General features: G+C 47.2%; 59 protein-coding genes and 1 pseudogene (2 of these 60 running past the window's edge). 33 read left to right on the top strand and 27 right to left on the bottom strand.

The window, feature by feature from the left end; genetic code table 11:
- A protein-coding gene (fabZ, locus tag G9F75_RS02360) for a 3-hydroxyacyl-ACP dehydratase FabZ (RefSeq protein ID WP_014419074.1) crosses the window boundary here: on the top strand, window positions 1-144 show its end. Its footprint begins 282 nt before the window's first position; the window shows 144 of its 426 coding nt (coding positions 283-426); its start codon lies off the left edge, out of view; it ends in the stop codon at window positions 142-144.
- 56 nt (window positions 145-200) lie between these two features.
- Complete coding sequence (gene mscL / locus G9F75_RS02365) at window positions 201-596, top strand: large conductance mechanosensitive channel protein MscL (RefSeq protein ID WP_014419073.1); 396 nt, start codon at window positions 201-203, stop codon at window positions 594-596.
- A 45-nt stretch (window positions 597-641) separates the two neighbouring features.
- On the opposite strand, the gene G9F75_RS02370 is transcribed toward mscL, so the two are convergent.
- Complete coding sequence (locus G9F75_RS02370) at window positions 642-1,052, bottom strand: YwpF-like family protein (RefSeq protein ID WP_007407558.1); 411 nt, start codon at window positions 1,050-1,052, stop codon at window positions 642-644.
- A gap of 172 nt (window positions 1,053-1,224) precedes the next feature.
- On the opposite strand from G9F75_RS02370, the gene G9F75_RS02375 reads away from it, so the two are divergent.
- The 4 genes from G9F75_RS02375 to G9F75_RS02390 all read left to right on the top strand — a co-directional run bounded on the left by G9F75_RS02375 (window position 1,225) and on the right by G9F75_RS02390 (window position 3,864).
- Window positions 1,225-1,578, top strand: coding sequence for a hypothetical protein (locus G9F75_RS02375; protein WP_003151247.1), 354 nt, complete (start codon window positions 1,225-1,227; stop codon window positions 1,576-1,578).
- A 97-nt stretch (window positions 1,579-1,675) separates the two neighbouring features.
- Window positions 1,676-2,017: a single-stranded DNA-binding protein gene (locus tag G9F75_RS02380; RefSeq protein WP_003151249.1), complete on the top strand. Its 342-nt coding sequence runs from the start codon at window positions 1,676-1,678 to the stop codon at window positions 2,015-2,017.
- 210 nt (window positions 2,018-2,227) lie between these two features.
- The gene (locus G9F75_RS02385) at window positions 2,228-3,010 is read left to right on the top strand and encodes a transcriptional regulator GlcR (protein ID WP_003151250.1); all 783 of its coding nucleotides are present in this window, start codon (window positions 2,228-2,230) and stop codon (window positions 3,008-3,010) included.
- Window positions 3,007-3,864 carry a Cof-type HAD-IIB family hydrolase gene (locus G9F75_RS02390; RefSeq protein ID WP_167408905.1) on the top strand — a complete coding sequence of 286 codons (858 nt, stop codon included), beginning with the start codon at window positions 3,007-3,009 and terminating at the stop codon, window positions 3,862-3,864. Before G9F75_RS02385 ends, G9F75_RS02390 begins: the two co-directional genes overlap by 4 nt.
- A 112-nt stretch (window positions 3,865-3,976) precedes the next feature.
- Here the strand turns inward: G9F75_RS02390 and G9F75_RS02395 are convergent, their stop codons facing one another.
- Window positions 3,977-6,751 carry a DEAD/DEAH box helicase gene (locus G9F75_RS02395; protein WP_167408906.1) on the bottom strand — a complete coding sequence of 925 codons (2,775 nt, stop codon included), beginning with the start codon at window positions 6,749-6,751 and terminating at the stop codon, window positions 3,977-3,979.
- Window positions 6,738-8,348 (bottom strand): SWIM zinc finger family protein, encoded by a 1,611-nt coding sequence (locus tag G9F75_RS02400; RefSeq protein ID WP_014419070.1) that lies wholly within the window; start codon window positions 8,346-8,348, stop codon window positions 6,738-6,740. Before G9F75_RS02400 ends, G9F75_RS02395 begins: the two co-directional genes overlap by 14 nt.
- A 203-nt stretch (window positions 8,349-8,551) precedes the next feature.
- Here G9F75_RS02400 and G9F75_RS02405 point away from each other — a divergent pair, with 203 nt between their 5' ends.
- From G9F75_RS02405 to G9F75_RS02455, 11 genes and pseudogenes are all read left to right on the top strand, one after another.
- On the top strand, window positions 8,552-8,695 hold the full coding sequence (locus G9F75_RS02405; protein WP_003151259.1) for a YwzD family small protein: 144 nt from the start codon (window positions 8,552-8,554) through the stop codon (window positions 8,693-8,695).
- Window positions 8,696-8,910: 215 nt separating this feature from the next.
- Window positions 8,911-9,657: a protein-tyrosine kinase activator TkmA gene (gene tkmA / locus G9F75_RS02410; protein ID WP_007407552.1), complete on the top strand. Its 747-nt coding sequence runs from the start codon at window positions 8,911-8,913 to the stop codon at window positions 9,655-9,657.
- Window positions 9,644-10,333 (top strand): CpsD/CapB family tyrosine-protein kinase, encoded by a 690-nt coding sequence (locus G9F75_RS02415; protein WP_167408907.1) that lies wholly within the window; start codon window positions 9,644-9,646, stop codon window positions 10,331-10,333. The genes tkmA and G9F75_RS02415 overlap by 14 nt, the downstream gene beginning before the upstream one ends.
- Before the next feature lie 45 nt (window positions 10,334-10,378).
- The gene (locus tag G9F75_RS02420) at window positions 10,379-11,143 is read left to right on the top strand and encodes a tyrosine-protein phosphatase (RefSeq protein ID WP_167408908.1); all 765 of its coding nucleotides are present in this window, start codon (window positions 10,379-10,381) and stop codon (window positions 11,141-11,143) included.
- Between the two features lie 199 nt (window positions 11,144-11,342).
- Window positions 11,343-12,668, top strand: coding sequence for a UDP-glucose dehydrogenase family protein (locus G9F75_RS02425; RefSeq protein WP_061860939.1), 1,326 nt, complete (start codon window positions 11,343-11,345; stop codon window positions 12,666-12,668).
- Window positions 12,669-12,731: 63 nt separating this feature from the next.
- Window positions 12,732-13,520 carry a YwqG family protein gene (locus tag G9F75_RS02430; protein ID WP_022553901.1) on the top strand — a complete coding sequence of 263 codons (789 nt, stop codon included), beginning with the start codon at window positions 12,732-12,734 and terminating at the stop codon, window positions 13,518-13,520.
- A 280-nt stretch (window positions 13,521-13,800) separates the two neighbouring features.
- A complete protein-coding gene (locus G9F75_RS02435) occupies window positions 13,801-14,235 on the top strand; it encodes a coiled-coil domain-containing protein (RefSeq protein WP_014419065.1) in 435 nt (144 codons plus the stop codon).
- Complete coding sequence (locus G9F75_RS02440) at window positions 14,235-14,495, top strand: YwqI/YxiC family protein (RefSeq protein ID WP_007614257.1); 261 nt, start codon at window positions 14,235-14,237, stop codon at window positions 14,493-14,495. The genes G9F75_RS02435 and G9F75_RS02440 overlap by 1 nt, the downstream gene beginning before the upstream one ends.
- 19 nt (window positions 14,496-14,514) lie before the next feature.
- Window positions 14,515-16,380 carry a ribonuclease YeeF family protein gene (locus tag G9F75_RS02445; protein ID WP_029972854.1) on the top strand — a complete coding sequence of 622 codons (1,866 nt, stop codon included), beginning with the start codon at window positions 14,515-14,517 and terminating at the stop codon, window positions 16,378-16,380.
- 12 nt (window positions 16,381-16,392) lie between these two features.
- Window positions 16,393-16,746, top strand: coding sequence for a hypothetical protein (locus tag G9F75_RS02450; RefSeq protein WP_017418767.1), 354 nt, complete (start codon window positions 16,393-16,395; stop codon window positions 16,744-16,746).
- Window positions 16,747-16,875: 129 nt separating this feature from the next.
- A pseudogene (locus G9F75_RS02455) lies at window positions 16,876-17,585 on the top strand (endonuclease V).
- An 87-nt stretch (window positions 17,586-17,672) separates the two neighbouring features.
- Here the strand turns inward: G9F75_RS02455 and G9F75_RS02460 are convergent.
- Complete coding sequence (locus G9F75_RS02460) at window positions 17,673-18,554, bottom strand: LysR family transcriptional regulator (protein WP_115941124.1); 882 nt, start codon at window positions 18,552-18,554, stop codon at window positions 17,673-17,675.
- Window positions 18,555-18,676: 122 nt separating this feature from the next.
- Between G9F75_RS02460 and G9F75_RS02465 the strand changes: the two genes are divergently transcribed.
- A complete protein-coding gene (locus G9F75_RS02465) occupies window positions 18,677-19,222 on the top strand; it encodes a flavodoxin family protein (protein WP_109567258.1) in 546 nt (181 codons plus the stop codon).
- The gene (locus tag G9F75_RS02470; protein WP_014419056.1) at window positions 19,219-19,437 is read left to right on the top strand and encodes a hypothetical protein; all 219 of its coding nucleotides are present in this window, start codon (window positions 19,219-19,221) and stop codon (window positions 19,435-19,437) included. Before G9F75_RS02465 ends, G9F75_RS02470 begins: the two co-directional genes overlap by 4 nt.
- A gap of 26 nt (window positions 19,438-19,463) precedes the next feature.
- Here the strand turns inward: G9F75_RS02470 and chrA are convergent, their stop codons facing one another.
- From chrA to chrS, 3 genes are read right to left on the bottom strand one after another with little or no spacing between them, the layout of a single operon-like run.
- Window positions 19,464-20,000, bottom strand: a complete 537-nt coding sequence (gene chrA / locus G9F75_RS02475; protein ID WP_021494837.1) for a chromate resistance efflux protein ChrA — start codon at window positions 19,998-20,000, stop codon at window positions 19,464-19,466.
- Window positions 19,997-20,587, bottom strand: a complete 591-nt coding sequence (gene chrB, locus G9F75_RS02480) for a chromate efflux transporter subunit ChrB (protein WP_017418772.1) — start codon at window positions 20,585-20,587, stop codon at window positions 19,997-19,999. The genes chrA and chrB overlap by 4 nt, the downstream gene beginning before the upstream one ends.
- A gap of 13 nt (window positions 20,588-20,600) precedes the next feature.
- Window positions 20,601-21,077, bottom strand: a complete 477-nt coding sequence (gene chrS, locus G9F75_RS02485; RefSeq protein WP_007407537.1) for a chromate efflux transcriptional regulator ChrS — start codon at window positions 21,075-21,077, stop codon at window positions 20,601-20,603.
- Window positions 21,078-21,284: 207 nt separating this feature from the next.
- Between chrS and ggt the strand changes: the two genes are divergently transcribed.
- On the top strand, window positions 21,285-22,862 hold the full coding sequence (gene ggt, locus G9F75_RS02490) for a gamma-glutamyltransferase (protein WP_115941123.1): 1,578 nt from the start codon (window positions 21,285-21,287) through the stop codon (window positions 22,860-22,862).
- Window positions 22,863-22,869: 7 nt separating this feature from the next.
- On the opposite strand, the gene G9F75_RS02495 is transcribed toward ggt, so the two are convergent.
- From G9F75_RS02495 to G9F75_RS02505, 3 genes are all read right to left on the bottom strand, one after another.
- Entirely contained in the window at window positions 22,870-23,214 is a 345-nt protein-coding gene (locus G9F75_RS02495; protein WP_167408909.1) for a DUF4181 domain-containing protein, read from the bottom strand.
- 165 nt (window positions 23,215-23,379) lie between these two features.
- Entirely contained in the window at window positions 23,380-24,000 is a 621-nt protein-coding gene (locus tag G9F75_RS02500; RefSeq protein ID WP_163068928.1) for a flavin reductase family protein, read from the bottom strand.
- 156 nt (window positions 24,001-24,156) lie between these two features.
- Window positions 24,157-24,723, bottom strand: coding sequence for a CotG/ExsB N-terminal domain-containing protein (locus tag G9F75_RS02505; RefSeq protein WP_021494842.1), 567 nt, complete (start codon window positions 24,721-24,723; stop codon window positions 24,157-24,159).
- Window positions 24,724-24,863: 140 nt separating this feature from the next.
- On the opposite strand from G9F75_RS02505, the gene G9F75_RS02510 reads away from it, so the two are divergent.
- From G9F75_RS02510 to G9F75_RS02520, 3 genes are all read left to right on the top strand, one after another.
- On the top strand, window positions 24,864-25,958 hold the full coding sequence (locus tag G9F75_RS02510) for a CotH kinase family protein (protein ID WP_014419050.1): 1,095 nt from the start codon (window positions 24,864-24,866) through the stop codon (window positions 25,956-25,958).
- 122 nt (window positions 25,959-26,080) lie between these two features.
- Window positions 26,081-26,974, top strand: coding sequence for a hypothetical protein (locus G9F75_RS02515; RefSeq protein WP_007614229.1), 894 nt, complete (start codon window positions 26,081-26,083; stop codon window positions 26,972-26,974).
- Window positions 26,975-27,007: 33 nt separating this feature from the next.
- The gene (locus G9F75_RS02520) at window positions 27,008-27,682 is read left to right on the top strand and encodes a hypothetical protein (protein WP_007407530.1); all 675 of its coding nucleotides are present in this window, start codon (window positions 27,008-27,010) and stop codon (window positions 27,680-27,682) included.
- Between the two features lie 48 nt (window positions 27,683-27,730).
- Here the strand turns inward: G9F75_RS02520 and G9F75_RS02525 are convergent, their stop codons facing one another.
- Window positions 27,731-29,062, bottom strand: a complete 1,332-nt coding sequence (locus tag G9F75_RS02525) for an arsenic transporter (protein WP_022553890.1) — start codon at window positions 29,060-29,062, stop codon at window positions 27,731-27,733.
- Between the two features lie 194 nt (window positions 29,063-29,256).
- Entirely contained in the window at window positions 29,257-30,165 is a 909-nt protein-coding gene (gene alsR / locus G9F75_RS02530; protein WP_021494844.1) for an acetoin biosynthesis transcriptional regulator AlsR, read from the bottom strand.
- Between the two features lie 156 nt (window positions 30,166-30,321).
- On the opposite strand from alsR, the gene alsS reads away from it, so the two are divergent.
- The 3 genes from alsS (at window position 30,322) to G9F75_RS02545 (ending at window position 33,489) form a co-directional block, all read left to right on the top strand.
- Window positions 30,322-32,034 (top strand): acetolactate synthase AlsS, encoded by a 1,713-nt coding sequence (gene alsS, locus G9F75_RS02535; RefSeq protein ID WP_167408910.1) that lies wholly within the window; start codon window positions 30,322-30,324, stop codon window positions 32,032-32,034.
- Window positions 32,035-32,094: 60 nt separating this feature from the next.
- A complete protein-coding gene (budA, locus tag G9F75_RS02540) occupies window positions 32,095-32,862 on the top strand; it encodes an acetolactate decarboxylase (RefSeq protein WP_003151318.1) in 768 nt (255 codons plus the stop codon).
- A 102-nt stretch (window positions 32,863-32,964) separates the two neighbouring features.
- Complete coding sequence (locus G9F75_RS02545; protein WP_020956445.1) at window positions 32,965-33,489, top strand: NAD(P)H-dependent oxidoreductase; 525 nt, start codon at window positions 32,965-32,967, stop codon at window positions 33,487-33,489.
- A 124-nt stretch (window positions 33,490-33,613) separates the two neighbouring features.
- Here G9F75_RS02545 and G9F75_RS02550 read toward each other — a convergent pair whose 3' ends face one another.
- From G9F75_RS02550 to G9F75_RS02595, 10 genes are all read right to left on the bottom strand, one after another.
- Window positions 33,614-34,147: an SH3 domain-containing protein gene (locus G9F75_RS02550; protein ID WP_007407525.1), complete on the bottom strand. Its 534-nt coding sequence runs from the start codon at window positions 34,145-34,147 to the stop codon at window positions 33,614-33,616.
- Window positions 34,148-34,207: 60 nt separating this feature from the next.
- Complete coding sequence (gene rbsB, locus G9F75_RS02555) at window positions 34,208-35,125, bottom strand: ribose ABC transporter substrate-binding protein RbsB (RefSeq protein ID WP_095060226.1); 918 nt, start codon at window positions 35,123-35,125, stop codon at window positions 34,208-34,210.
- A 13-nt stretch (window positions 35,126-35,138) separates the two neighbouring features.
- Complete coding sequence (rbsC, locus tag G9F75_RS02560; RefSeq protein WP_110124391.1) at window positions 35,139-36,110, bottom strand: ribose ABC transporter permease RbsC; 972 nt, start codon at window positions 36,108-36,110, stop codon at window positions 35,139-35,141.
- Complete coding sequence (locus G9F75_RS02565) at window positions 36,100-37,593, bottom strand: sugar ABC transporter ATP-binding protein (RefSeq protein ID WP_014419046.1); 1,494 nt, start codon at window positions 37,591-37,593, stop codon at window positions 36,100-36,102. The genes rbsC and G9F75_RS02565 overlap by 11 nt, the downstream gene beginning before the upstream one ends.
- A gap of 16 nt (window positions 37,594-37,609) precedes the next feature.
- Window positions 37,610-38,005 carry a D-ribose pyranase gene (gene rbsD / locus G9F75_RS02570; protein WP_014419045.1) on the bottom strand — a complete coding sequence of 132 codons (396 nt, stop codon included), beginning with the start codon at window positions 38,003-38,005 and terminating at the stop codon, window positions 37,610-37,612.
- Window positions 38,002-38,883 (bottom strand): ribokinase, encoded by an 882-nt coding sequence (gene rbsK, locus G9F75_RS02575; protein WP_014419044.1) that lies wholly within the window; start codon window positions 38,881-38,883, stop codon window positions 38,002-38,004. Before rbsK ends, rbsD begins: the two co-directional genes overlap by 4 nt.
- Window positions 38,876-39,865 (bottom strand): LacI family DNA-binding transcriptional regulator, encoded by a 990-nt coding sequence (locus G9F75_RS02580; protein ID WP_029972843.1) that lies wholly within the window; start codon window positions 39,863-39,865, stop codon window positions 38,876-38,878. The genes rbsK and G9F75_RS02580 overlap by 8 nt, the downstream gene beginning before the upstream one ends.
- Window positions 39,866-39,958: 93 nt before the next feature.
- Window positions 39,959-41,092 (bottom strand): Ger(x)C family spore germination protein, encoded by a 1,134-nt coding sequence (locus G9F75_RS02585; RefSeq protein ID WP_014419042.1) that lies wholly within the window; start codon window positions 41,090-41,092, stop codon window positions 39,959-39,961.
- Window positions 41,082-42,173: a GerAB/ArcD/ProY family transporter gene (locus tag G9F75_RS02590; protein WP_012118599.1), complete on the bottom strand. Its 1,092-nt coding sequence runs from the start codon at window positions 42,171-42,173 to the stop codon at window positions 41,082-41,084. Before G9F75_RS02590 ends, G9F75_RS02585 begins: the two co-directional genes overlap by 11 nt.
- Window positions 42,163-43,632, bottom strand: a complete 1,470-nt coding sequence (locus G9F75_RS02595; RefSeq protein ID WP_022553884.1) for a spore germination protein — start codon at window positions 43,630-43,632, stop codon at window positions 42,163-42,165. Before G9F75_RS02595 ends, G9F75_RS02590 begins: the two co-directional genes overlap by 11 nt.
- Before the next feature lie 732 nt (window positions 43,633-44,364).
- On the opposite strand from G9F75_RS02595, the gene pgsB reads away from it, so the two are divergent.
- The 5 genes from pgsB (at window position 44,365) to G9F75_RS02620 (ending at window position 48,732) form a co-directional block, all read left to right on the top strand.
- Complete coding sequence (pgsB, locus tag G9F75_RS02600; protein WP_003151337.1) at window positions 44,365-45,546, top strand: poly-gamma-glutamate synthase PgsB; 1,182 nt, start codon at window positions 44,365-44,367, stop codon at window positions 45,544-45,546.
- A gap of 14 nt (window positions 45,547-45,560) precedes the next feature.
- Window positions 45,561-46,010, top strand: a complete 450-nt coding sequence (gene pgsC / locus G9F75_RS02605; RefSeq protein WP_003151340.1) for a poly-gamma-glutamate biosynthesis protein PgsC — start codon at window positions 45,561-45,563, stop codon at window positions 46,008-46,010.
- An 18-nt stretch (window positions 46,011-46,028) separates the two neighbouring features.
- Window positions 46,029-47,177, top strand: coding sequence for a CapA family protein (locus tag G9F75_RS02610; RefSeq protein ID WP_017418784.1), 1,149 nt, complete (start codon window positions 46,029-46,031; stop codon window positions 47,175-47,177).
- A gap of 7 nt (window positions 47,178-47,184) precedes the next feature.
- The gene (edmS, locus tag G9F75_RS02615; protein WP_003151344.1) at window positions 47,185-47,346 is read left to right on the top strand and encodes an extrachromosomal elements maintenance protein EdmS; all 162 of its coding nucleotides are present in this window, start codon (window positions 47,185-47,187) and stop codon (window positions 47,344-47,346) included.
- A 150-nt stretch (window positions 47,347-47,496) separates the two neighbouring features.
- A complete protein-coding gene (locus G9F75_RS02620) occupies window positions 47,497-48,732 on the top strand; it encodes a C40 family peptidase (RefSeq protein WP_167408911.1) in 1,236 nt (411 codons plus the stop codon).
- Window positions 48,733-48,773: 41 nt separating this feature from the next.
- On the opposite strand, the gene G9F75_RS02625 is transcribed toward G9F75_RS02620, so the two are convergent.
- The 3 genes from G9F75_RS02625 to G9F75_RS02635 form a co-directional block, all read right to left on the bottom strand.
- The gene (locus G9F75_RS02625; protein WP_038461639.1) at window positions 48,774-49,499 is read right to left on the bottom strand and encodes a sunset domain-containing protein; all 726 of its coding nucleotides are present in this window, start codon (window positions 49,497-49,499) and stop codon (window positions 48,774-48,776) included.
- 105 nt (window positions 49,500-49,604) lie between these two features.
- The gene (locus G9F75_RS02630; RefSeq protein WP_053285360.1) at window positions 49,605-50,462 is read right to left on the bottom strand and encodes a Cof-type HAD-IIB family hydrolase; all 858 of its coding nucleotides are present in this window, start codon (window positions 50,460-50,462) and stop codon (window positions 49,605-49,607) included.
- 154 nt (window positions 50,463-50,616) lie between these two features.
- Window positions 50,617-51,603: an LCP family protein gene (locus G9F75_RS02635; RefSeq protein ID WP_014419036.1), complete on the bottom strand. Its 987-nt coding sequence runs from the start codon at window positions 51,601-51,603 to the stop codon at window positions 50,617-50,619.
- Between the two features lie 304 nt (window positions 51,604-51,907).
- Here G9F75_RS02635 and G9F75_RS02640 point away from each other — a divergent pair, with 304 nt between their 5' ends.
- Window positions 51,908-53,284: a sugar porter family MFS transporter gene (locus G9F75_RS02640; protein WP_038460090.1), complete on the top strand. Its 1,377-nt coding sequence runs from the start codon at window positions 51,908-51,910 to the stop codon at window positions 53,282-53,284.
- Between the two features lie 92 nt (window positions 53,285-53,376).
- Entirely contained in the window at window positions 53,377-54,789 is a 1,413-nt protein-coding gene (locus tag G9F75_RS02645) for a bifunctional glycosyltransferase family 2 protein/class I SAM-dependent methyltransferase (protein WP_100262046.1), read from the top strand.
- Window positions 54,790-54,792: 3 nt separating this feature from the next.
- Here G9F75_RS02645 and G9F75_RS02650 read toward each other — a convergent pair whose 3' ends face one another.
- Complete coding sequence (locus tag G9F75_RS02650; protein ID WP_021494859.1) at window positions 54,793-55,923, bottom strand: Ger(x)C family spore germination protein; 1,131 nt, start codon at window positions 55,921-55,923, stop codon at window positions 54,793-54,795.
- A protein-coding gene (locus G9F75_RS02655) for a GerAB/ArcD/ProY family transporter (RefSeq protein ID WP_014419033.1) crosses the window boundary here: on the bottom strand, window positions 55,920-56,887 show its 3' portion. It continues 139 nt past the right edge of the window; only the last 968 of its 1,107 coding nucleotides appear in the window; its start codon lies beyond the right edge, outside the window; the stop codon is at window positions 55,920-55,922. The genes G9F75_RS02650 and G9F75_RS02655 overlap by 4 nt, the downstream gene beginning before the upstream one ends.

Genomic DNA, 56,887 nt, shown 5'->3' on the forward strand with positions numbered 1-56,887 from the left:
AAGCAGGTAAAACCGGGTGACAAGCTGGAGCTTGAGGTTGATATTACCCGCGCGCGCGGTACGATCGGACGCGGAAAAGGCGTTGCCAAAGTTGACGGCGAGCTCGTGTGTGAAGCTGAATTAACTTTTGCGCTCGGAGAATAAAAACAAACAAATGGGCTTATAAAAAAGCCCATTTTGTATAGAAAGGGGTGAATCTAATGTGGTCAGAATTTAAAAGCTTTGCGATGCGGGGCAATATCATGGATCTGGCAATCGGTGTCGTCATCGGCGGCGCTTTCGGCAAAATCGTGACGTCGCTCGTTGAAGATATCATCATGCCGCTTGTCGGCCTGCTTCTTGGCGGTCTTGACTTTTCAGGGCTGGCCGTGACATTCGGCGAGGCTCATATCAAGTACGGAAGCTTCATTCAAACGATTGTGAACTTCTTCATTATTTCATTTTCTATTTTTATCGTCATCCGCACAATTGGCAAGCTGAGACGTAAAAAAGAAGCAGAAGAAGAGGCTGAAGAAGCCGAGGAAACAGATCAGCAGACAGAACTGCTGACTGAAATCAGAGATCTGCTGAAACAGCGGGCTCCTCACAATGACTAAGGCACAAAAAAAGGCTGGATGATTAACGTCCGGCCTTTTTCATGATTATAATTTTTGTTTAAACGCTTCAATCAGCCGGCTGCCCGAGTAGCCTTCTTTCACGAGCGACTCCAGAATGCTTTCTGATCCGGGGTGGTTTCTTGACACCATTTGACCGTAAATTAAAACTTGTATACTTCTTTCCAGCTCGACGATATTTTTGATGCTTCCCGTCAGCTGGGCGGGGCGGTTGCTTTTTTTCGTAATCGTTACAAACACCTTCGCTTCTTTCTGGCTTTTCATCAGCATGTCAAAAAAAGAAAAGTGTTCGGCCGGGACCAGTGCTTCAATTAACCAGTGATTTTCTCCGTCCTCTTTGTTAATAATCAATCCGTCTAAAAGGGGAAACTGCTCAATCGGCTGATCGTCTTTATCTAAACGTTCCACATTCAGATCAACCAGTTTAAAGGTTTTCATCTCTTATTTTCACCCCTGTTGTCCATGTTTTTCGTTCATTTATTATAACACATATCATTTTTCCCGGGAAAATGCTGTAAGACATGCTTCATCATTTTTGTAGGCGGTCAACATTTAATCATTTCTATTTTTTCATTATAATGTAAAAGAATATGGTCATGGAGAGATGCTTATGAATCAATTGCGCCTGAAGGAAATCTATATAGAAGACGGTTCAAGGCGAAAAGACGATCATTCCTACTTGGTATGCAAAAAGGAAGATTGTGAGGTGCATCTTAACAGAAGGGGAAATGTCGTCTTTTTATATGAAACAAAAGACCGCATGGAACAGTATAAAATTCAGCTTTCACTGACTGATAAAAAGCTGAGTTTTTACTGGTTCGCATGGGACGGCGGAAAGTTTGTCCGCATGTTTGAGAAAGACTGGCTCAAAACGAAACTTTTCTCGCGGCTGCTCAAAAATACATATTACATAAGCGGTCAAAAACAAAAGTTTTTTTTATCAGAAAGAAAAACGAAAACATAAGAGCAGCCTAAACGGATAACGGCTTTTTCCGCTTTTTGCTTTCACGAGCCCTTGTACTACAATGAAGCCAGCCTCGAAAAAGAGAGGAGGATACGGCTTGTTTAACCACGTTATGCTTGTCGGCCGGCTGACGAAAGATCCGGAGCTCCGTTTTACATCAGCGGGCATTCCCGTCGCGCATATTACGCTGGCGGTAAACCGCAATTTTAAAAGCGCGTCGGGTGAAACCGGAACCGACTTCGTCAACTGCACCATCTGGAGAAAAAACGCTGAAAACACGGCATTGTACTGCCAAAAAGGGTCAATGGTCGGTGTAAGCGGCAGAATCCAGACGAGAAGCTATGAAAAGACAGACGGCGTAAAAGTTTATGTGACCGAGGTCATGGCTGATACCGTTCGGTTTATGGATCAAAAACGGAAAGAGCCGCTGGCTGAATAGCATGCTTTTTTCCTCGATTTCCCGCCTTTTTCAGCGGGCCCCGCAATACCTCCTTCCCATTTGCCAGTCGAAAGACTGGTTTTTTTGTGCGGGAGCTAAAAAATGGTTAAAAAGAAGTGATTTCGCTTATGAATACTTAAAAACATTGAATATATCGGGATAAAAACTTATAATTACTTACAGATAAGTGACGAAAAAGGGAATGAGGACGTGTATCAAGAAGAAAGACTGATTGCGATAATGGAATATTTGAAACAGCATCGGCGGATCACCGCTGAACAGATATGTTCGCTGCTTCATATTTCAAGAGATACCGCAAGAAGGGACCTTGTAAAGCTGAAAGAGCGCGGGGCCATTATCAGAACACGGGGCGGCGCGATTCTGCCGTCGGTGAATCAGGAAGTTCCGGGCTATTCGGGCCGGCTGAAAACCGTTTCTGAAGAGAAAAACAAAATCGGCAAGCTGGCAGCATCCCTGATCCATAAAGGAGACCGGATCATTCTGGACACCTCGACAACCGTGCAGGCCTGCGCGGAGCATTTAAATGTCACCGGCTGCACTGTTATTACAAATTCGATCAATCAGGCCGATATCCTTTCCGCAAAAGAGGGAATTGATATTCACCTGCTCGGCGGAAAGCTCCAGAAGGAACACCGGTTTTTATACGGGGCTTCCGTCGTAGAAAAACTGGGGGATTATCACGCCGATAAGGTGCTGATCGGCGTTGTCGGCATCTCGGAAAACGGCCTGACGATACCTCATGAAGAAGACGGCATGGTAAAGCGTAAAATGATCCGACAGGCGGAACAGGTGATTGCGCTGAGCGATCACTCCAAGCTTGGCCGTACGAGTTTTTATCAGTATGCAGACCTGCACGAGGTTGACCTGCTGATTACCGATCGGCTGCCTGATCAGGATTTTTGCGATCTGCTCGACCGGCACGGCGTAGAATTGCTTGTAACTGAATCTGAAGAAGAGGATGAGGACATGTGAAACTGATTGCCATAGATCTGGACGGCACACTGCTGAACAGCAGTCATCAAGTAAGCGATGAAAATGAGCGGGCTTTAAGGGAAGCCCGGCAAGCGGGAATTGAAATCGTGATTTCCACGGGACGCGCGCATTTTGACGTGCACTCCATATTCGAACCGCTCGGCATAAAAACGTGGGTCATCAGCGCAAACGGAGCCGCCATTCATGCTCCTGACGGCAGCCTGTACCACTGTGATGCGATTGCAGAAACAAGAGCCCGCGGCATTTTGTCCTGGCTTGAAGAGAATCAATATTACTATGAGGTGTTTACAAACAAAGCCATCTATACGCCTGAAACCGGCAGGCAGCTGCTCGATATCGAAATGGACCGGATGAAAAGCGCCAATCCGGAAACCGATCTTTCCGTTTTGGAACAGGCGGCTTCAGTGCAATACAGCCAATCCGGCTTTGCTTACATTCATTCATACCGTGAGCTCTTTGAGAAAGAAGAGCATCTGGATTTTTATAATATTCTCGGATTTTCGTTTGATGAGCGGAAGCTGAAAGCGGGCTGGGACCGATTCAGCGGTCAGAAAGATCTCACCCTTGTCAGCTCTGCCGACCACAACTTCGAACTGGCGTCTCGAAACGCCTCTAAAGGGCAGGCGCTCAAACGGCTGGCGCAAAAGCTAGGCATTCCGATGGCTGAAACCGCCGCGGTCGGTGACAGCTTAAATGACTATTCAATGCTTCAGGCGGCCGGAAAAGGCATAGCGATGGGGAATGCGAGAGAAGATATTAAGGAGATCGCTGATGCCGTTACATTGACAAATGATCAAAACGGCGTTGCGCATATGATCAGGAATTTACTGTGAAAGGTATGGCGATACTGTTCATGACTGGCGTGACGCATTCATGGCAAATGCGGCGTAACAGTAAGGACGACATAAAAGACCGGCTCTTCTGAGAGAGCCGGCCTTTTTGCGTTTAATGTGATTGCGCCGATGCGCTGAGGGTGAATAATTCTTCAAGCTCAGCGGATGACAGCTCGGTAATCCAATTTTCACTTTGGATAATCTGATCGTTCAGCGTTTGTTTCGTTTCTAGCATCGCATCAATTTTTTCTTCAATCGTTCCCGTCGTAATGAGTTTGTGAACATGGACGAACCGTTCCTGGCCGATTCGGTAGGCGCGGTCGGTCGCCTGGTTTTCCACCGCCGGATTCCACCATCTGTCATAGTGAATGACATGGTTGGCAGCCGTCAGGTTCAGGCCGGTTCCGCCCGCTTTCAGTGACAAAATCAGCGTCGGGTATTCTTTCTTCTGGAACCGTTCGACGAGAGAATCGCGTTCCAGCTTGGACAGGCTTCCGTTTAAAAACTGAACCGGTTCTCCGAATGCTTTTTCCAGGAGGCGCTTCATCATGTTGCCCATCTGAATGTATTGGGTGAAAATGAGGCAGCTTTCCCCTTGTCCGCGGATCGCCGCCATTAAATCAAGCAGCTTTTCCAGTTTGACGGATCTCCCGTTTAACAGCTCTGTCTGTTCTTCCTTCAAATAGAGCGCAGGATGGTCGCATACTTGTTTCAAGCGGCCGAGCATGCTCAAAATCAGCGCTTTCCGCTGCATCCCGGTCAGAGAAGCCATATGTTCAAATGTATCTTTGACAAGCTGTTCATAAAGGGATGCCTGTTCGGCTGAGAGCGGGATAAACTCTTTTTGTTCCAGCTTGTCAGGAAGATTAAGCGCCACTTCTTCATCCCGTTTTGTCCGGCGCAGTAAAAACGGCCGGATTAACTGCTGAAGCTGGTTGATTCTTTTTTCGTCACGGTCTTTCTCAATCGGCAGCACATAGCGTTTATGAAAGCCGGTCAGACTGCCGAGATAGCCTTTGTTCATAAAATCAAAGATCGACCAAAGCTCTGTCAGGCGGTTTTCCATCGGTGTTCCGCTCAGCGCGATATGATGGACGCCTTTCAGCTTTCTGATCGCGCGGGACTGCTTCGTATGCGCGTTTTTAATATTTTGCGCTTCATCAAGGCAGATGGTGCTCCATGTCACGGAAGAAAGCTCTTCCTGATCGGCGTGCGACAGGCCGTAAGAAGTAAGAACGACGTCCGCGTCCTGATAGGCCGGGACAAATGCTTCCCCCTTCGGCCGGCGGGGGCCGTAATGAAGCACGGCCTTCAGCTGCGGCGCGAAGGTCTGGAGCTCACGCTGCCAGTTGCCGAGCACCGATGTCGGCGCAATGATTAAGGCAGGCGCTTTTTGCCGGCCGCTTTCCTTCACATGGAGAAAATAAGCGATCATCTGAATCGTCTTTCCAAGTCCCATGTCATCTGCGAGACAGGCGCCGAAGCCGTTTTCCCGTAAAAACAGAAGCCAGTTCATGCCGTACATCTGATAAGGGCGGAGCTGGCCCTGAAACGCGGCGCTGACTTCATGTTCCGGCAGATCCCGGGCTTCCGTCAGTTTGCGGATCAGGCTTCTGAGATGCTTTGATAATTCGATCTTGATCCCGGCAAATGCCGATGAGTCAATGATGTCCGTGTCCTCGGCTCCGTTTTCCCCGTGATCCATCAGTTCGCGCGCCAGCACGTCGGACATGTGGAGGCCCTCAGATTCCGCTTTTTCCATCAGTTTTTTCATCTGTTTAATAAATTGCGGATCAATTTTCACCCATTGGCCGCGGATGTTGACGAGACGTCTGTTGTTTGCGACAAGCTCATTGAATTCATCCTCTGTCAGCTCAATTCCGTTAGTGGCGAATCTCCAGTTGAAATCAAGCAGAGCGTTCATACCGACGAAGGACTCGCCCCGCGGGGAGGATGACACTTTCGCCTTAAGCATCATATTGCTGTCCCGGACAATCTGCCACCATGATGGGAGAAGAATCTCCACACCCATATTGACAAGCGTCTCACTCGCTTCCGATAAGAAGATCCAAGCCTCTTCTTCAGAAATCAGCGTCGTTCCTGAATCAAACGAAAGCCAGGGAACCGTTCTGCGGAAGCGGTCCTGTTCGCGCACGATTTTTCCGCTGTATGCCTGCCACGCTTTTTTCAGTCCCTTCAGTCCGTCAAAAAAGGTGATGGAGCCGGTTTTTTTCTCACGTAAAAACATTTCGATTTTCCAGTCGTCACCGTCGAAATCAGGCTCGTTTAATCGGAGCCCGACGGTAAACGGCGTCAGATCGTCATGCCAGCCGATTCCCTCGAGAAAATCATCTTCATCCAAAAAGGAGCCTTTAAACGTATGAACGGCCGGCGAGCGGGTTTCGATCCGCCGCCATTTTTCCAGCAGGTCATCATTGTACTGAATGTAGTCCTGGACCGCGGCTGAGAACCAGTCTGCCGTAAAGCCTTCCAGCAAAAGCTCGCGGTCTTTGAAGCGCAGGACGCCATTTTGCCAAGCCTCATAGTCCGGAAGAAAATCGCCGTCGGCAATAAATTCGTATATCGTCGAAGCCGCTTCGATTAATGGTTCCGTTTCCTTTGTCAGCTGCACGGTGCTGAATGAATTGAACGAGTTTTTTCCGAGCAGCTCGACGGTCATCCACGGGCTGAGCAGAACAGCCGGAGTGCCTATGAAGCTGACGTCTTCAAGAAACGTTCCGTAAAAGGTGGACTCATGCCATTGGAACAAATGAGTCTTCATCTGACTGAGAGTAAGCGGCTGCTCCTTCTCATCATGGCTTGACAGCGTAAATGTCCAATCTTCCATTTGTTCTACATGAATGAAAATTTCCTTAAGACTCGCCATCAATCAACTTTCCTTTCTGCAATTCTTCTTGAAGGGCGCGCAGCCTCTTGTAACTTGCGCTCAGCCGGCTGATATACCGCTCCCATACCTGCTGTTTTTTTGCCTTTTTATAAAGCGTCCGCAGTTTTTTCAGATGGCGTGCAGCCTCTTTATAGGCGCTGCGGTTTTTTTGATCGATAAAAAAGGCCGCCGCCCGGTGATAGGAGGGGATGAGCGCTTCCGGATCACTGGCGGCAATTTCCTTCAGGATGTCCTTTTCGATTTCCCAGACGGAAAAACCGACGAGGCTGTGAATCTCCACCCACTCCGCGTACCGCCGTTTTTCGTACAGGTACTGGCTGTATTCGGTAAAGGTATAGGGAAGGCAGCCGGAAGCAAACCGTTCAAACAGCTGATCATCCCGTGAGTGCCGCGCGTAATCCGCCAATAGCGCGAACAGCTCTCCGATGATGTCGCGCATTTCTTTAAACGGCTTATCAAGCTTCGTATAGTTCACGGCAAGCGGTTCGATCCGGCCATACCATGTTTTCAGCCGTTTCCAGTCTTTTTTCGCGGTGAGTTCACCGAGCCATTGAAAAGTATACGGCAGCGCTTCAGGAGGGAAGCGGGACATATCTTGGAAGACCGCTTCATCATCTTTTTGCAAAAAGGCCAGATGAAGCCGTCCGAACCGCACTTCCGGTGAAAAACGGCGCCCGCTTTCCTGTGCGAGAATCTCCTGTTCACGCGCGACCCATTTCGGCCGGTTCAAAAGCGCGCTCCACATCTCACCGAATACCCGGAGGCGTTCGTATTGAAAAAGCTCTTCTTTCACAAGCAGTCTGCGGAGCACCGGGGGCGTCCGGTCTAAAAAAGGATCGAGTGAAAAAGACAAGGCGTACGTTTTCAGTCTGTCAATGGAGGAATAAATCGTATCCATCAGCTGTTCCACGTATGGATTGATGCTGTAATAATCTTTTTCGGCATCCAATCTGCCTGACTCAATCAAAGTGAACATGTGAAGCCAGACGGCAAGCGCCGAATGAATCTGATATAAGCTTTTAAGCTCGGGTTTTTTCGGGGCGTGTTTTTTGAGCGCTGACAGATAGCCGTAATAAAGGCCCTGCATCGTCTGGCTTCCGGCCGGCGTCCGCGCCTCCCACAGCGAGAATTCCGAATCAAAAAAAGCGAGCCAGCTTGACAGCGACTCTTCATTCGGCAGCACTTTTTCCTGAAACTGCCGGCGGACAAGCTCCCTGCTTTCCTCAAGCTTTTCTCTTTCCAGCCAATGTTCGGTAAAGGTACCGACCCGCTCGAATTGGGCATATACGTAAAGAAAAACGGCCAGCACGTGGCGGCAGATCGCCTCAGACGGGCATGCGCAGCCGCTTTTCACCATGAAAAATAAGTTCAGCGTGACCCTTACAGGCACAACATCCTGCACATATGCGGAAATCTCTGTCGGGGTTTGAACCTGTATACGATAGACGGAATCCTGCCGATATAAAATGAGTGCTTTCTTCATCAGCTGAACATTGTCTTCATTGTAAGGAAGAAGTTCTTTAAGCTGTTCAGCCGCTGCGAGCACATCTTCTTTAGCAATCATATCCTGAAGCATGATTATCGCTCCTAACGAGTCACAAAATAAAAAGATTCCAATTCCTCTATTATATCGCAACACATGGCCCGGAAAAAGTTTTTCCTAAAAAAGGACATAAAAACCCGAATGTGTCGAATGATGTATTAGAGATTGCAAAACAGCACCCGACAGCATATAATAATCTTGTTTTCAATTTAATGGAAGCCGAAAGGAAACGAATGATGAAGAAAACGAAGTTAGATCAAGAGGAGTTTCTGAAGATTTTAATGCATGCGCACGACATCGGTGAGCAGTCCTCTGAGATGACCACAAAAGAAATGCTTGAGAATTTGATTTCTTATATTAAAAATGGATATGCAACATAAAATCCCGCAGGCTCTTGGCCGCGGGATTTTTTAATCTTCCTGTGACACCAGTATTTAAAGCGCTTACAAAAATAAAACAGATTGAAGTGATTGTCTATTTTTGTCGAATTTTGTCATTTGAAAAGGTTAGAAATGACAGTTTAAAGCTGTATAATCGTAATTGGAAAAGATCATTGGAGGGAATGGGAATACGCGGAAAGTGATATGGAGGTTATATGGGAGAATCTACAAGCATAAAGGAAATATTCGCAATACTGAGAAAGCGTCTGCTGTTTATACTTATTATTACCGCGGCGGCATCTGCCGCAGGCGGACTCATCAGTTTCTTCGCTCTTACGCCGGTCTATGAAAACTCAACTCAAATTTTGGTCAGCCAATCCAAAAACAATCAAAAAGAAGTCCAATTCAATGACGTTCAAACCAACCTCCAATTAATCAACACGTATAATGTCATCATCAAAAGCCCGGTCATCCTCGACGAAGTGATTAAACAGCTGCATCTGTCCATGACTTCGAAAGAGCTGGAATCGAAAATCACGGTGTCCAGCGAGCAGGATTCACAAGTCGTGACGATTGCCGTGAGGGATACGGATGCTAAGCGGGCGGCCGTTATGGCAAATGCGGTTGCAGCCGTTTTTCAGGACAAGATCACCGCCATCATGAACGTGGATAATGTCAGCATCCTTTCAAAGGCCGAAGCGGCGGACAGCCAGTCACCGGCAGAGCCTAACCGTAAGCTGAACATCGCGATTGCGTTTGCCGCCGGACTTTTGGGCGGAATCGGTCTCGCCTTTTTGCTGGAACATCTGGATAATACGATCAAATCGGAAGAACAGCTGGAATCGCTGCTCGGCATCCCGATCCTGGGAACGGTTACTTCAATCAGTACTAAAGACAGCGTTGCCAAAAACTTGAGGATGGCGGAAACCAAACAAGCGGGGGGCGGACATGTTGACGCGTAAAAAAGACAAACCCGGAAAACGAAGCGTGATTGCGATGACTGAGCCGAAATCCATCAACTCAGAACAATATCGCACGATCCGCACAAACATTGAATTTTCTTCCGTTGATACGGAGGTGAAGTCCCTTTTGATTACATCCGCCGGCCCGGAAGAAGGAAAATCGACAACCGCGGCCAACCTTGCCGTCGTATTTGCACAGCAGGGGAAAAAAGTGCTTTTAATTGATGCGGATCTGCGCAAACCGACGGTTCATTTCACCTTCAAATTGGACAACGGAACCGGATTAACGTCACTGCTGTTAAAACAGATGCCGTTTCAGAAAGCCGTCCTGCCGGCTGATGAAGCAAACCTGGATATTTTAACGAGCGGGCCGATCCCGCCCAATCCGGCGGAGCTTTTATCGACGGGTGCCATGAAAGATCTTCTGTCAGAAGCCGGCGCAGTTTATGATAAGGTGATTTTGGATACGCCTCCCGTTTTGGCCGTAGCCGATACGAAAATATTAGGCAGCTACACTGACGGGGCCATTATGGTGATCTCAAGCGGGAAAACGGACAAGGAAAAAGCGGCCAAGGCGAAAGAAGCGCTCGATTACTGCCCGTGCAAGCTCCTTGGGGCCGTGATGAACGGGAAGAAACAAACGAAACACTCGGACTACGCCTATTACGGACAATAATGTCATAATGGGCGCGGTCCATTCTTTTTAAGGAGGGATTGAAATATGATAGATATCCATTGTCACATCCTTCCTTCCATAGACGACGGCGCGGCGGATGATACAGAAAGCCTGAAGATGGCGAGAGAAGCGGTCAGACAGGGGATTGATACGATCATCGCGACGCCGCATCATGTGAAATACCGCTATGACACGGACCGGCATACGGTCAACGAAGCGGTCAGCCTGTTAAACAAACGTTTGAACAAGGAAGGCATTCCGCTGACTGTTCTGCCCGGCCAGGAAATCAGAACAGACGGAGATCTGCTGACAGGTCTTCAAAGCGGCTCGCTTGTCCCGCTCCATAATACAAAGTATGTGCTGGCGGAATTTCCGGCGGATCATGTCCCGTCCTACGCTGAAAGGCTGTTTTATGAACTGCAGCTGAACGGATATGTCCCCGTCATCGCCCATCCGGAGCGGAACAGGGAAATTCGCGAAAACCCTTCCGTCCTTTACAATCTTGTGAAGAAAGGGGCGGCCGCCCAAGTGACGGCCGGCTGCATTGCCGGAGCATTCGGGCGGAAAGCGAAATCCTTTTCGCTGCAGCTGATTGAAGCGAATTTGATCCACTTTCTCGCATCTGACGCCCATAATCTCGGACCGAGAAATTTTTATTATCAGGAGGCGCTCGGCGTTCTGAAAAAAGAAGCAGGGGCTGAGCTGATTTACATGCTCACGGAAAATGCGGCGCTTCTCGCTGAAAACAAAGCCGTTTATAAGGAACCTCCGCTGCCTGTGGCCCGCCGTAAGCGCTGGGGTCTTTTTTAATCGTCGTCTCCATCCCGTTTAAATGAAGCGTAAGCGGCTGTTTTGCAAGATGATTCTTTTATGCTTATGCTATTATCAGCGGCCGGCGCCGTTTTTTCCTATCATGACCTCAGGCTTCCGGCATTCCGCCGGCGCCGGGATCATATGATAATAACGGTAAGCTGCCCAGCAGCAATTTCTAAACGGTTGGGGGAACACGATGAAAATAACAGTGATCGGAACAGGCTACGTCGGTCTTGTGACAGGAGTGTCTCTTTCAGAAATCGGCCATGACGTAACATGCATAGATATTGACGAACGTAAGGTTGAGCAGATGAGAAAGGGGTTGTCCCCTATCTTTGAACCGGGCCTTGAAGATATGATGAAACGAAATATCGGCCGGCATCGGCTGGCATTTGAAACGAGCTACGAAAAAGGGCTTGCGGAAGCGGACGTTATTTTTATAGCGGTCGGAACGCCGCAAAAAGAAGACGGGCACGCAAACCTTACTTATATTGAAAATGTCGCCGAACGGATTGCCGAACATATTTCTAAAGATGCGATCGTTGTGACAAAAAGCACGGTTCCCGTGGGAACGAATGACAGGATCAGCGAAGTTATTCATTCACGGCTGAAAGCGGACGTGAACATTTCAATCGCCTCGAATCCGGAATTTCTCCGTGAAGGTTCGGCGATTCACGATACCTTTCACGGCGACCGCATCGTGATCGGGGCTGAAGACCGGCAGACGCGGGAAACGCTTGACCGGGTTTTCGCGCCGCTTGCGATTCCGGTATATCATACGGACATCAGAAGCGCTGAGATGATCAAATATGCGTCAAACGCATTTTTAGCGGCAAAAATCAGTTTTATTAATGAAATTTCTCATATATGTGAAAAAGTCGGTGCGGACGTGGAATCAGTCGCACACGGAATGGGATTGGATAAACGGATTGGCAATCAATTCTTAAGAGCCGGCATCGGTTACGGCGGTTCCTGTTTTCCGAAGGATACAAACGCCCTCGTGCAGATTGCGGGACATGTGGAGCATGATTTTGAATTGCTGAAGTCCGTCATTAAAGTCAACAATAACCAGCAGTCCATGCTGGTTGATAAAGTGCTGAACAGGCTCGGCGGAGTGACGGGGAAGACCATCGCGTTATTAGGGCTGTCTTTTAAGCCGAATACAGATGATATGCGGGATGCGCCGTCCATTGTCATTGCGGATCGTCTGGCGGCTCTTGACGCCCGGATGACAGCGTACGATCCGATCGCTTCATTCCGGGCTTCCGGACTGCTTCCGGCTGCGGTTTCCTATCGGGAGTCCATAGAAGAAGCCGTCAGGGGAGCGGATGCCGTCCTGATTCTGACAGATTGGGAACAAATTAAACATTTTCCGCTTGAAGCGTACAAAGAGCTGATGGAAACCCCGGTTATTTTCGACGGGAGAAACTGCCACTCGCTTGAGGAAGCGGAACAGGCGGGCGTGGAATATATTTCAATCGGAAGAAGAGCCGTCGTGCCTCAGACTGATTCTGTCACTTGAAAGGCCGGCGGACCGCGCCGGCCTTTTATCATACAATCATTAGAGACGAAGGGGATATTTATCGTGGAAAAAACATGGAAATTGCCGAAGCAAATGGAATCATCCCGCGGTCTGCTGGAAACGTCAGCACGGCCTTTTATCAAACTGCACGTCAAAAAAGCTGAAACGGGCCGGTATGACAGTAAAATGGCCGGAGACCCCTATTTTCCGAAACATGAACCATATCCTAAAGATGAAAGCGGCAGGCCGATGAAGCTTCTCGCTCAAATCAATTTTGCGGATATGCCCGGACTCCCTGATTTTCCGGACACCGGCATTCTTCAGTTTTACATATCGGTCAGTGATGACGTATACGGTTTGAATTTTGACGACGGGTGCGCGCAAACGGGTTTCTGCGTCAAATATTTTGAACATGTGACAGCAGAAGAAGCGGAGCTCATAAATGATTTTTCTTTCGTTCAGGTTGAAGAGGAGTACGATTTTCCGATTCAATCCGAAGCGCTGATCACCCCTGAGCTGTCTGCTGAATGGGTGCTCCCGTCTGATTTTCAATTCAGGCAGTATGCCGGGATGGATGCCTTTGACTATTTCGAGCAGTTTGACGATGAGGTGTATGACGAATATACGGCGAACGCATTCGGCCATAAAATCGGCGGCTATGCGTCCTTCACCCAGGAAGATCCGCGGTCTTACTCCCATCAAAACCATACGATTCTGCTTTTGCAAATTGATTCAGATGATGACATTGATTCGATGTGGGGAGATGTGGGAATCGCAAATTTCTTTATCAGACCGGAAGATTTGAAGAAAAAAGATTTCTCAAACGTTTTGTACAACTGGGACTGCAGTTAACGACAGTATGATAATCATGATACAAGGCAAAGGAGACGGTTCATCACTGTCTCCTTTTTTTTAGGGAATTTATCATGGATACATAGAGGAGATCAATGAATGGATATGCCGTTTATGTGAGTCTTTTGGCGTTAATGATGAGCATCTCGGCTGCTGAAAATAAGTCATTTAACCTATTTAAGCTGCTTTCTGTCTATTTTAAAATATAATATATGGAAATATAGTATGGAAAAGTCTGTGCTTTTTGTACGACTTTTTGCGTAAGACGAGGTGAAAACAGATGAGCCATTCAAGCACATTAAGCCATATTAACAGCACGATCAGCCATAAACTGGGCGAGGTTGAACACCAAATTGATAAATTAAAAGAAGCGAAAAGAGAGATAGAATCTCTGCAGGAAGAGGGCGTATCTGAAATCAGAGACATCCTCAAGCCGCACCTGGACCATCATTGGACCGGCACTTTTGCTGAAGAATTTGATGACCGGCGCGATCAGGCCCATACAGAAGCATACAGAATCGTCACAGACAAATACGACGGTTATATTTACCGAATCGGCTTAAAGATGACACAGCTTGAAATTGAAAAAGGAGGGCTCCTTGCCGCCAGAAGCATCGCGAGAGAGGCAGAGCACCTGCTGACGCTGGGAGAAGAAGCCCTTGACACGGTCGGAGAAAAAATACAATCAATCAAAAGAAGCTGGAGTTGGTTTTAATGGCAGAAATAAAACTCAAATACGGAGCCGTCATGAAGCAGCTTGAATCCGTCAGCAGCGCTTTGGAGGCCGTTTCGATCGGGAACGCCGGTTCAAACGGAAAAAACAAGCTCGACTATACCTCCAAGTACCAATCCCGCGAGGCAAAGCTTGTATCGATGATCAGCGAATACAAGCAGGCCGTTCATAAGAATATCGCGGACGTTAAAGACAACGTAGATTCTTTGAAAGAACAGGACGAGGCGATCGCCGTAAAATAACGAAAGAAAGGACTTGCCGATGAGCAAAGTGTTTGAATCACAATCGTTAACGGACGAAGCAGATAAGAGAAAGAAACAATACGAAGCCCTTGAAGAGCAGCTGCGGGCGCTCAAACAAGCCTTTCAAGGCGTGGCCGATCTGGGTGATGCTTTGAAAGGGAAAGGCGCAGACAATATAAAAGATTTTTTTCAGGGACAAGCGGAAATCGCCGACAGCTGGCTGACGCTTGTCTCTGCTCAAATTGCGTTTTTAAATGGCATTTCAGGTGACATTAAAGATCAAGAACTCAGCGATACATATGTGGAGACTTCATTTTTGGAGCATGAGCTGCCCAATGCGGATTTGAAAGCTTCAGAGATTGTCTCCGCTCATAAAGCAGAAATCGATTCAATTTTGTCAGGCATCAGCGATATTATTCATCTCGACACATATACGCTGGATGATTACGCTGATAAAATGGGCGATGCCCAGAAAACCAGACGCGACACGATCACGGCAGTCGATACGCTTGATGAATCCCTGACCGCTGAATATCAAAACTTAGAATCTCTGGACAACGCAGTGCTCAGCAAATATTCCGTTCTCATGCAGGCCACCAGCAACGGGAAAAGCGCATCCCCTATGTACTATGACAAAAAAGCCTTCCACAGCAATGAAATCTACAAAAGCGTCATGGCGGCAGAAAAACAGGGAACGGGCTATATTGACGCAAAAGCCCAGCAGGCCGAAGCAAGACGGCTTCAGGAAAAGGCTGAAGAAGAAGCCAATAAACCATGGTACGAAAAAACATGGGACGGCATCTGCAACTTTACCGGCGAAGTCACCGGCTATTATGATTATAAAAGAGCAGCCGAAGGCGTTGATCCGGTGACCGGAGAAAAACTCTCCACCGCAGAACGCGTCACAGCAGGAGCGATGGCCGCCGCCGGATTCATACCGGTCGTCGGCTGGGCGGGCCGCGCTTTCAAAGGCGGAAAAGCCATTTACAAAACCGGGAAAACCGTCATTGCCGCAGAACATGCTTTAGATGCCTATAAAACCGGAAAATCCTTAGACATTCTCAAAATGACAGAAATGGGCGCATACGGCCTTGTTGCCTCAAACGGATTCACAGAAGCCGTCACAGGCAGAGATATGTTCGGAAACAAAGTGTCTGAGGAGAAGCGGAAGCAAGGGGCGCTGGAAGCTGCGCTGAGTTTGGTTGGAGCGGGTGCATTGGCGAAGCATGTAAACAAAGGCATACCGCTTGCAACCCATTCAAAAGTTCAAAAAGCTAACAAGACACTAGAAAAAGTTAAACAATTCAAAGTCCCAACCAACGTCCGCGTGTATGCAGAACGCCCTGTAACAGCGAACGGCTTTACGTACGGATTCCCAACAGTTCGTGTAGATGTGGAAAAGACGGCTGTTAAAGAACTTGGGATTGTGAAGATGGTTAGTGATGGCGTCCGTAAGGGAAAATCTCATAGTCCTAACATTTCTAAAAATCACGATAAAGTAGCGCATGATGGATATTATGGTCGTAAAGAATTTAGAACGATGCTTAATAATGCTTCGTTTACTCCGCATGGACATAAACATGTTAAGGCTAAAACACTTGAAGAAGCAAAACGTTTTAGTGTGACAGGTAAAAAAGCTGCTCAGTACTTACCAAATGTGAATAACAAAGCTTTAGAGAAAGAGGCACTTCTAAAAGGTCATATTATTGATAATGGAAATAACAACTATTATTTTATTTATGATGCAGGAAAAACAGTCGGTTATGATCTAGGTACACCAACAAGCTGGATTAGAGCGGAGTTTTCTGGTGGTGAATATCATGGTCATCCGATTGCTGGCAGTCGATTGGATAAGTATTTAAAACAACTTGGTATTGATAAGTAATAGGAGGCTTTTATGAGAAAGATAAAAAAAATGCCAGAAGTAAGTTTACAATCCTTAAGGATTCCAAAAGGGTGGACCATAAATCAAAACAGTTTTAGAGAAATTGATCCGAAAAATCTAGATCCAGACGATGAAAAGTGGTTATTTTTTTCACAAGATTTATTGCAATTAACATACTCTCGTAAAAATTATTTACTTGATTTAGGGTGGTATCCAGATGCGGATGCTAATGGATTTTATCAACTAGTTTTGATACAAAATGAGGATTGGGATCAACCTGTGTATGAATTTCAGTCAAATAGCCATATTGAAATAGTTGAAAATATAGAATCTTTATTAAACAAAGTTACGAATAATGAAATGTAGTTAAACATTCATTTAAACTATTAAAAAAAGCTTGCAGGGCCTGAAGTTGCAAGTTTTCAAACTAGAATTTTTAAAGTGGAAATAAATACAAAAAAGGCACTAGTTAACAAGAGGTAGGATTGATTTTAGATGCATGTTAAACAAATACATCTTTTCAAACTAAGCAAAGAAGATTTTGTTCAAACACAACAATCCCTTAAACATAAAATTAACCTATCTCATTCCATCACCCCAGACTCCGTCAACACCTGCGCAGGCGTCGACCTCGCTTATTGGGAGCAGGACGGGGAACCGTACGGCGTATGCAGTATCATCGTGATTGAAGCTGATACAAAAGAAGTGATTGAAAAAGTGCACAGCATGGGGAAAATCGGCGTGCCGTATGTTTCCGGTTTTCTTGCGTTTCGCGAGCTGCCTTTGATCATCGAGGCGGCGAAAAAGCTGGAGACGGAGCCGGATGTGTTTTTGTTTGATGGCAACGGGTATCTGCATTACAATCATATGGGCGTTGCCACCCATGCGGCTTTTTTTCTGGGTAAGCCTACAATTGGGATAGCGAAAACCTATCTCAAAATCAAAGGCTGTGATTTCGTGACGCCTGAAAATGAAGTCGGCGCATACACCGATATTATCATTGACGGCGAGGTATATGGACGGGCGCTGCGAACGCGGCGGGATGTGAAGCCTATTTTCTTGTCTTGCGGACATAACATTGATTTAGAAAGCAGCTATCAGATCACAATGAAAATGATCAATCGAGAAAGCAGGCTGCCGATCCCTGTCCGTCTGACCTTGAAACGCATGTTTTGCGAACGTTTTATCGGAAAAATCACGTGTAACACTTGGGGCTCTAAGCCACCAAGTGTTTTTTTTGTATGTCTGGTGTCTGCTTTATTAAAAACTTTGTCGTCCTTGCAGATAGGTTTTTATTTGAATGTTTTTCGCGTCAAATCGATAAAAGCCTTTAATGGCGCAGACATCCACTTGTCCTTATGCCATGCTAATTGAGTAAAAACAGGGCATTCATTCTGCCAGCTGAGTTCTTTCATCCGTCCTTCGGCAATATCGTCTTTTACTGTCATTTCAGGCAATAGTCCAATTCCAAGTCCGGCCATCACGCATTGTTTGATGGCTTCTATGCTGACGAATTCTAATTTGTTAGGGTAGACTCCGGCGTCATGTAAAGTGTTCTCAAAGAGCGTGCGGTATGAACAGCCGTCCTCTGTCAGCAGAAGGGTTTCGTTTTGAAGATCTTTCAATGTTGCTGGTGAGTCTGCTGGAAAAGGATGATCATTGGCGGCTACCATTTTGATTTCATCCTGAATCAAAGATTCAACGTGCAGTGCGTCTTCCGTTCGGTTCACATCCAAAATGAAGGTGATATCAAGCTGGCCCTGTAAGAGCTGTTCTTTCGCTTGTTCGTTGGACACATACGGTTTGAATATGAGCTTTACTTGAGGAAAAGCCTGTTTGAATTCTTTTATGATAGGCGGAAGGCGGTATGTGCACTGGCTTTCCGTCGCGCCGATTTTCAAGGTTCCGGTTGTTTCTCTTACTTGATTTGCGGCCATTTTTGCTTCTTCTGTTAACGCAATGATCTTCTCCGCATAGGATTTGAACGTTTTACCGGCTTCTGTCAGGAAAAGCCGCTTGCCGAGCCGTTCAAATAAAGGAGTCCCGATTTCTTCTTCAAGTGATTTGATCTGAGAGGTAACGCTTGATTGTGCATAGTTAAGCATCTTGGCGGTTAGGGTGAAGTTTACATGTTCTGCTGCGGTAATAAAGGTGATCAGCTGCTTCAATTCCATATGTTCTCGCCCTTTCTAAATCGGTTTTACCGATTGGAATAATCGAAATAATCATCTGTATTGATTGATGAATCCATTATATGATGAAGAAAATCATTCGTAAACAAAGGAGCAGATGCATCATGAAAATTGCGGTTATTCATGGCGGAACGAGGTCTGGCGGAAATACGGATATTCTTGCGGAGAAGGCAGTTCAAGGATTCGATGCGGAGCACATTCATTTGCGGAAATATCGGCTCCAGCCAATTGAAGATCTGCGTCACGCCCAAGGCGGCTTTCGTCCTGTTCAAGAGGACTGCGATTCTATCATTGAGCGGATATTGCCGTGCGATATTCTTGTATTCGCCACCCCAATTTATTGGTTTGGCATGTCAGGGACATTAAAGCTGTTTATTGATCGCTGGTCACAGACGCTGAGAGATCCGAGATTTCCTGATTTTAAACAGCAAATGTCAGCGAAGCAGGCATACGTAACAGCAGTGGGAGGAGACAATCCTAAACTAAAAGGGCTGCCGCTGATTCAGCAATTTGAACATATTTTTCATTTTATGGGGATGTCCTTTAAAGGCTATGTGCTGGGAGAAGGCAATCGTCCCGGTGATATTCTTCATGATCATCAGGCGCTGTCCGCTGCGAGCAGCTTATTGAAAAGAAGTGATGCTCTATGAAGCTGCTGCTGGTTATCTCTGGTATGTTGATTCTCGCACTCTTTTTAGCTTGGAAAGCGCCGACTTCTGTTTGGGTACAGGCTGAAACCAATTCGCCTCAGGTTCAGCAATTTGTGAGAATGGCAGGCGCAACGCTGCAAGTCAAGCAAATCATCAAGAGTGATGCAGGCGAAGAAACAGTTGTCATATCAAATGGTATTTCTGGGCCAAAATAAAAAAGCACCTGTCCAGGTGCTTTTCTTTATAAATGAGGAACCACAAGACCTCCATACAAAAACGCCGCGATAATCAGGAAGGCCGGATGCATCTTGAATTTTGTCAAGGCAAGGAGGGAAATCCCCGCAATCACTATCGCTTGAACCCAGCCGATCGCTTTGATGCCGTCTGCGCCGATTTGCCAGGTAAGAATGAGCATCATGACGGCGATGACAGGCTGGACGGACAGCGTCATACCTTTGATGACGGGGGATTGGCGGAAGCGCTGAATGATGCGCAAGAGGACGATCAATGCGAGCGCCGACGGTACGACGGTGGCGATCAGCGCAATCAGGAACCCGGGCCACCCGCCTGCGCTGTAGCCGACATACGCCGCGATTTTGGTTGCGATCGGGCCCGGCAATGCGTTCGCAAGTGCGAGCATATTTGAGAATTGATCGTTTGAGAGCCAGCTGTATCTGTTGACGACTTCTTCAAACATCAGCGGGATCGACGCCGGTCCGCCTCCATATCCGAGTACGTTTGCGACAAAAAACGCCATAAATATATAAATCATGATCATGAGGCCGACATTCCTTTATCTTTTGAACGTTTATTTGTGATTTTGTCCTTTAATTTAAAATGAAACGCGCCGTACGCCAAGAAAATGATAATGACAAAGCCGGGATTGATCTGCAGCGTTTGCAGGCCGATAAAAGCGATGATAAAAAACAGGATGCCCGTGACCCAGCCGAATCCTTTAAGCGCTTTTTGGCCAAACTCGTACGCCATGATGCCGAGCATTACCGCAATCACCGGTGTTACGGCGCCAATCATGCCGGCAACAATTGCTGAGTGGCTTAACACATTGACAGCCGCAAACAAGCCCGCCATCGCAAGACATGTAGGCAGAATATGTGCGAGGGTTGCCGCGATTGCGCCTAACGTGCCTTTCAGCTTAAAGCCCAGATACGCAGCCATTTTTGTGGCAATCGGTCCGGGAAGCGCATTAGCGATCGCTAATATTTCTCCGAATTCATCATCATCTATCCATTTGTATTTATTGACGGCTTCATGGCGGATGAGCGGGATCACCGACGGGCCGCCTCCGAATCCGAGAATGCCCGTTCGGACCATCGCCGCCGTAATGTCCCAATAGGGATGTTTCATGGCTATGTCCTCCTTACAGCTTCATGCCCGTTCTGCTTTTATACCGTTTAATCAGCATTTGGCAGTCGACGCTGACGACGCCTTTTTGCGTATAGAGCCGTTTTGTCAAAAACTCTTCCATCTCCTGATCATTTGCGAAAATGCCGTGCATATGCAGCTTGCTCGGTCCGGTCATGTGATAAAGGCTTGTCACGGCCGGCTCCTTTTCAAGCTTTAATGCGGTTTCCTCCAAATACTGCGGCTCCACCTCCACATTAAAAAACACGGACACGTGACGGCCGATTTTCGCCGGGTTGATGACAGCGGTGAATTTTTCAATCACACCGGCATCCAGTAAATGCTGAATGCGGTGCTGAACCGCCACTCGCGACAGGTTAACCCGCTTTCCTACGTCTGTATAGGAAATCCTCCCTTCCTCGTGCAAAATCGAAAGAATCTGTTTATCCGTTTCATCAAGGACAAGATTCGGAATGCTGTATTCATGTTCCAACCTGCTTCACCTTCCTTCATTTGGTAGACATTATTGTATCATGAAACATTACGTTATGAAGAGAGAATTTTTTTATTGTTTTCGATGCGTAATAACTTAGAATTATTTCTTATCGAAAAGTAAATAGTGTGTGAGATTTTCTTTCAGGAATGTGGATGGCCGCGAAGCCGCTTTTTATACTTGAGAAAATTTGTAAAGGGGCTTGCCATGAATACTTCAACCATCGGAACGAAACAAATGGTCGTCAGTCCGCATTATCTCGCGTCTCAAGCGGGGGCCGGCATTCTGGAAAAGGGCGGAAACGCGTTTGACGCGGCAGTGGCGGTCAGCGCCTGTCTGGCAGTCGTGTATCCGCATATGACGGGTCTTGGCGGGGATTCATTTTGGCTCACTTACCATAAAGAAACGGGACGAATCAAAGCTTATAATGGGAGCGGCCGTTCAGGGAAGCATGTGACGAGAGACTTGTATCGGGGCAGAGAAGCGATCCCTCTGCGCGGGACAGAAAGCGCCATTACCGTTCCGGGAATGGCGGACAGCTGGGATGCCGTGCTTTCGGCGTACGGGCGTCTTTCGCTCGCTGAGGTGCTGAAGCCAGCTCTTGATTATGCGGCAAACGGATTTCCGGTGTCCGCCGACCAATGCGCCCACACAGAACGCAATCTCGCTCTTTTAGCCTCGACGCCTTACACCTCGGCCATTTTTACGAGAAACAAAAAAGCGCCCATGCCCGGTGAACGGTTTGTCCAAAAGGATCTGGCGGCCAGCTTGGAGCAGCTTGCCGAGAAAGGAAGAAGCGCTTTTTATGAAGGAGACCTCGCTCAACGCATCACATCCTTTCTGCAAAACAACGGCGGCCGTCTGACACTTGATGACTTTAAAGCCCACCGCGGCGAGTGGACGAACCCGGTATCCTCCGATTACCGCGGGTGCAAAATCTATCAGGCTCCGCCGAATTCACAGGGCTTTACAGGCTTAATGACGCTCAATATATTGGAAAACTATGATTTTTCTCAGATCGAACACGGTTCCTTTGACTATTATCATCTGCTGATCGAGGCGCTGAAGAAGAGTTTTCAGCACCGGAATGAAGTGCTGACTGATCCGGCATTTTCTCATATTCCGCTGGATCGGCTGCTTGATAAACGGTATGCAAAGCAGCTTGCGGAAGAAATCGGTAACGTGGCTGCGCCGGCGGTAAGCCGGCCGGTCGGAAGCGACACTGCTTATGCCGCCGTCGCCGATGCGGAAGGAAATGCCGTTTCCTTTATTCAGAGCCTCTATTTCGAGTTCGGATCTGCCGTTACAGCGGGGGAGACGGGCATTCTGCTGCAAAACCGCGGGTCATTTTTTTCGCTGGACGAATCCCATGTCAATACACTTGAACCCGGCAAGCGGACGTTCCACACCCTCATGCCGGCGATGGCCTGTAAAGAAGGAAGACCGCACATCCTGTACGGAACCCAGGGAGGAGAAGGCCAGCCGCAAACTCAGACAGCGATGATTACGCGCATCATTGATTACAAAATGAACCCCCAGCAGGCGATCAATGAGCCGCGCTGGGTCTGGGGACGGACATGGGGAGAGGAGTATGAAGGGCTGAGGGTTGAAAGCAGAATCAGCCCTGAAACGAGAGAAGCCCTAAGGCAGAGCGGCCACCGCGTCGAGACCGTTGGTGATTTTGACGGGCTTATGGGCCATGCGGCAGCGATCGTCATTGATGAAGAAGGCTTTCTCCAAGGCGGGGCCGACCCGCGCGGCGACGGAGCGGCCGCAGGAGTATAGAGCTGCGCTAACTGATGAAAAAAATAAGCACGCCAAGCGCGGCAGAAAGACCTGCGTAAAACGAATCGTACACATATTGCTTTTCCTCCCGCCGGTGCCGCCATTCCATTAAGCCGCTGCAGCAAAATAGCATGAAAACAACTCCCGCAAATACGTACATTTCATTGAAAAAATTCACCGCTGCGATGCCCGTAATAAGCAGTGTGATTTCGATTAATCGATGTGTGCCGTTTATCGGCTTCTGCTTTTTAACAGGCTTTGGCAAATTGAGAACTTTGACGGCAAATACTTGAAACATAAGGCTGAGCAAAATAAATACGGCTGAAAAAATCAGTAACTGAATGAAATCCATCGTCTGCCTCCTAAAAATGTGTCACTCGTTTCATACGAGTGAGGGCCTTGTAAGTTTCGGCATTCTATAAGACATTAGGCTGAGTTGCATGGTAAAAGACTCAAAAAAGACCCCTTACGAAAGGGGTCTTTTTGGCTAGTTTCTTCTATTATAATGGTTCCTGCTTCAGGTCGGGCGGACAAGTGTATATGTCTTCCCGAGTCTGGCGTATTCATTCCCCGCGAGCCTTGCCGCAGGCTTCAGCTCATCTGTTCGTATGTAGCCTCTATCGGCGTCATATACTTGGTCATTCAAATGAAAACAAACGACTCTGCCGATGATGAGGTCTGTCGTCGTTTCTCCGCTGTCATTTTGGAACGGAAGATGGCGTTCGAGTATACATTCAAACCTGACTTTTGCTTCTTTTATACCGGGAACGCTGATGCAAGCGCTGTCTGTCACAGAAAGGTCTGTCATGCCAAGTTCACTGACATCAGGATCAAGCCTTGCCGCCGTTTTGTTAATGTCTTCAATAATGGACTCATCACTGACGTGCACCACGAATTCCCGATGAGCGAGTGCGTTTCTCGCGGTGTCTTTCTGCCGACCGTCCGCGCGGCTGACTGAGATGGCCAGAAGCGGCGGTTCTGCGGAGACAACGTTATAGAAACTGAAGGGCGCCGCGTTTACGGCGCCGTTGATGGATGACCGCGTCGTGACAAATGCGATCGGCCGGGGAACGACTGTGCCCGAAAGCAATTTGTAAGTGTCTTTTGCGTTCAGTTCGTCTGCTCGTAAGATATGCATGATTTCGGCCGCCTTTCTTTATCGTATGACCTGATTATACAGAAAGAAAATTCGGAAACACAACAAAAGAAAACCGGCTGCATATCTTATCACGTGGCATATATCTGATTGAGGAAAAAGGCTTCCGTTTAGCCGGCAGCCTATTAACGAATGGTGTTACTTGTAGTTTTTCTTTACAACCCAGATGTTCCCGTCTTTCCAGTACTCTGTTTTGCTGCAGTAATCGTCTTTTTTGCAAGGGTCTTTTTTATGAGGACGATAAGGTTTTTTCTGCGTGCGTTTTTTCTTGCGGCGGCATGATTTTTTGTGGCTGCGAGATTTTTTGTGAGACCGGCAAGATTTTTTACGGCTGCGGGATTTTTTGTGAGACCGGCATGATTTTTTACGGCTGCGAGATTTTTTGTGAGAACGGGACTTTTTATGGCTGCGAGATTTTTTGTGAGAACGGGATTTTTTATGGCTGCGAGATCTTTTGTGAGAGCGGGATTTTTTATGGCTGCGAGATCTTTTGTGAGAGCGGCACGATTTTTTATGACTGCGAGATTTTTTGTGAGAACGGGACTTTTTATGACTGCGAGATTTTTTGTGAGAACGAGATTTTTTATGGCTGCGAGATTTTCTCTTCTTACTGCTTTTTGGTTCTTGGTACAAATAATCTTCCAATCCCTCGGTGCTTGCGGACTTTACTGCTTCTTCGATATCAGAATGGGAATAGTGGCCCATTTTGAAACCTCCTCATGATATATGTTTTAAGGATGCGATCCTTACTACCACATAGTACGCATGGATGAAAAAAGTGTATGTGTGATTCGCTGAGTTTTATATAAAAAGCACAGCCTAAATTAATACAGGGAGGGTTACTGATGAAAGACCAATCAACATTGCCTCTATACCAGCTGTTTATTCACCCGAAAGACTTAATGGAGCTGAAAAAAGACATTTGGGATGATGATCCGGTGCCCGCGGTGCTGAGAGTGAATCAAAAACGGCTTGACATTGATCTGGCGTACCGCGGCTCTCATATAAGAGATTTCAAGAAAAAGTCGTATCATATCGCTTTTTATTCGCCGAAAACATTTCGCAGGGCGAAAGAGATACATTTAAACGCTGAATACAAAGATCCGTCGATGATGCGGAATAAGCTGTCTCTCGATTTCTTTGCGGAGCTTGGGACGCTGTCACCAAAGGCGAATTTCGTAACCTTGCAAATCAATGGCAGACATGAGGGGGTGTATCTTGAGCTGGAGTCAGTGGATGAATATTTTCTGGCGAAACGGAATTTGGCGGACGGCGCTGTTTTTTACGCGGTGGATGACGACGCCAATTTCTCCCTCGTCAGTGATCTGGAGCGGGATACGAAAACATCGCTCGAACTTGGTTATGAAAAGAAAACGGGAACGAAAGAAGACGATTTATACTTGCAGGATATGATCTATAAAATTAATACCGTGCCGAAGTCAGAGTTCAAGGGGGAGATCGTCAAACACTTGGACGCCGATAAGTATTTGCGGTGGCTTGCGGGCATCGTGTTTACCTCAAACTACGATGGATTTGTTCATAATTACGCTTTGTACCGGAATCATGAAACGGGACTTTTTGAAGTCATTCCGTGGGATTACGATGCGACGTGGGGAAGAGACATTCACGGTGATCGGATGGAGGCCGATTATGTCAGAATACAAGGGTTTAATACCTTGACTGCAAGGCTTCTGGATGAACCGTATTTCCGCAAAGCGTACAAACGGCTTTTGGAAGAGACGCTTCAGACCCGGTTTACCATTGAATATATGAAGCCGAAGGTCATGTCACTGTATGAGCAGATCAGGCCGCATGTCGCGAAGGATCCATATAAGAAAGAGGAGATTGATTGCTTTGACCGGGAGCCTGAAGTGATTTGCGAGTACATTAAGGAGCGGTCCGCCTTCATCAGCAGTGAGTTAGAGCGGTGGAATATCTGATTTGGAAATGAAGAAAGATTTTTTACAAATAGGCTGGTGAATCAGTTCCCGAAAATAATCGTGATACGTATATATGCATTATGCTTTTTACATTATGAGAAAAATGACTAGGAGGACAATAGATGAAACGCAATACGAAGCGGCAGCGGTCTGATGACAACTTTTTGCATGCGATGGAAGGAAAAGTAATTACTGTCTACCGGGGAGGCCCGGAGTCCAAGACAGGGAGATTAGCAGACATTCAATCGGATTATATCGCTCTTCAGGTTGATAATAAAATCGTTTATTATCAATGGAAACACGTGAAAAGTGTGACGGAAAATACGAGTGAAACCGTATCGCCGGCCGAAGCGGCAGAATGTGAAAAAGCTGATGATTTTCAAGACCTGATCAGCCGGATGACCAATCGCACGGTGCAATTGAATCAGGGAGGTCCGGAATCGAAAAGAGGAAAGCTTCACGAAACAGGGGATGATTTTCTCGTGCTGGAAACGGAAGATGACGGAATCGTATACTTTAACGCCGACCATGTCAAAAGCATCAGCGCGGAACAAGAAGAGGACGGCCAAGAGGAGGAGCGCCCGGAATTTGAAATGGCTGATGATTTTCACGGCATATTTAAACGCCTGATCCACAAATGGGTATCCATCAACCGCGGAGGTCCTGAAGCCGTTGAAGGTATACTTGTGGATAATTCCGACGGCCACTACACTCTTGTGAAAGATAAAGAAGTGCTGCGGATCTATCCTTTTCATATCAAGAGCATCAGCGAAGGGGCAAAAGGAGCAGCTAAAAAAGAGGAGAATAAAGACGACGAGAATAAAGGTGAGAAAGAGAGCGCCGAAGAAGAAAAGCCGCATGAGGAAGAATCACGCGAAGAGCAGCGTACTTCCTCTAAAAAGTCGAAAAGATCGTCAAGATCCGTTCGATCTTCAAAAAGGGAGGAAGAGAACTCTTATAGCTATGCCACTGTATTAAGGACAATAGATTATCGGTGGAAACACGGCCGTAAATGATTGGTCCGTAAACGCGGGAGAGGGGGGAATGAAATGGCTGGATTAAGCAGATTTCTGGATAAACAAGTCGATATTGAGATATCGGGGAATACGACATTTTCAGGAACTCTTTTGGATATCGGTCAGGATATCATTGTGATTCATGACGGCCGGACGTTTCTTTATATTCCGCTGCTGCACCTTCAGAGGATGACATTGACGCTCCCGGACGAAGAGAATAAAGAACCGTACGCAAGAAAAAAAAGTCCGCATCCCGAAAAACAGGAACATTCCTTTTCTTACCGGAATACCCTCCAGCATATAAAAGGCAGATTCACAGAAATATTTGTTACGGGAGACCGTTCCATTCATGGGTATGTGACAAGTGTTTTAAATGATTATTTTGTTTTCTTCTCTCCGGTTTATAAGACTCTTTTCATCTCGATGCATCATTTGAAATGGCTGACACCCTATTCCGATGAGCAGACGCCGTATACATTAAACAGTTCAGAGCTGCCGGTTGTTCCCGCTAATGTGCCCCTCGTCCGGAATTTTGAGGAGCAATTAAAAAGATATATCGGGAAGCTGATTATTCTGGATTTAGGAGATATACCGAATAAAGTGGGGCTGTTGCAGGATGTCTCAGATAATATTCTTGAATTGACCAATGCAGACGGAGATACTGTTTTTTGGAAATTGAATCATTTAAAAACCATGCACCTGCCATAAATGATAAAACTGCCTCTCTTATACAGCAGGCAGTTTTTTTCATCAGGGCTAAAGGTAAATCCAACTGATCCAAACATATAAAACGGTAATGGTAAACACGACGGTGAGAGGGACAACGATAATGGTCGTTTTGATATATTCTGACCAAGAAACTTTTTCGCCGTGCTGTCTGATGATATGCATCCAGATCAGCGTGGCTAATGTCCCGATCGGCAGAAGCAATGATCCGATATCACTGCCGATAATATTAGCCAAATAAATGATCTTTACGGTTAATGGGTCGATGGACATTTCAGTTAAGGTCAAAGTGCTGATCATTAAGGCGGGATGGTTATTGAACAAATTAGAGAGGACGGATGTAGCGATGCCCATAATAGATGCGGCGTGGGCAATGCTTTGTGAGACATAAGGCTCAATAGACTGAACAAGCAGCGCCGTCAGTCCGATATTATGCAGTCCGTAGATGATAATGTACATCGTGAAGGCAAAAATAAAGATATGCCAAGGCGCTTTCCTTAATAAGTCTGCCGGTCCGATTTTTAAATAAAACCATCTCCAGCCAAGGAGGATGACTGAACTGATGACAGCCACGAGCGAAACGGATATGCCGTTGTAAGAAGCTGCAAACAGACTGATCCGGACGAACAATACAAATGCCAAAACACAAAACATGATGTTCGTACGGCTGTTTTGGGTCGGGTCTGGCGGAGGCTGAAGCGGGTGATATCGTTTGTGTTCCAGCGAATCAAAATGAACCGGAATATCGGGGAGCTGTTTCGGCAAACGGCGGTAAAAAACGGCAAACAGCAGAAAGGCCATAAACACCAGTCCCAGCGTGCCGGGGATAAACATCATATTGGTGTACAAATAAAGGTCCATGCCTATCATTTTGAGAGAAATTAAATTGACGATATTACTGACGCCGATCGGGGTGCTTGCCGCCGTCGCAATTAATACGCCGCTTATTAAATACGGTGTTTTCTGATGTCTTTTAAGTCCGAGATATTGTAAGACCAATAGTAAAATAGGAGTGGTGATTAAGACGCTGCCGTCATTATTCAGAAAGAGCGTCATTGAAAAACAGAGCAGGTTGGTCAGCCAAAAAAGCCGGATGCCCGATCCCTTGGCGCGGTGAAGCAGTTTGGCCGCCGCCCAGTTAAAAAAACCGAAGCTTTCCAGCGCGATCGCCATAATCATTGTGGAGATAATGGTGATTGATGCTCCGGTGACTTTTGACCCTATATCCCCCAAATCATGAAAGGAAACGGTTCCGCATAACAAAACGAGAATGGCGCCCAGCGACGCCGGAAAGGCTTCATTTAATCCCCCGGGTCTCCAAAATATAAAAATAATGGTCACAAAGAAAGAAATCAGGGTCAAAATGACGGTAATATGTGTAATGTGTTCTGCCTCCTTTTAGATGGGTCATTGCCGCCCCGTTATTTTTATCCCTCCTGATCAGTTGTACTGTATGTATACGGGTACAGGTCGTAAGGTGTACTGAGCGTTTCTACCAATTTAGTAAAATTCCATAAAAGCACAAAAAAAGAGGCTGCTTTCGGCGGCCCTCTTTTTTATGCATTTTCCTTATCCGCCTGCAATAAAGCCTGGCGCTTATTCATAATATCCAGAAAATGTTTCAGAATCGGGTTTTGATTATCCTTGCGGTAGGCAATGACCCATTCGGCAGTGAGCTGCACCTGATTAATGCCGCGGTAGGCGACTTCGAGATTAAACAGCTTTTTAGCAGAAGAAGGCACGAAGGTTACGCCGATACCGGCACTAACCAATCCGATCACCATTTGATACTCCGTCGCTTCCTGAACGATTTTCGGTTTGAAGCCCGCCTGCTCGCAGTAGTTCACAAACTCCAGGTATAAAGTCGGCCATGTTTCTTTCGACAGTGTGATAATCGGTTCATTTTTTAAATCCTGAATGTCGATTGTCTGTTTAGCGGTAAGCGGGTGCTGCTTCGGCAAAGCCAGAATGCACGGACTGCTCTGCACCTTTTCCATATGTAACGCGGAATGCTGTAAAGGCGGATGAAGGATGCCGATATCAATGTTCCCCTTCAGAAGTTCTTCCTGCTGTCTGAAAGAAGAAATTTCACGCAGATCAAGCTTGACGGAGGGGTATTTTTCGCGGAATTCCCGAATGATCGGCGGCAGAAATTCATATGTGGCCGAGCCGACAAAACCGACGACAAGGCGGCCGAGCTCTCCCCGCGCCGTTCTCTGCGCCATTTCAATCGCTTTGTCTATTTCTTCGATCGCGTTTCTGCTGTGTTTTAAAAAACTTTCTCCGGCAGCTGAAAGCTCTACAACCCGTTTCGTGCGCTTTAATAAGGTCACGCCGACTTCCTTCTCAAGCTGTTTGATCTGCTGGCTGAGAGGCGGCTGTGTCATATTTAACCGAAGCGCAGCTTTGCCGAAATGAAGTTCTTCGGCAACGGCAATAAAGTATTGAAGATGGCGAAGCTCCATCCTTATCCATTCCTTTCTCTTTGTTAATTATTCGTGAAACATATTAATCATACGGCGAATTGATATTGGAGGTCAATTTCCAAAGAGTGTATAGTGAATAATATCACAAATTACTTAAAATTTTATATTTAATATGCATAATAAGGAGTGAGGGTGTTGGCAAAAGCAACAAATGAACTAAAAACCTCTGAAAAAAATCGGGGGGCGGAGCTTGTTGTTGATTGCTTAGTGGAGCAAGGTGTCACACATGTTTTTGGCATTCCGGGTGCAAAAATTGATGCAGTATTTGATGCGTTAAAAGATAAAGGACCTGAACTGGTTTTATGCCGTCACGAACAGAACGCTGCATTTATGGCTGCGGCTGTCGGAAGACTGACTGGAAAACCAGGCGTTTGTCTCGTTACTTCAGGCCCGGGGGCATCCAACTTGGCGACCGGCTTGTTAACGGCTAATACAGAAGGTGATCCGGTAGTGGCGCTGGCGGGTAACGTAATTCGCGCAGACCGGTTAAAACGGACACACCAATCATTGGACAATGCGGCGCTATTTCAGCCGATTACAAAATACAGTGTAGAAGTACAGGAAACAGGGAATATACCAGAAGCGGTAACAAACGCCTTCAGGGCAGCGTCAGCAGGTCAGGCAGGCGCGGCTTTTGTGAGCTTTCCGCAGGATGTTGTGAATGAAATCACAAACGTGAAAAACGTACGCAGCGTGCCGGCGCCGAAACAAGGCCCTGCACCGGAAGAAGCGGTCAGCGCGGCTATCGCGAAAATCCAGACGGCGAAACTTCCCGTTCTGTTAGTCGGCATGAAAGGCGGAAGACCGGAGGCGGTAAAACAAATCCGCAGACTGCTTGCCAAAACAAAACTGCCTTTCGTAGAAACGTACCAAGGGGCCGGCACATTGTCCAGAGAGCTGGAAGGCCAATATTTCGGCCGGATCGGACTGTTCCGCAACCAGCCGGGCGATCTTCTGCTTGAACAGGCGGATGTCGTATTAACGATCGGTTATGATCCGATTGAATACGATCCGAAGTTCTGGAACGTAAACGGCGACCGTGCTATTATCCATCTTGACGAAATCCAGGCCGATATCGATCATGCCTATCAGCCGGAATTAGAATTATTAGGCGATATCGCCGCTACGGTTAAACAAATTGAACACGACGCTGTGACATTTGATATGGGCAGCCGTGAACAAGAAGTGCTGAGCGAATTAAAACAGATGCTCACAGACAGCGAGAAGGCGCCAAGCGACCATAAATCCGACAGAGTGCATCCTCTGCAAATCGTCCAAGAACTGCGCAATGCAATTGATGACGACGTAACCGTCACTTGCGATATCGGTTCTCACGCGATCTGGATGTCCCGCTACTTCCGCGCTTATGAGCCGCTGAAACTGTTGATCAGCAACGGCATGCAGACATTGGGCGTAGCGCTTCCTTGGGCGATTGCCGCCACATTGGTGAATCCGGGTGAAAAAGTCGTATCCGTTTCAGGAGACGGAGGATTCCTGTTCTCTGCAATGGAATTGGAAACGGCAGTCCGCTTAAAAGCGCCGATCGTTCACCTTGTATGGAATGACAGCACATATGATATGGTCGCATTCCAGCAAATGAAAAAATATAACCGTACATCATGCGTAGATTTCGGAAACATTGACATCGTAAAATATGCAGAAAGCTTCGGCGCCACCGGCTTGCGCGTTGAGTCACCGGAACAGCTGGCAGACGTGCTGCAAAAAGGCTTGAACACAGAAGGCCCTGTCATCATTGACATTCCTGTCGATTACAGTGACAATGTTCATTTATCAAGCGACATGCTTCCGAAGCAATTCAAAGAAAAAATGAAAGCAAAAGCTCTCTAGCACTCTGCGCACCATGACCTGTTTTCTAAAACAGCCCAATTTAAAAGGAGTGAAGGGAATATGAAAAACGCAAGCGACATCCATATGATGAGCCGCGGAGAAAAAGGCTCACCTGAGGATCAGATCTATCAAGTATCCACAATGACATCTCTGCTGGACGGAGTATATGACGGAGATTTTGATATGGCTGACATTCCGAAGTTCGGTGATTTCGGAATCGGCACGTTCAACAAACTGGACGGCGAATTAATCGGATTTGACGGAGAATTTTACCGTCTGCGCGGCGACGGTACGGCTACGCCTGTTAAAGGCGGAGACCTGTCACCATTCTGCTCATTCACATTTTTTACGCCGGATATGACGCATACGATCGACGGCGAAATGACCCGTGAAGAATTCGAGCAGGAAATCGCCAGCCTTCTGCCTAGTAAAAACTTATTTTATGCGATCCGTTTAGACGGCGTATTTAAAAAGGTGCAGACAAGAACGGTAGAACGCCAGGAGAAACCGTACGTTCCGATGATCGAAGCGGTAAAAACACAGCCTGTGTTCAACTTTGACGACATCCAGGGTACAATCGCCGGCTTCTGGACGCCGGGTTACGCAAACGGCATCGCTGTTTCCGGATATCACCTGCACTTCATTGATGAAGGACGCAATTCCGGCGGACACGTGTTTGACTATGTCATTAAAGATTGTAAAGTGACCATTTCTCAAAAAATGAATATGAACCTCAAGCTTCCGAATACGGCGGACTTTTTCAACGCAAATTTAGATAATCCGAATTTTGCGAAGGACATCGAAACAACCGAAGGAAGCCCGGAATAAATTAAAAAAGAAAGCCCCATTTTTCTCGGGGGCTTTCTTTTTATTTGGCTGAACCGGCAAAGATTAGGTAAAATACAGTCAAAAGGGAAAGGTGTGGTAGCTGTGAAAGTATTGGTATTAGCGGTTCATCCTGACATGAACAACTCAGCGGTCAATAAGGCGTGGACAGAAGAATTAAAAAATCATGATGAAATCACGGTCCGTGAGCTTTATAAAGAATATCCGGACGGGAAAATAGATGCGGAAAAGGAACGGCAGCTGTGTGAACAGTATGACCGGATCGTATTTCAATTCCCGCTGTACTGGTACAGTGCGCCTCCGCTTTTAAAAACATGGATGGATCATGTGCTGGCGTATGGATGGGCTTACGGCTCCAAAGGAAAGGCGCTGCACGGCAAAGAATTGCTGCTGGCTGTTTCCGTAGGTGCCGGAGAGGATGCATATCAGGCAGGCGGGTCTAACCATTTTTCACTGAGCGAGCTCTTAAGGCCGTTTCAGGCAATGGCTAATTTTACGGGTATGACCTATTTGCCGGCTTTCGCGATGTACGGGGTAAGCAGCGCCGATGCTGCGGCTATCCGTGACAATGCCAAACGCCTGGCGGATTACATAAAGAAGCCATTTTAGAGTCGTATGCATTCATCTTCATCCGACAATATTTCCTGAGAAATATTTCGAACCTTAGACGTTTCTGACTGCTCAAGAAAGAAAAAACGGATTTCGCGCTGAATTTGCGAAATCCGTTTTGATATTATGTCAGTTTTTGCAGATCTTTTGTGCTGATATATCCCGTTGCGCCCCCGTAATCGACAAGCGCCCAGCCGAAGTCAATGCCGCCGCCGGCTGTCTTTTTCCATCCGAGGAAAGAAACGCTCGTGTTTTTTGCAAGGGAAGCTTTGACCGCTTGTTTGTCTGTATATACTTTTGTTTTTGCCGTCGTTTTTACGGTTGTTGCTTCTTTAACAATATAATGAGTAGATACAAATCCTGTTTTTCCGTTTTTATAATGTACTTTTGCCCAGTCAGCGTTCTGGAAGGAAACGATCTTTAAGCTGTCGCCTAAATGAAGGGTATCAGCTCTCGGACTGGCTGCTGATGCTTTTGTTCTGACGTTCAATGCTTCCGCGGAAACGAGATAAGAGTCAAGCGGGTAGCTGTACAGATCGTCAATTTTGACCGCTTCTTGCGCGTGTGTCTCCGGAAGAGGCGTTATTCCGGCAGCTGAAGCCGCTGTTATTCCCGCTGCAAGGGTCAGAATGGATGCCGCTTTGGCTGTTTTCTTCATCTGTATCTCTCCTTTTACTTCATCCTTTCACGTTTTACCGGAAGTCTAAACATCGGCCGGTTATTTTTGTGTTTGAAGTTTCAATGGAGCGGAAATGGTTTTTTTGACTTTTTCTCCTTTGAGCACCTGCTCCGCCGCTTCGGCCGCCAGTTTTCCGATCAGCTTCGGCTGCTGGGCGACCGTGGCTGTCAGCTTTCCGTTTTTAATGGAAGAAATCGCATCTTTATTTCCGTCGAAACCGACGACCAAAATGTGTTTGCCCGAGCTGTTAATCGCTTCGAGCGCGCCGAGTGCCATTTCATCATTATGGGCGAACACGGCTTTAATATCCGGATGTCCCTGCAACAGGTTTTCCATAACGGTCAATCCTTTTGTACGGTCAAAATCCGCTGCTTGCTTTGTTACGACATCCAGCTTTTTGTCGGCAATATGATGAAAGCCCGTTCCGCGTTCCCGTGTCGCGGATGCGCCCGGCACCCCTTGCAGTTCAGCCACTTTGGCGCCTTTTCCGAGCTGATCGGCGAGGTAGTCAGCCGCCATTTCTCCTCCTTTGACATTGTCAGAGGCGACAAGCGTTTCGACTTTGCCGTGTTCGGCTGAACGATCAAGCGCAATGACGGGAATGCCGAGGGAATTTGCCGATTCGACGGCTGTTGAAATCGCTGATGAATCGGTCGGATTGACCAGCAGCGCATCGACTCCCTGCTGGATCAAATCTTCTACGTCATTTGACTGTTTAGATGAATCATTTTGGGCATCGACAATAATGACCTTCATGCCCCGTTTTTTGGCTTCCTTTACAACGCCTTCTTTTAATGAAACGAAGAACGGATTGTTCAATGTAGAGACGGAGAGCCCGATAGTGAATTCTTTTTTATGTTTTGTGTTTGACGGTTTTGCCCATTGGGGCGGTTCAAGTGAACAGGCGGACAGCAAAAACAGTGATAATGCCGCGATCGTGATGATGGCTTTCTTCATAATGGTCCTCCTACTATGCCGATTTTTTGCGGTCCAGCAGCACCGCGATTAAAATGACAAATCCTTTGACGACGAGCTGATAAAAAGATGATACGCCGAGAAGGTTCAAGCCGTTGTTCAGCGTTCCGATAATCAAAACCCCGATCAGCGTACCGATGATGCGCCCTCGGCCGCCGGATAGGCTCGTTCCGCCGAGAACGACCGCTGCGATGGCGTCCAGCTCGTATGATTCCCCGGCCGTCGGCTGTGCGGAATTTAAGCGTGATGTCAGAATCGCTCCTGCCAGCGCCGATAATAAACCTGTCAGAGAATAGATCATGATCTTGATGCGGGGCACTTTGATTCCCGATATCAGCGCCGCTTTCTCATTGCCGCCGATGGCGTATGTCCGGCGGCCGAACGGTGTTTTGTGCAGAAGAACCCACAGGGCCGCAAATGCAATCAGCATCGTAATGGCAGGTACGGGAATGCCGAGAAAATAACCGCGCCCGAATAATTGAAATGCGTAATTTGAACCGAGCCCCGTAATCGGATTTCCGTCCGTATAGACGAGGGTCAGTCCGCGAAAGACGGTCATTGTCGCCAAAGTGGCGATGAACGGCGCCATTTTTCCTTTTGTGATTAATAATCCGTTTATCATGCCGAGTACGGCGCCGATCGCGCAGCCGATGATGACGGCTAAGATCGGATCGATGCCTGAGACCATCATACCTGCGACCAATGCGCTCGATAAGGCGAGGATGGCTCCGACAGAGAGATCAATGCCTCCCGTTAAAATGACAAACGTCATTCCGAATGCAATCAGAGCGTTAATCGCAACCTGCCGAAGAAGGTTGAGAATATTGAGGGGTTCAAGAAAACTCGGGTTTAAAACGGAAACGATCAGCACAAGAATCAGTAAGCCGAGAAACGGACCGAGTTTTTGCGTAAAGGTATGAATGGAAAATCGCTTTTGTTCAGTTGATGTCATTGGTTCAGTTTTCATTCTGCTGCCCTCCCGTGGCAAGTGTCATGATGTGTTCTTGTGTTGCGCCGGCCGCATTGATTTCTCCGCTGATGCGCCCTTCGTGGACGACGATGATTCTGTCACTCATGCCGAGAATTTCCGGCAGCTCGGAAGACACCATGATGATGGCGACTCCGCGATCGGTCAGTTCATTCATTAATGAATAGATTTCCCTTTTCGCGCCTACGTCGACGCCTCTTGTCGGTTCATCAAGGATGAGAACTTTCGGGCCGATTCCGATCCATTTGGCGATGACGACTTTTTGCTGATTTCCTCCTGATAAATGCCGGGCGGCGGTTTCCGGAGATGCGGTCTTAATGGTCAGACGCTTGATGAGCAGCTCAACGAACTCCGCCTCGCGTTTTCGGTCAATGATGCCTTTCGGAGAGAAGCTGGTCAGGTTCGGCAATGAGATATTTTCACGAATGGACGTATCCAGCAGCAGCCCTTCATCTTTGCGGTTCTCCGTAATCAGGCCGAGGCCCTTGCGGATGGCATCGTACGGACCCCGAATGCCGGTTTTTCGGCCGGAAATCCAGATCTCTCCGGAATCGAGCCTGTCAATTCCGAACAGCGCTCTCATGATTTCTGTCCGTCCGGCACCCATTAAGCCGGAAACGCCGAGGATTTCTCCGGCGCTCACATGGAAACTGATCTGTGAAAAGCTTCCTTTTTTTGAGGCGTTTTTCACTTCGAGCACCTTATCGCCGAGTGACGGCGTGCGAGTCGGATACCGATCGGTCAGCTCCCGCCCGACCATTTTTTTGACCACTTCATCAAAATTAGTGTCTTTAATATGTGCCGTATCGACAGTGAGGCCGTCCCTCATAATGGTGATCCGGTCGCAAATCGAAAATATCTCTTCCATTCGGTGCGAAATATAGACGATGGATACGCCGTCCCGCTTTAACGCCGTCATTACGTCAAACAGTTTGCTGATTTCCCGTTCGGTCAGCGCCGCGGTCGGTTCGTCCATAATAATGACTTCGGCGTTTGTCATCAGCGCTTTGGCAATCTCAATCATCTGCTGCTGGCCGACGGAACATTGTCCGGCTTCCCGGTCGAGAGGAAGAGAGACTCCCAGTTTTTCAAGCTGTGATTTTGCTAGCGCTTTCATTTTCTTCGTTTCCAAAACGCCGAACGCCGTCGTCAGCTCTTTGCCGATAAAAAGGTTTTCAAGCACCGTCATGTCCGGCCATATATTCAGTTCCTGATGGATAAAGGCGATTCCGTGCTTTTCGGCTTCCTTTGGATTGGAGAAGCTCATATTTGTTCCGTTTATCGTAATGTTTCCCTTGTCGAGCCGGTGGAGCCCGGTGAGCAGATTCATTAACGTCGATTTGCCCGCTCCGTTTTCTCCCATTAAAGCGTGGATTTCTCCCGGCAGAAGCTCAAATGAGACGCCGGAGAGCACTTGGTTTTTGCCGAATGCTTTATGAATGTCTGTCATGCCGATGTGCATGCTGGATCCCTTCTTTCTAGAAAATCACACCCGCCTGCAGGATGCAGTTGGCGTATGGTGTCATTTCACCCGTTCGGATGACGGCTTTTGCTTTCTGTGTGAGCCGTTTGAATTCCTCGTGGGACATGTACTCGATCGTCTGCACTGAGAAATGGCTTTCTATGAAACTTGCATTCTCAGGATTTGCGTCTTTGATCTCGGAAGCGGCTATCACCTTTTCGACTGCCATCTCCCCGGCTACCAGGCCGGTCACGTCCCGAAAGGCGGGAACGCCCGCCGTTAAGGACAAATCAATTTTAGGAACGCCGTCAGGGACGGGGAGACCCGCATCGGCGATCGCGATGAGGTCTGTATGCCCGAGATCAGCTAATACTTTGGCAATGTGGCTGTTTAACATTCCGTGTTTTTTCATGACAGCAGCTCCTCAACTTCTTTTCTGGCCGGCATCCCGCCTTGGGCGCCGAAGTGCTGCACGGACAGGGAGGCGGCGCGGTTGGCAAACAGGAGCGCTTGCTCGATGTCCCGTCCTTCCGCGAGTGCGACGGCAAGTGCCGCATTAAAGGTATCGCCGGCTCCCGTCGTGTCGACCGCTTCTGCAGGGAAGGCGGGAACAAGCCGTTCCGCGGTGCCGTCTGAGTAGCGCACGCCTTGTTTTCCTTCGGTAATGAACAATTTGCCGGGATAGCCGGCGAGCGCTTCTTCTTTCGTCCGGTCAGGAAATAAAATGGATGCTTCATGTTCGTTCGGCGTAAGATATGCGGCATCCTCAATCGTCGATTGTTTCAGCGGCCGGGCCGGCGCGGGATTCAGGATAACCGGAATTTGCTGCGCGCGGCAGTAGCTGCACACTTCTTCAACGGTTTCTTCAGGAATCTCCTGCTGGATCAGCACGATATCAATGCCGGGAAGTTTTGCTAGCGCACTTTTGGCATAATCGGGGGAGATGTCATCGTTTGCGCCTTTTACGACGACGATGCTGTTGTCTCCTTCTGCGAGCACAATATGAGCCGTTCCGCTTTTTTTATGTGTAACCGTTTCCATATAGTCCGTATTGACACCGTTTGCCTTCAGGTTTTCAATAATCGCTTTTCCGTAGCCGTCATTGCCTGCTTTTCCTACCATATATACGTTTGCGCCCAGACGGGAAGCGGCTACGGCCTGGTTTGCGCCTTTTCCTCCGGGCACAGTTTGAAAGTCTGTGCCCAGTACGGTTTCTCCGGCTTTCGGACGCCGATCGGATGTGACGACCAGGTCCATAGAACAGCTTCCGATAACACAAATTTCACTCATGGTGATCATCCTTTCTCGTCGTTTGTCTTCTTATGTAAGTCACGGGCAGTTGAATGGCCGTCTCTTTCGGCGGCTCTTTCTTTATCAATTGCAGCAGCAGGTTTGCCGCTTTTTTTCCCATCTCATATGCAGGCTGGCGGATGGTTGAAAGAGGCGGAAACAAAAGCCTGCTCTGCGGAATATCGTCGTATCCGATGATCTGAATCTCCTCCGGAACTTTTTTGCCGAGCCGCAGCGCCTCATGGAGGACGGCAGCCGCCGCAATGTCGTTGCTGGCAATGACTCCGTCGGTTTCCGGGTATGCTGCAAACAATTCTTCTGCTAAAATGGCGGCATCCTTGATGGAAAATGAAGCGGCGGAGATGACATTGAACTGCGCGCCCGCTTTTTGCAGCACATCAAGTGCGCCGTTAAAACGTTCCTGAGCGGTCGGAAGGTGGGCTGGGCCTTTGACAAGCGTGATGCTTGTGCTTTTGCCGCGAAGCATTTCCTCAGCCGCCCGTTTTCCGCCTGCCCGTCCGTCACTGAATACGGATGGGGCGCCTTCTTTTGTCCGGTCCAGAAATACGACCGGGTAAAGGCTGCCGCTGTATTCGGGAAGGTCGGGGTAATGGGTGGCCGCCAAAATACCGGCAACTTGATTTTGTTTAAATGTTTGCAGGTAGTCGAGTTCTTTTTCCAATTCTTCATCGCTGTTGCCGATGATCAGCCGGTATCCTTCCCGCTGCAACTCGTCTTCAGCCCCGCGGGCAAGCTGAGGGAAAAAGGGATTCGTAATATCCGGAAGCAAAAGCCCGACCAGTCTGGATTCTCTTTTATAAAGAGAGCGGGCAACTTCATTCGGATAATAATTCAGCTTCTCCATGGCAAGCATGACCTTCGTTCGTGTATCTTCATGCACGTAGCCGTTGTCATTGAGGACACGCGAAACCGTGGCAACAGAGACGCCGGCAGCGCCTGCGACATCTTTAATCGTTGCCAACAAACACTCCTCCTTCATTTATGTAACCGTTTACATAAAAAGAGTAACACGAATAATTTCGGTTGGCAACAAAAAAAGAGGCCGGGGCCTCTACTAATTCACGATACCGATTTGCGAGATATTCACTTTGATATCAGGGACGATCTCGATGGAAGGATAGACCTCACGCCAATTGAGCCGCTTGCCCCGCTCATAATAATGGGTTTGATAGTTCCGGCCGATGCCGAGGATATCCGAGTTGTGCTCCTGAATATGGCTGATCACCGATCTGGCCTGCCCGTTCAGATTTGCTGATGCTTGTTTGTTCATTTGGTCGATTGCCGTATAAGAATTCAGCTTGTCCTTCGGATATTCCAAGACGCGTGCATTCAGTTTTAAACGGATTTTCACTTTTATATGCTGCGGATCTGTATCTATAAATACAATCTTTCGCGTGGCATCCGTGATGCCGAGAGAAAGATAATTTTCAATATCCATTTTGTATTTGTCCCACAGCTTCAGATTAATATTAGCCGATTTATTAAATTGCCCGCTTAAAAGGGTCAGGAGGGTCGAATCCTGACCGAGCACCTCAGTCACTTTCCGCTGGCCGCTGAACAGGGCAGAACCCTCTACCTTTATCGTCTGTCCGTTAATCGATAAATAAGGAAGGGCGAAATCCTTATCAGCCGTCAGCATGCTTGAACGGATGGATTGCAAATTTTCCATGCTGATATTTGATTCCGCATTAGCGCTTGTTAATAAATTCGTTAAATACTTGCTGACGATCAATTTCTGCCGGACGATCAGCTTCAGCACTTCAATCGCCTCGCCGTCTTTTACAACCGCCGGATGAGCGAGAAGCGGACTTTTCGGATCTCTGTAAAAGACATCGAGATAAGGAAAAAGCGGTTTTTCCGCCATTTTCTCACCGATTAATAAGACTCTTTGCTTGGACGTGTCAATGCGCTGATCGACAAGCTTATCCAATTGAAACCGCGCTTCACGGATGGTGTGCCCGGAAGCGCTGAGCACCGTCGTAATGAATGAGCCGCCCGTTTCCTGTTCCGCCTGGGACGACTGAACCTTCCGATAGGTGATGCCGATTTTATTTTTACCGTCATGATCAACATCAAGGCTTGCGGTCAGCACGAGAGAAATATCTTTCAGCAAATTTTGATCCCAGCAGCCCGCAAGTGTCAGGCTTGCGCACATGAGACTGATAAGAACCGCTTTTTTAATGCGCATGGCGGACACCCTTTTTGCGTACAAGGACAATCAATACCATAAATAACGGAAACAAATACACAAACACAATATCGGAAATGCGGAAAAACTGATCCAGCTGCTGTATCGTTTTATCCGTGCTTGTGGCCCAAATAGACAGAAGGAAGACGAGCAGGGCCAGCGGATAAACAAACCGGCTGTGGTCTTTTTGATTGAACAGCTTGGCGATGCCGGTGCTTGCCAAGTAAAACACGTTGGCCAGCGTTGAAAAGACGGTCACGAACCAAAACGTCAAAAAGAGCAGATCCGTCCGTTCGATAATTCTGAATGAAACGGTTTTTAACAGGTACAGCACAGGCTCCGGGATCATTTTTATTTCTTCGGGGCTGATTGTGACAAAGCAAGTAAGGGTGATATACAGGTAATAAAGGATAATCAAGATGTTTGAAATCGTCAGTATTTTGTAGCGCTGGCTGACGGTGCAGTTGATTAGGGGCCCGATCACGAGCGCCGCCTGAAAGCCGGTAATGCTGACAAGTGTTTGCTGCACCCCGGTAAGCATGTCTTTTGCGGTTCCGTGAAAAATCGGCATAATGTATGTGATATCGGCTTTTCCCAGCGTGTATAAAATCGGCAGAGAGATCAGCAGCAAAAACGGTGTTAAGATAAAGCTGAACCTGGCGATCGCATTCAGCGGGGCCTGGGCGATATAGACAGAACCGAGGATCAGCATTAAGCTGACCACCCAATTCGGAGTCTGCGGGAGCACCCAGATATCCAATATCCGTGTAAATACAGAAAGAATGAGCGTGCAGAGAAACGCGAAATATAAAATATACAGCACCTGCACCCCTTTGCCGGCAAGTGTTCCGAACACCTCCTCCAGCATTTCGTACAGGTTCAGCTTCGGAAACCGGTGAAATAATATCATATACAGGCTGAATGTAAGCTGGACGAGCAATCCGGTAAGCAGAATGGAAATCCATCCGCTGCTTCCCGATTTCATCATCAGTAAATGGGGCAGCGCCAAAATGCCGATGCTGATCTGCGTCTGATTGATGAAAAACACGCCTTGAAGCGGGCTGATTTTTTTAGGCTTCATCTTTTCTCCACCCCCGAACATGTTTTATCTGCTTTGAGTCTTGCGGTCTCAAATAAAAAGGCCTTCTTTTAATAAACCAAGCCGGCAGCCGGATAAATGCATCCTTCAAGTCGCTGAAATGAAACGGCGTCAGAGATGATAAATAAGGGACGCCGAGTGATTCAAGCTTGCACAGGTTCATCAGAATAAGCCCGAAGCCGAGTGCGATGCCGATAAAACCGAACGAAGATGCCAGAAACATAAGCGGAAATCTGAGCGTTCGGATGGAGGTGCTCATTTCATATGAAGGAAGCACAAAAGAAGAAACGGCCGTAACGGCTACGACGATAATCATCATATTAGAAATGAGTCCCGCCTGAACGACTGCGTCACCGATCACGAGACCGCCGACAATGCCGATCGTCTGACTGATCGGTTTCGGCAGCCTGATACCGGCTTCGCGGATCAGTTCAATCGTAATCTCCATAATCATGGCTTCTATCAGCGGAGGGAAGGGAATATCAACAATCGAATTTTTCATGGTGATAATCAGATCGTTGGGAATGACTTCAAAATGAAATGCAATCAGCGCGATATAAAAAGCGGGCAGCGTAATCGCGATCATAAAGGCGAAAAATCTCAGCACTCTTAAAAAACTTGCGGAAATCCATCTCGTGCTGTAGTCATCCGGCGATTGAAAAAAAGAAAAGAATGTGATCGGCGCAATCAAAGCCGACGGGCTCCCATCCATCATGATCAGCACACAGCCTTCCATCACGCATGCTTTTGCTTTATCCGGCCGTTCCGTATGAATGATCTGCGGAAAAATGGAAAACGAATTATCTTCTATTGATTCCTCGATAATCCCGGGCGCAAGCACGCTGTCTATACGCAGGTATGACAGGCGCCGCTTCACTTCTTCCACAATCTCCGGATTGGCGATATTCTCAACAAAGATAACCGCAACCTTTGATTTGGCTCTTTCCCCGATATCCATATAATGAACGGAGAGATGGCGGTCCTGTATGTGAAACCGCAGCTGATGAATGTTCGTTTCCAAACTTTCCACAAACCCGTCATGGGCGCCGCGGACGATACTTTCAGATTCGGGTTCCATAATGGAACGCAGCGGATTCTGCCCGACGGAAAACAGCTTCGCTTTCCTCGATGCATCGCTGAGAAAAACAACCTGTCCGGCCAAAATCCCGTCAATGAGTTTTCTGATTTCATCCGTTTCCGCACTGCTGACGGCATTCATCGTTTCCTCAAGCGGGCCGTTCTGCAGGGTGTCGCTTAACAGAAACTCATTCAGCTTCTGTTCTTCTATCATTTGTTCAATATAAAAGAAAGCGGTATGACGGTCCTGCAGTTTGATCCTTCGTATTTTAAAATCACCGCAAACACACATCAGCTCCTGCATTTCCCGTACAGCCGATTCAAAATCGCCGGGAATCCGTTTGTTTTGTTTATCCGCAGACATCAGACCGCCTCCTTTCCTGATTATCTGTAGTTTTCAGCGGGTATTCCTTTTTTATGCATTTTATAAAATAGAGGAGTTCCTCGATGGTTTTACCAAGAACTTCACAATTATGGATGAATATTTCTTGAACGAATATAAAGATTTATTAAAAATATTTCAAAAGAGTGATAAACGTCCTGTAAATGGTTTAAAAGGAGAAAGGCTTTCCGCATATAAAATGTGTATTTCTTGTAAACACTCCGGACACGTCTTTTTCTGTCATGTACCAGTCATTCCGCTAGTTATTTTGGAATGGGACTGAAAGCAGGATACGGGGGAAAAATGAATGACTTTAAGACCTTATCCTTAACAAAACAGGCAGTCTGCACACAGCGGACAGAGAGTCCCGAAACGTATGCGCAGTGCGAAAAACGCTGATACAAACGGGCTGGAAAAGATGGATTATCATTACATCTTTTTCTTCCGGAACGCGAATAGTTCCATTGGTCCAAATGAATTTCTGCGCGGAAATGTAAACGCATTCATTTTTCTTTTGAAAAATTGAAGTAAGGTTGAAGTCCTGCCTATTCCCAAAAAAAGCAATTCGATAATAGGAAGAATAGCGTCACTAATAGAGAAGTTTGGCTCAGTGAAAGCGGGAAGATTATGTTACATAATGCCGATTGAGAATTCATAGTGAAGCTATATACTGATGAATGAATTTATCAATACAGAAGGAGATGTCAAAAATCAATGTGGTTACTCATTATAGCCTGTGCTGCCGTACTAATCATCGGAATCATTGAAAAAAGGCGGCATCAGAAGAATATCGATGCTCTGCCAGTACGCGTCAATATTAATGGTATCCGCGGAAAGTCAACCGTAACAAGGCTGACGACCGGAATACTGATGGAGGCGGGCTACAAAACAGTCGGAAAAACGACGGGAACAGATGCAAGGATGATCTATTGGGATACACCTGAGGAGAAACCGATCAAACGGAAACCGCAGGGCCCGAATATCGGCGAGCAAAAAGAAGTAATGAAGGAAACCGTAGAACGGGGCGCCAATGCCATTGTCAGTGAATGTATGGCGGTAAACCCGGATTATCAGATTATCTTTCAGGAAGAACTCCTTCAAGCCAACATCGGCGTCATCGTGAATGTGCTTGAAGACCATATGGATGTCATGGGGCCGACGCTTGATGAAATCGCTGAAGCTTTTACCGCGACGATACCGTATAACGGTCACCTTGTCATTACAGACAGTGAATACACAGACTTCTTTAAAGAAAAAGCCGCAGAGCGGAATACCGAGGTCATTATTGCGGATAACTCTAAAATTACAGATGAATACCTTCGAAAATTTGAATATATGGTCTTTCCTGATAACGCTTCCCTTGCGCTCGGCGTTGCCCAGGCTCTTGGGATAGATGAAGAAACGGCGTTTAAAGGAATGCTGAATGCGCCGCCTGATCCTGGCGCCATGAGAATCCTGCCGCTGCTCAGCACGAAGGAGCCCGGTCATTTCGTAAACGGCTTTGCCGCAAATGATGCATCTTCTACTTTGAATATATGGAAACGTGTAAAGGAAATCGGCTACCCGACAGATGAACCGATCGTCATCATGAACTGCCGCGCCGACCGTGTGGACAGAACGATTCAGTTCGCAAACGACGTGCTTCCGTACATTAAAACGAAGGAACTCATACTCATCGGCGAGACGACAGAACCGATCGTCAGAGCTTATGAAGAAGGCAAGATTCCTGCCGATACATTGCACGATCTGGAATATAAATCAACAGACGAAATCATGGACGTGCTGAAAACAAGAATGCAAAACCGTGTCATATATGGCGTCGGCAATATCCACGGTTCAGCGGAACCATTAATTGAAAAAATTCAAGAGTATAAGGTGAAACAGCTCGTTAGCTAGGAGGAAAAGGATAAATGTTCGGATCAGATTTATACATCTCACTTATTTTAGGCGTGTTAATCAGTTTAATTTTCGCGGAAAAAACAGGTATCGTACCTGCCGGTTTAGTCGTGCCGGGTTATTTAGGGCTCGTTTTTAACCAGCCGGTCTTTATTTTACTCGTATTGTTAGTGAGTCTTCTTACATACGTGATCGTCAAATACGGTTTATCCAGATTTATGATTTTGTACGGACGCAGAAAATTCGCAGCTATGCTGATAACGGGAATCTGCTTAAAAATCGCCCTTGATTTCCTTTACCCGATCGTACCGTTTGAGATATCAGAATTCCGCGGAATCGGTATCATCGTACCGGGTCTGATCGCCAATACCATTCAGAAACAGGGATTAACGATTACATTTGCCAGCACGCTGTTCTTAAGCGGCGCAACTTTTGCCATTATGTTTGCTTACTACTTAATCTAATGTAAGGTGTGTCAAACGATGAAAAAACAATTAAGCTTTCAAGAAAAACTGCTGAAGCTGACCAAACAGCAGAAAAAGAAGACCAATCTTCACGTTTTTATCGCGCTGCCGATCGTCTTTTGCCTGATGTTCGTCTGCATCCTGACAGGGAAGGCGGAAACGCCGAGTGTGAAAAGGAATGCAGATGACCTTGTATCAGCCTCATTCGTCGGAGATATTATGATGGGCCGGAATGTCGAGAAAGTGACAAAGCATAAAGGCACGGAGAGTGTCTTCCGTTACGCAAAGCCATTTTTCGAAGCATCCGACTATGTGTCGGGGAACTTTGAAAACCCGGTTACATATAAAAAGAACTACAAAGAAGCAGAAAAAAATATCCACCTTCAGTCAAACAAAGATGCCGTAAAAGTATTGAAGGACATGAATTTCACCGTTCTCACGGCAGCCAACAACCATGCGATGGATTACGGCCCTCAAGGAATGCGGGATACGGTTGAAGAGTTTTCAAAGCAAAATCTTGAACTTGTCGGCGCGGGCCTCACGCTGAAGGAAGCCGAGCAGAACATTTCGTATCAAGATGTAAACGGAATCAAAATCGCAACACTGGGTTTCACTGATGTTTCCGGAAAAGGCTTTGCAGCGAAACGAAATGCGCCGGGTGTGCTTCCGGCCGATCCAGAGCTGTTTATTCCGATGATTTCTAAAGCCAAAAAGAAAGCCGATCTTGTCATTGTTCAAACACACTGGGGACAGGAATACGATAATGATCCGAATGACAGACAGCGCCAATTGGCAAGAGCAATGTCAGATGCCGGAGCGGATATTATCGTCGGACACCATCCGCATGTGCTAGAACCGATCGAAATGTACCACGGCACCGTTATTTTCTACAGCCTGGGCAACTTCGTATTCGACCAGGGGTGGACAAGAACGAGAGACACGGCGCTTGTTCAATATCATCTGCAGAAAAACGGCACGGGACGCTTTGAAGTCACGCCGATGAATATTCATGAAGCAACGCCTGCACCGGTTAAAAAAGGCAGCATCAATCATAAAACGATCGTACGTGAACTGACGAAAGAATCGAATTTCAAGTGGAGCGTCAAGGATGGAAAATTAACGTTTGATGTGGATCACAGCGATATCTTAAAAAAGAAAGCGGAGTGAAAAACAAATGAAAATCATTAAAGCGGGATGGCCGTTTGCCGCGATCATTATGGTCTTTATGTTTATGTCAGCGTTTAAATACAATGATCAGCTCACAGATCAGGAAAAACAAAAAATTGACACGGAAATGCAAAAAATTCAGCAAGAGGACACAGCGGGCGCAAAATAAGCGCATGATTCCGCTTGCCGGCATATTGTTTGTTCCGAATCCAGTAAAGAATGCCCATATCGGGCATTCTTTTTTTGTGTACTCTCCTAAACATTTGTTAAAAGTTACCGATGTAAAAACTACCAAAAATAAGGAGAGTGAATAGAAAACATGCTCACAAGCTGGAGGAAGTACATCCTTGCCGGCCTTATGATTTGTCTTGTGGCACCTGCAGTGACGAGAACGGAAATTGCTGAAGCGGATTCTCAAGTTTCTGTCCTGATCGTTTCAGACGCGCAAAAACTTGTCGGAAATAAATATGTTTACGGAGGCGAAGAGCCTGAGGACGGTTTTGATCCGTCCGGATTGATCCATTATCTTTTCAGCAGACAGAACATCCATCTGCCGAGAACGGTCAGTGATCAATGGAAAGTCGGAGCCGCCGTCAAAGAAAATGACCTTTCACCGGGAGATCTTGTGTTTTTCAAAAAGTCGGATTCCACACAAAACGCGCCCGTCCATGACGGTCTTTATATCGGAAACGGAGAGATGATACACAGTTCTCCGTCAGAAGGCGTAACCGTCACACGCTTTCAAAAAAGCAGTTATTGGATGAATTTATATCTTGGCGCCAAGCGGATTACAAAAGATCCGGAACTGGCTGATGATCCGATCGTTCAGGAGGCAGCCCGTTACCTCGACATTCCGTATGTATTCGGCGGTAGCACGCCCGAGGAGGGATTCGACTGTTCGGGGCTGGTCCAATATGTTTTTGAAAACAAGCTTCACATTTACCTGCCGAGATCTGCGGAACAGCAGTGGCTGGTCGGAGAGAAAATCAAACTGAGCGATATAAAGCCCGGGGACGTGATTTATTTCAGCGACACGTATAAAAAAGGAATTTCCCATGCGGGCATTTATGCGGGAGAGGGAAGGTTCATCCAAGCAAGCCGCTCCGCAAAAGTCACCATTTCTTACTTGTCGGAAGATTACTGGAAAAAACATTTTACGGGGGTGCGCCGATTCAGCAATTTAGCCATTTCTAAAGAAAATCCCGTTGTGTCCACAGCGGCCGATCATATCGGAATTTCTTATCTGAAAGGCGGCGTTTCACCGGAAACCGGCTTTGATACGGCGGGATTTGTTCAATACATCTATCAAAAAGCGAAAGGAATCAGCCTGCCGCGTTATGCGGACAAGCAGATGCAGGCGGGCGTTCCGGTCGATAAACAAGATCTGAAGCCCGGCGATCTGGTCTTCTTTAAAGCGGAAAGCCTGAATCCGGCCATTTATATCGGGAACGGACAAGTGATTCATGTCACCGTGTCCGCAGGCGTTACCATAACAAATATGAACACAAGCGCTTATTGGAAGGACAAATATGCGGGCGGCATCCGGCTCCCGTAAAAAAAAAAGACGTCAGAGAGTGTCTCTGACGTCTTTTTCTTTTACCGTTTCGGCGCTCTGTATCCGGCCGCTACCGCATCCTCTACGGAACAGAACATTTCCGCGGGATCTGTCGTCCGGTCGTAGTATGTACTTCCCGGCGTGTGATAAATGCCGTTCCGGCTGCCTTTAATGTCGCATCCCTGTGAGGTGCCGGCTGCTTTCGTCTCGGCATGTCCGCCGGAGGAAGGGGCGTTGTTTTGCGCCGTTTCCGCGTTTTCGGATGTTTTTGTTTCTGCTTTCTGCCGCTTTAAAGATTTATTTTCTGACTGAAGCGTTTCAGCGGTCTTTTCGAGCTTCTTTTGTGAATTTTTTAATTTCTCATTGTCTTGTTTGAGTGATTTGTTTGTTTTTTTCAGCTCGCTTATCTCTTGGCTGAGTTTGCTGAGTTTTTCTTCATTGCCGGCTTCGGCTTCGGATTTCTCCTTTTCGGCCGCGGCACTGATGTTTTCATATTTTTTCTCAAGCGCCTGGTGTTCCTTCGTCAATTTTTGATAAGCGGTATCAAGGGTGCTGTATTTCTCCTCTGCCTTCACGGCCGAGGCGTCCGGCTCTGCGAGGGAGGCGCCGGTCAGAAGCAGGATAAATCCGCCGATGAGAAGGGGCCAAAACAGCTTTTTTGAAAAATGTTTGTCTTTTTTTGCCGCTTTGCATATGAGATGGAATATTCCGTATCCGACTGCGCAGAGAAAAGCTAAACATCCTATAATAGCGATTGCATTCGACATCATGAAACTCCTTTTTTCTTTATCTTACAATTTATTTTCATTTTTGGGAATTCCTTTTTTGGGAAACATGAAAAACCAGGCCGTGAAAGACCTGGCTTTTGCCTTTTATTGCTCGTTGTCGAGAAGCCGGTTGATGAAATATGCGACGCCGTTTTCATCGTTGCTTTTTGTAATATACGTGCTTTTTTCCTTCAGTTCATCAATCGCATTGCCCATTGCGATGCGGTTTCCCGCCGCTTCAAACATGGAGAAATCATTCGGGCTGTCGCCGATGGCGTAAATATCCTGTTTTTCAATTCCGTACAGTGAGGCAAGCTCCGTCAGAGCACGTCCCTTTCCGGAACCGGCAGGGAGGATTTCGATAATGTGTTTCCCGGAAGATGTCTGGGATAATTTCGGATGATGTGTAATTTCTTCTTTGGCGTTTCTCAGTTTTTCCATATCAAAAGAGAAACAAAGAAGCTTGTAAACATGTTCGTCTCCGTTAAAAATCGCCTGTATATCCTGCACGGGTTTAATGCCGAATTGTTTGAACTGCGTCTTTGCGCCCTCCCATAATGTCCGAATATCTTCCTTGGGATTGGCGCTTTTCAGAATGTCCAGTTCTGCCTGCAGTTTGGACTCGCCGTCAAACGGGGACAGCAGATGATCATCTGTATAGACCTCAAAGTAAATGTTGTTGTCCGTTAAATAAGCGGCGATATCCTTCCCGGCCTGCTGATCCATTAAGAGCCGGCTGACGAGGCGGTATCCTTTGTCATGGACTGTCCCGCCGTTTGCCGCAATGATCGGAATATCCAAATCCTTTAAGAGCGCTTTTACATCAAATGTGGCTCTGCCCGTGCAGATGGCCACGAGAATGCCCGCTTCATCCGCTCTTTGTAAAGCCGCTCTGTTTTCCGGAGAAATCACACTGTCCGAGTTCAGTAATGTGCCGTCTAAGTCAATGGCTATCAATTTCATATGTATGGATGCCCTCCTTAAAAATAAAGCTGCTTCATGTAGTATGTTCAGCTTTGTGCGAAATCAGCAGAAAGCCGTCAGTTAAAAGGCTATACCTTCATGTCCTTTTTTTCAACAGAAAAACGGCGGGATTTGCTAACCCCGCCGTGACATCTTACGCGTTTAAATCATTTTTTAATTTCGTTTTCACTTCTTGAAGGTTTTCCTCATTCAGCTTGAAGTAATAAATATTTTTGCCGTACTGAGGAGTGTAAATATAGCTGTCTGAACCTGTCAGCTGCAAAGAATCCACCGATTTCAGCGATGTGATAAACGGGAACAGACCGATGGCGTCATTAAGAGATAAGTTCATTTTTAAGTTTTTCCCTAAGCTGTCGACGATATCGTCATAAGATGGGATCGAGCTTAACGATTTAGATTTTTTAATAATGGCGCTCAGCACTTCCATCTGTCTTTGTCCGCGCATCAGATCGGTGTCGGCTTTGCGTGTTCTTACATAAGCCAGTGCCTGCTCACCGTCAAGCGTCTGGACGCCCGGCTTCAGCACGACTTTTCCTTTTGTATCGACCTTAATACGATCGGCAATTTTCTGGCTTTTCACATTTACCGTAACGCCGTTCAACTCATTGACGACATCGCGGAACGCGTCGAAGTTGCTCTCAACCACATAATCTACCGGAATATCAAGCATGTTTTCTACTGTTTTATAAGTTAAATTATAACCGCCGTAAGCATGTGCGTGCGCGAATTTGTCATAGCCGTGTCCCGGGATGTTGACATAGGAATCCCGCGGAATGCTGAGCATCGTCGCTGTTTTCTTTTTCCGGTTGAAGGTGACGAGCACGTTGGCGTCACTTCTTGCGTCATCTACTGATTCGCCCTTACTGTCACGGGCGTCTATTCCTAAAAGCAATACGGTGAAAGAATCCTTCTTCGGGTCAAATTCTTTGATCCGTTTTACGGACTGGTCGCCGCGGTCAAGGCTGACGTGCGCTTCTTTGGTCGCATTATTCAATTTCACAAATGCGTAGGTGCCGACGGAACCGGCGATCACCAATAAGAAAGCGGCGAATACCAGTACAAATTTCACCCATTTTCTGAGGCGTCTTTTCTTTTTTCTGCGTTGAGATCGTTCTTCCATATCATTACCTCTCGTTTCTATTCTTTGTGAAGCGTACCATAATTGTTGACTTGGAGCAACTCTTCAAATGAGAAAATTCCAAATCTTTCTCTCTATTTCGACAACATCTACTGTTATTTTTGCATCAGGTTCACATTATATTGGACGGCAGGAAGCGGGAAATGTTTCGTCGCTTTGTAAAAAATAATTAGTAAAATAATGGATATTAACGGTGCGGAAGGTTTGAAACGGACGGAAACAGGCAAAAGAAGCAGTAGAACAATTCCGCGCGGATACAGCGTTGGATGAAGGGAGTCTACATAACATGAAAAGCATACACTCGAATAAATGGCTCTATTTTTTCGGCGCACTCGGCGGCGCGTTATACGGATATGATACCGGGGTCATTTCCGGAGCTATTTTATTTATGAAAAAAGAACTGGGACTGAACGCCTTTACAGAAGGCCTCGTCGTCAGTTCGTTATTGGCGGGGGCGATTCTCGGGTCGGGATTCGCCGGCAAACTGACCGACCGGTTCGGCAGGCGGAAGGCCATCATGGGAGCGGCGCTGCTGTTTTGTATAGGCGGTTTAGGAGTCGCTTTTGCCCCGAATACAGAGGTGATGGTTCTTTTCCGGATCATTCTCGGACTGGCTGTCGGAACATCTACAACGATCGTTCCGCTCTATTTATCGGAGCTGGCTCCGAAGCATAAACGGGGGGCGCTTTCTTCGCTGAATCAGCTGATGATTACGGTCGGAATCCTCGTTTCTTATATCGTGAACTATATATTTGCCGATGCAGGCGCTTGGCGCTGGATGCTTGGACTTGCGGTTGTGCCGTCAGTCATTCTGCTGATCGGAATCTTATTTATGCCGGAAAGCCCGCGGTGGCTGTTTACGATCGGCAAAGAAGAGAAAGCAAGAGAAATCCTTTCATCATTGCGGGGAACGAAGAATATTGATGATGAGATTGATCAGATGAAAGAAGCGGAAAAGGAAAACGAAGGCGGCTTGAAAGAATTGTTTGAGCCGTGGGTGAGACCCGCGCTGATTGCCGGCCTCGGACTTGCCTTTTTGCAGCAATTCATCGGGACAAATACAATTATTTATTACGCCCCGAAAACATTTACCAGTGTCGGGTTCGGCAATTCCGCGTCTATACTGGGAACGGTCGGAATCGGCGCCGTCAATGTCATCATGACGCTTGCGGCTATTAAAGTCATTGATAAGATCGGCCGGAAGCCGCTGCTGCTGGCCGGAAATGCGGGCATGGTCATCAGTCTGCTCGTATTGGCCGCGGTCAATCTCTTCTTTGAACATTCAGCAGCCGCATCATGGACAACGGTGATTTGTTTAGGCCTGTTTATCATTGTGTTTGCGGTCAGCTGGGGGCCTGCCGTGTGGGTCATGCTTCCTGAATTATTCCCGCTGCATGTCCGGGGTATCGGGACGGGTGTCTCCACTTTGATGCTGCATGCCGGAACATTGATTGTCTCATTAACCTATCCGATGTTAATGGAAGCAGTCGGCATCAGCTATTTATTTCTCATTTATGCCGCGATCGGGATACTGGCATTCCTGTTCGTCTGGTTTAAAGTGACCGAGACGAAGGGAAAAAGCCTTGAAGAAATTGAGCAGGATCTGAAAAGCCGTAACGGTGGCTCGGGATCAGAATCAAATCGGCGGACAGTTCATCCGTAATATTCAGTTTTAGGGGGGCGGTTATTCACCGGCCCCTCAAAACGGATGCAGGCGGGCGCCCGGTCACATAAATGACGGGGATATGTCATACGTTGTATAAAGTCACGATAAAGGCGGGGATGCCGGTGAAAACGAGTATTATTATCCTTACATATAATGAACTTGAGCTGACGAAAAAATGTCTGGCCAGCATTGAACGATACACCGACAAAGATAAGATTGAACTGATTATAGTTGACAACGGTTCCTCAGACGGAACGAGAGAATACATATCAAATCTGCCTGACGTCAAAGTCATCCTAAATGAAAAAAACCTCGGGTTCGCCAAAGGGTGCAACCAGGGTATCGAAGCGGCAGGGGGAGAAAATCTGCTGTTTCTGAACAACGATACGATGGTCACGAAAAATTGGCTCACCTCCATGCTGCGGGTGCTGTATCATTCTGAAAAAGCCGGTATGGTCGGGCCCGTCAGCAACTATGTCAGCGGCGCGCAAATGATCCATGACGCATATCAATCGCTTGATGAGCTGGAGTCATTCGCGGAGGCGTATTGCGCACGGGAAAAGCATCATACAAAGCGGGTGCTGCGCCTTGTCGGCTTCTGTCTTCTGGTGAAAAGAAGCGTCATTGAAGACATCGGCCCGTTCGATGAGCAATTCGGATACGGTTCTTTTGAAGATGATGACCTATGTTTACGCGCCCTGCAAAAAGGCTACAGCCTGCACATCGCCCTCGATGCCTTTGTGCATCACCACGGACATGCGACGTTTACGGCTAATCAGGATATCAATATCAATCAGTTATATTCGGAGAACCGCCAGCGTTTTACGGAAAAATGGGGCACTGATTTTACGTACTTTACTCATCCGAGACCGGAAATTGCGGAGCTCGTTCCCCGGGAGGCGAAACGGATACTTGATGTCGGCTGCGGCGCGGGGGCTACGGGGCTGGAACTACAAAACAGACAGCCTTGCGAACTGTACGGAATAGAACTGCACCCGCTGGCGGCGCAAGCGGCAAAAGGACACTATGAAGCGGTGCTGCAGGAAGATGTCGAAGAAGTGAAGCTTCCTTATCCGGAAGGCTTTTTTGATTGCATCATTTTCGCCGACATCCTTGAGCACTTAAAAGACCCGTGGCGCGTCGTTGAAACGTACTCATCCTATTTGTCGCCTGCCGGATCAATCGTTTGCAGCATTCCGAATATTTCCCACGCCGAAGCGCTGTTCCCGCTTCTGCTCGGTGACTGGACATACAGAGACGCCGGCATTCTCGACCGCACCCACTTGCGGTTTTTTACGCCGCAGACGGTGCGCACACTCTTTCCGGAAGAGACATTTGCTGTGAAAAAGCAGTCCTATACGTATGTTCACGTGGATGAGCGGGTGCAGCTGTTTTTACAGGAAATCACACGAATGGCGCAATCGATGCAATTTCCGGTGACACAGCTGCCCGAACAAAGCCGGATTTATCAAATTCTCCTCCGTGTCGAAAAAACAGGCTGAAGGCTACCGTCCCATCGTTCCGAAGTTGGTAATCTGAATGGAAACATCATAGTCAAAAGCCGCTTCGGAGAAGGTCTCATCCCAATGATGCTTTACTTTCTTCCAATAGTCGGGATATTGAATGCGGACTCTGTCAGAAAAGAAGACAGGGTCCGTTTCATATTGATTCTGCAGCTTATCGATGACTTCTTTCACATCGCTTTTCAGTTTTTTTTCGAAAATCTTTTCCAGCCCGTTTAAATAGTGCTGATCGAATGAATCTTCTCCGGCATATTGATCCTCTGACAAAAGTCCTTTTGTTTTTACTGCTACATGAAATGACAGCTTCCCGTTTTTCAGTCTGGGAGTGATGGCGGATGTTGATTTTTTGATCTCGAAGGTAATCGGGTGCCCCCCTTTATCCAAAGCGGGCAGCACGCCGCCCCGTATCGTCCCCATGAGCCAATTCAGGCTCTGTATTTCGTATGGTGACAGAAAGCCCGCCAATCTGTTTTGTTTTGCGTTTTTGATAATGGCCGCTCCGTCATACACCGTTTTTCCTTTTTGATTGCTGACGGCCTGAATGAGAAAACTGCGTTTATTATGGCAGTAAATTGAAGCCCTCCCGATTCGGAGCGGTTGTAAAATCTTCCCGTTGTAGTTTCCGTTGTTCGTAAGGTCGATCAGCTTTTCCGCGGCCATGGGCTGCTGCTGATTCGGCGTCGGCTCCGTCAGAATATCGGACGCTTTGCCTCTTACCGCGAAGAGATAGCTGCTCCGCCTTAATTCATCATCGCGGATAAAATGATTCATCATCTGCAGTATATTTTGGTCGGCCAGCAATTTGTCGCTGAATATCAGCACTTTTAAGTGATCGCTGTAAACAGGCGGATCTTTTAAAGCGACTTCACTGACGGCTTCAAGAATGGTATCCCCCCGCGTCGTCACATTGACAAACACGGGCCGGCCGGAAGCCTGGCTGTTTTCACTTTGGGGCAGCAGGTTTTGATAGGTTAATTTATATCGGCGGTCACTCGTCTCGTCTATCGCCAGTCCCCGGGCGAAAGATAGCTTTTCGACTTCCTTCGCGTCCCAGCATCCTGAAAGCGTCATCAGTATGAAAAGCGCCGCCGCCCATTTTATGAAAAGTGTCATGACGTCTGTTTCCTCCCGGCTATTTTTTTCATCCAGCTGACAAACCAGATGAGAAAAGGAATCATAATGACGGCAAAAAACGTATACCCGAGAATATTCGCGAATGCAAACACGCTGTTGATATCATCGGGGTACATCGAAAGGCCGAATGTCACTGCCAATAAGCTCCCCATCAGCCAGGCATTGTTTTTATTTTTCAGTCTGAAAATGGTGTTTAATCCGATATGCGCCCCTTTAAAAGAGCCGAGCATACAGGTAAACTGCTGGCATGTCCACGTGATTAAAAGAAAGATATCAAACCGCTCAATGAAAATACCCCGGATTTCTAAGGCGTGAATCAGGGAAATGGTCGGATACGTCACCGTTTTGGCTTCAGCGACCGACATACAGCCGATGACGACAAGCAGCGTAACGCTGTAAAATAAGCCTGCGCTGGCGATGCCGAAGACAGCAGCCTTTTTCGCCTGCTTCGGATTTTTCATAAACGGCACCAGATACAGAATCACCTCAAGCCCTGAAAAATACAAAAGGGTCCGCGGAAACATCTCAAAAAAGCTTTTGTAGCCTCCTTCCATGACCGGGCGGACGAAATCCAGCTTAAACAGTCTCAGGCTGAATATAAGCAGCATAATCAGAATGACGATCGTAACCGGGAACAGATAGGCATAAAGCTTTGAAATGGGATAGACCCCGCCGGTCACATGGTAGATGCCGACCGCCAGAAAGATGAATATGACGACACCCATCGGCGTATTTTTCAGTAAAAAGTAATTGATGACTTCACCTAGAAAACGGGCTTGAAAACAGACGGTGACGACAAAATAACAGCTGATGAATAAATTCAGAAGAGAACCGATGGCGCGTCCCATGATGCTTTGATTCAGCTCATATATGGTTTCCCCGCTGTTTTTCTGCAAAAACGGCATAAAGAGCAGGACGATGCCGATAAACACGACACCCTGCA

This window comes from Bacillus sp. EKM208B (genome assembly GCF_011800725.1).
In the GTDB taxonomy this organism is placed as follows: Bacteria; Bacillota; Bacilli; order Bacillales; family Bacillaceae; genus Bacillus; species Bacillus velezensis.

Coding starts and splice junctions, on each gene's coding strand:
- G9F75_RS02495 (WP_167408909.1), bottom strand. CDS start 23,214: ATGGATTTCATTCAGTTACTGATTTTTTCAGCCGTATTTATTTTGCTC.
- G9F75_RS02375 (WP_003151247.1), top strand. CDS start 1,225: ATGAATCAATTGCGCCTGAAGGAAATCTATATAGAAGACGGTTCAAGG.
- alsR (WP_021494844.1), bottom strand. CDS start 30,165: ATGGAGCTTCGCCATCTTCAATACTTTATTGCCGTTGCCGAAGAACTT.
- G9F75_RS02625 (WP_038461639.1), bottom strand. CDS start 49,499: ATGTCGAATGCAATCGCTATTATAGGATGTTTAGCTTTTCTCTGCGCA.
- G9F75_RS02650 (WP_021494859.1), bottom strand. CDS start 55,923: ATGACACTTTTCATAAAATGGGCGGCGGCGCTTTTCATACTGATGACG.
- G9F75_RS02465 (WP_109567258.1), top strand. CDS start 18,677: ATGAAAATTGCGGTTATTCATGGCGGAACGAGGTCTGGCGGAAATACG.
- G9F75_RS02550 (WP_007407525.1), bottom strand. CDS start 34,147: ATGAAGAAAACAGCCAAAGCGGCATCCATTCTGACCCTTGCAGCGGGA.
- G9F75_RS02585 (WP_014419042.1), bottom strand. CDS start 41,092: ATGCGCATTAAAAAAGCGGTTCTTATCAGTCTCATGTGCGCAAGCCTG.
- rbsB (WP_095060226.1), bottom strand. CDS start 35,125: ATGAAGAAAGCCATCATCACGATCGCGGCATTATCACTGTTTTTGCTG.
- G9F75_RS02510 (WP_014419050.1), top strand. CDS start 24,864: ATGAAAGACCAATCAACATTGCCTCTATACCAGCTGTTTATTCACCCG.
- G9F75_RS02370 (WP_007407558.1), bottom strand. CDS start 1,052: ATGAAAACCTTTAAACTGGTTGATCTGAATGTGGAACGTTTAGATAAA.
- rbsC (WP_110124391.1), bottom strand. CDS start 36,110: ATGAAAACTGAACCAATGACATCAACTGAACAAAAGCGATTTTCCATT.
- G9F75_RS02435 (WP_014419065.1), top strand. CDS start 13,801: ATGAGCCATTCAAGCACATTAAGCCATATTAACAGCACGATCAGCCAT.
- G9F75_RS02640 (WP_038460090.1), top strand. CDS start 51,908: ATGAAAAGCATACACTCGAATAAATGGCTCTATTTTTTCGGCGCACTC.
- G9F75_RS02405 (WP_003151259.1), top strand. CDS start 8,552: ATGAAGAAAACGAAGTTAGATCAAGAGGAGTTTCTGAAGATTTTAATG.
- G9F75_RS02445 (WP_029972854.1), top strand. CDS start 14,515: ATGAGCAAAGTGTTTGAATCACAATCGTTAACGGACGAAGCAGATAAG.
- G9F75_RS02470 (WP_014419056.1), top strand. CDS start 19,219: ATGAAGCTGCTGCTGGTTATCTCTGGTATGTTGATTCTCGCACTCTTT.
- G9F75_RS02595 (WP_022553884.1), bottom strand. CDS start 43,632: ATGTCTGCGGATAAACAAAACAAACGGATTCCCGGCGATTTTGAATCG.
- edmS (WP_003151344.1), top strand. CDS start 47,185: ATGAAAATCATTAAAGCGGGATGGCCGTTTGCCGCGATCATTATGGTC.
- G9F75_RS02635 (WP_014419036.1), bottom strand. CDS start 51,603: ATGGAAGAACGATCTCAACGCAGAAAAAAGAAAAGACGCCTCAGAAAA.
- G9F75_RS02450 (WP_017418767.1), top strand. CDS start 16,393: ATGAGAAAGATAAAAAAAATGCCAGAAGTAAGTTTACAATCCTTAAGG.
- G9F75_RS02500 (WP_163068928.1), bottom strand. CDS start 24,000: ATGCATATCTTACGAGCAGACGAACTGAACGCAAAAGACACTTACAAA.
- G9F75_RS02610 (WP_017418784.1), top strand. CDS start 46,029: ATGAAAAAACAATTAAGCTTTCAAGAAAAACTGCTGAAGCTGACCAAA.
- G9F75_RS02420 (WP_167408908.1), top strand. CDS start 10,379: ATGATAGATATCCATTGTCACATCCTTCCTTCCATAGACGACGGCGCG.
- G9F75_RS02515 (WP_007614229.1), top strand. CDS start 26,081: ATGAAACGCAATACGAAGCGGCAGCGGTCTGATGACAACTTTTTGCAT.
- G9F75_RS02590 (WP_012118599.1), bottom strand. CDS start 42,173: ATGAAGCCTAAAAAAATCAGCCCGCTTCAAGGCGTGTTTTTCATCAAT.
- G9F75_RS02400 (WP_014419070.1), bottom strand. CDS start 8,348: ATGCTTCAGGATATGATTGCTAAAGAAGATGTGCTCGCAGCGGCTGAA.
- G9F75_RS02630 (WP_053285360.1), bottom strand. CDS start 50,462: ATGAAATTGATAGCCATTGACTTAGACGGCACATTACTGAACTCGGAC.
- ggt (WP_115941123.1), top strand. CDS start 21,285: ATGAATACTTCAACCATCGGAACGAAACAAATGGTCGTCAGTCCGCAT.
- G9F75_RS02440 (WP_007614257.1), top strand. CDS start 14,235: ATGGCAGAAATAAAACTCAAATACGGAGCCGTCATGAAGCAGCTTGAA.
- G9F75_RS02460 (WP_115941124.1), bottom strand. CDS start 18,554: ATGGAATTGAAGCAGCTGATCACCTTTATTACCGCAGCAGAACATGTA.
- G9F75_RS02505 (WP_021494842.1), bottom strand. CDS start 24,723: ATGGGCCACTATTCCCATTCTGATATCGAAGAAGCAGTAAAGTCCGCA.
- pgsB (WP_003151337.1), top strand. CDS start 44,365: ATGTGGTTACTCATTATAGCCTGTGCTGCCGTACTAATCATCGGAATC.
- G9F75_RS02415 (WP_167408907.1), top strand. CDS start 9,644: ATGTTGACGCGTAAAAAAGACAAACCCGGAAAACGAAGCGTGATTGCG.
- G9F75_RS02565 (WP_014419046.1), bottom strand. CDS start 37,593: ATGCACATCGGCATGACAGACATTCATAAAGCATTCGGCAAAAACCAA.
- G9F75_RS02395 (WP_167408906.1), bottom strand. CDS start 6,751: ATGGCGAGTCTTAAGGAAATTTTCATTCATGTAGAACAAATGGAAGAT.
- chrB (WP_017418772.1), bottom strand. CDS start 20,587: ATGAAACATCCCTATTGGGACATTACGGCGGCGATGGTCCGAACGGGC.
- rbsK (WP_014419044.1), bottom strand. CDS start 38,883: ATGAGTGAAATTTGTGTTATCGGAAGCTGTTCTATGGACCTGGTCGTC.
- G9F75_RS02520 (WP_007407530.1), top strand. CDS start 27,008: ATGGCTGGATTAAGCAGATTTCTGGATAAACAAGTCGATATTGAGATA.
- mscL (WP_014419073.1), top strand. CDS start 201: ATGTGGTCAGAATTTAAAAGCTTTGCGATGCGGGGCAATATCATGGAT.
- chrA (WP_021494837.1), bottom strand. CDS start 20,000: ATGATCATGATTTATATATTTATGGCGTTTTTTGTCGCAAACGTACTC.
- G9F75_RS02620 (WP_167408911.1), top strand. CDS start 47,497: ATGCTCACAAGCTGGAGGAAGTACATCCTTGCCGGCCTTATGATTTGT.
- rbsD (WP_014419045.1), bottom strand. CDS start 38,005: ATGAAAAAACACGGAATGTTAAACAGCCACATTGCCAAAGTATTAGCT.
- budA (WP_003151318.1), top strand. CDS start 32,095: ATGAAAAACGCAAGCGACATCCATATGATGAGCCGCGGAGAAAAAGGC.
- pgsC (WP_003151340.1), top strand. CDS start 45,561: ATGTTCGGATCAGATTTATACATCTCACTTATTTTAGGCGTGTTAATC.
- G9F75_RS02425 (WP_061860939.1), top strand. CDS start 11,343: ATGAAAATAACAGTGATCGGAACAGGCTACGTCGGTCTTGTGACAGGA.
- tkmA (WP_007407552.1), top strand. CDS start 8,911: ATGGGAGAATCTACAAGCATAAAGGAAATATTCGCAATACTGAGAAAG.